At 63.1% G+C, this 57671-nt stretch carries 28 protein-coding genes and 29 tRNA genes (2 of these 57 cut by a window edge); 51 read left to right on the top strand and 6 right to left on the bottom strand.

Annotated elements, in window-relative coordinates:
- From AC0QUY_RS21535 to fhuB, 6 genes are all read left to right on the top strand, one after another.
- A protein-coding gene (locus AC0QUY_RS21535) for an amino acid adenylation domain-containing protein (RefSeq protein ID WP_475388274.1) crosses the window boundary here: on the top strand, positions 1–9251 show its 3' portion. The gene continues 517 nt to the left of window position 1, outside the view; only the last 9251 of its 9768 coding nucleotides appear in the window; the start codon falls outside the window, past its left edge; the stop codon is at positions 9249–9251.
- A complete protein-coding gene (locus AC0QUY_RS21540; protein WP_475388275.1) occupies positions 9248–15826 on the top strand; it encodes an amino acid adenylation domain-containing protein in 6579 nt (2192 codons plus the stop codon). Before AC0QUY_RS21535 ends, AC0QUY_RS21540 begins: the two co-directional genes overlap by 4 nt.
- Positions 15819–32234 (top strand): non-ribosomal peptide synthase/polyketide synthase, encoded by a 16416-nt coding sequence (locus AC0QUY_RS21545; RefSeq protein WP_475388276.1) that lies wholly within the window; start codon positions 15819–15821, stop codon positions 32232–32234. Before AC0QUY_RS21540 ends, AC0QUY_RS21545 begins: the two co-directional genes overlap by 8 nt.
- The gene (locus AC0QUY_RS21550; RefSeq protein ID WP_475388277.1) at positions 32231–33223 is read left to right on the top strand and encodes an alpha/beta hydrolase; all 993 of its coding nucleotides are present in this window, start codon (positions 32231–32233) and stop codon (positions 33221–33223) included. Before AC0QUY_RS21545 ends, AC0QUY_RS21550 begins: the two co-directional genes overlap by 4 nt.
- Before the next feature lie 84 nt (positions 33224–33307).
- Positions 33308–34234, top strand: a complete 927-nt coding sequence (locus AC0QUY_RS21555) for an ABC transporter substrate-binding protein (protein ID WP_475388278.1) — start codon at positions 33308–33310, stop codon at positions 34232–34234.
- Positions 34221–36227, top strand: a complete 2007-nt coding sequence (gene fhuB, locus AC0QUY_RS21560) for a Fe(3+)-hydroxamate ABC transporter permease FhuB (protein WP_475388279.1) — start codon at positions 34221–34223, stop codon at positions 36225–36227. Before AC0QUY_RS21555 ends, fhuB begins: the two co-directional genes overlap by 14 nt.
- 21 nt (positions 36228–36248) lie before the next feature.
- Here the strand turns inward: fhuB and AC0QUY_RS21565 are convergent, their stop codons facing one another.
- Both AC0QUY_RS21565 and AC0QUY_RS21570 read right to left on the bottom strand, forming a co-directional pair.
- Positions 36249–37073, bottom strand: coding sequence for an ATP-binding cassette domain-containing protein (locus AC0QUY_RS21565; protein WP_475388280.1), 825 nt, complete (start codon positions 37071–37073; stop codon positions 36249–36251).
- 64 nt (positions 37074–37137) lie between these two features.
- The gene (locus AC0QUY_RS21570) at positions 37138–38199 is read right to left on the bottom strand and encodes a DUF2218 domain-containing protein (protein WP_475388281.1); all 1062 of its coding nucleotides are present in this window, start codon (positions 38197–38199) and stop codon (positions 37138–37140) included.
- A 302-nt stretch (positions 38200–38501) separates the two neighbouring features.
- Between AC0QUY_RS21570 and AC0QUY_RS21575 the strand changes: the two genes are divergently transcribed.
- The 3 genes from AC0QUY_RS21575 to AC0QUY_RS21585 all read left to right on the top strand — a co-directional run bounded on the left by AC0QUY_RS21575 (position 38502) and on the right by AC0QUY_RS21585 (position 42819).
- The gene (locus AC0QUY_RS21575) at positions 38502–40205 is read left to right on the top strand and encodes a cyclic peptide export ABC transporter (protein ID WP_475388282.1); all 1704 of its coding nucleotides are present in this window, start codon (positions 38502–38504) and stop codon (positions 40203–40205) included.
- Positions 40206–40495: 290 nt separating this feature from the next.
- On the top strand, positions 40496–41497 hold the full coding sequence (locus AC0QUY_RS21580; RefSeq protein ID WP_475388283.1) for a GNAT family N-acetyltransferase: 1002 nt from the start codon (positions 40496–40498) through the stop codon (positions 41495–41497).
- 23 nt (positions 41498–41520) lie between these two features.
- On the top strand, positions 41521–42819 hold the full coding sequence (locus AC0QUY_RS21585) for a lysine N(6)-hydroxylase/L-ornithine N(5)-oxygenase family protein (RefSeq protein ID WP_475388284.1): 1299 nt from the start codon (positions 41521–41523) through the stop codon (positions 42817–42819).
- Positions 42820–42905: 86 nt separating this feature from the next.
- Here AC0QUY_RS21585 and AC0QUY_RS21590 read toward each other — a convergent pair whose 3' ends face one another.
- Positions 42906–43775 carry a 4'-phosphopantetheinyl transferase family protein gene (locus AC0QUY_RS21590; protein WP_475388285.1) on the bottom strand — a complete coding sequence of 290 codons (870 nt, stop codon included), beginning with the start codon at positions 43773–43775 and terminating at the stop codon, positions 42906–42908.
- A 138-nt stretch (positions 43776–43913) separates the two neighbouring features.
- Here AC0QUY_RS21590 and AC0QUY_RS21595 point away from each other — a divergent pair, with 138 nt between their 5' ends.
- The 33 genes from AC0QUY_RS21595 to AC0QUY_RS21755 all read left to right on the top strand — a co-directional run bounded on the left by AC0QUY_RS21595 (position 43914) and on the right by AC0QUY_RS21755 (position 49416).
- The gene (locus AC0QUY_RS21595; RefSeq protein ID WP_475388286.1) at positions 43914–44192 is read left to right on the top strand and encodes a hypothetical protein; all 279 of its coding nucleotides are present in this window, start codon (positions 43914–43916) and stop codon (positions 44190–44192) included.
- A gap of 665 nt (positions 44193–44857) precedes the next feature.
- Positions 44858–45058, top strand: coding sequence for a hypothetical protein (locus tag AC0QUY_RS21600; protein WP_202639366.1), 201 nt, complete (start codon positions 44858–44860; stop codon positions 45056–45058).
- Positions 45059–45207: 149 nt separating this feature from the next.
- Positions 45208–45282 (top strand) — tRNA-Thr (locus AC0QUY_RS21605).
- 4 nt (positions 45283–45286) lie between these two features.
- A tRNA-Leu gene (locus tag AC0QUY_RS21610) sits at positions 45287–45363 on the top strand.
- 40 nt (positions 45364–45403) lie between these two features.
- Positions 45404–45480: transfer RNA gene (locus tag AC0QUY_RS21615), tRNA-Leu, on the top strand.
- A gap of 3 nt (positions 45481–45483) precedes the next feature.
- Positions 45484–45558: transfer RNA gene (locus tag AC0QUY_RS21620), tRNA-Val, on the top strand.
- 4 nt (positions 45559–45562) lie between these two features.
- A tRNA-Val gene (locus AC0QUY_RS21625) sits at positions 45563–45638 on the top strand.
- Between the two features lie 7 nt (positions 45639–45645).
- Positions 45646–45719, top strand: a tRNA-Ile gene (locus tag AC0QUY_RS21630).
- Between the two features lie 18 nt (positions 45720–45737).
- Entirely contained in the window at positions 45738–45896 is a 159-nt protein-coding gene (locus AC0QUY_RS21635) for a hypothetical protein (protein WP_475388287.1), read from the top strand.
- Between the two features lie 71 nt (positions 45897–45967).
- Positions 45968–46051 (top strand) — tRNA-Lys (locus tag AC0QUY_RS21640).
- An 11-nt stretch (positions 46052–46062) separates the two neighbouring features.
- Positions 46063–46145 (top strand) — tRNA-Leu (locus AC0QUY_RS21645).
- A gap of 15 nt (positions 46146–46160) precedes the next feature.
- Positions 46161–46235 (top strand) — tRNA-Asp (locus AC0QUY_RS21650).
- Positions 46236–46239: 4 nt separating this feature from the next.
- A tRNA-Pro gene (locus AC0QUY_RS21655) sits at positions 46240–46317 on the top strand.
- Positions 46318–46321: 4 nt separating this feature from the next.
- A tRNA-Ile gene (locus tag AC0QUY_RS21660) sits at positions 46322–46396 on the top strand.
- Between the two features lie 19 nt (positions 46397–46415).
- Complete coding sequence (locus tag AC0QUY_RS21665) at positions 46416–46952, top strand: HNH endonuclease (RefSeq protein WP_475388288.1); 537 nt, start codon at positions 46416–46418, stop codon at positions 46950–46952.
- Between the two features lie 33 nt (positions 46953–46985).
- A tRNA-Arg gene (locus AC0QUY_RS21670) sits at positions 46986–47061 on the top strand.
- A 576-nt stretch (positions 47062–47637) separates the two neighbouring features.
- Positions 47638–47722, top strand: a tRNA-Met gene (locus tag AC0QUY_RS21675).
- A gap of 4 nt (positions 47723–47726) precedes the next feature.
- Positions 47727–47811: transfer RNA gene (locus AC0QUY_RS21680), tRNA-Tyr, on the top strand.
- Positions 47812–47820: 9 nt separating this feature from the next.
- Positions 47821–47894 (top strand) — tRNA-Gly (locus AC0QUY_RS21685).
- A 4-nt stretch (positions 47895–47898) separates the two neighbouring features.
- A tRNA-Phe gene (locus AC0QUY_RS21690) sits at positions 47899–47974 on the top strand.
- 82 nt (positions 47975–48056) lie between these two features.
- Positions 48057–48132: transfer RNA gene (locus AC0QUY_RS21695), tRNA-Asn, on the top strand.
- 80 nt (positions 48133–48212) lie between these two features.
- Positions 48213–48287 (top strand) — tRNA-Glu (locus AC0QUY_RS21700).
- Positions 48288–48294: 7 nt separating this feature from the next.
- Positions 48295–48371, top strand: a tRNA-Arg gene (locus AC0QUY_RS21705).
- 86 nt (positions 48372–48457) lie between these two features.
- Positions 48458–48531 (top strand) — tRNA-Gln (locus tag AC0QUY_RS21710).
- A gap of 4 nt (positions 48532–48535) precedes the next feature.
- A tRNA-Cys gene (locus AC0QUY_RS21715) sits at positions 48536–48610 on the top strand.
- A 4-nt stretch (positions 48611–48614) separates the two neighbouring features.
- Positions 48615–48690, top strand: a tRNA-Arg gene (locus AC0QUY_RS21720).
- Between the two features lie 14 nt (positions 48691–48704).
- Positions 48705–48791 (top strand) — tRNA-Ser (locus AC0QUY_RS21725).
- Positions 48792–48841: 50 nt separating this feature from the next.
- Positions 48842–48917: transfer RNA gene (locus AC0QUY_RS21730), tRNA-Gly, on the top strand.
- Position 48918: 1 nt separating this feature from the next.
- Positions 48919–48995 (top strand) — tRNA-Glu (locus AC0QUY_RS21735).
- A 7-nt stretch (positions 48996–49002) separates the two neighbouring features.
- Positions 49003–49072: transfer RNA gene (locus tag AC0QUY_RS21740), tRNA-Gln, on the top strand.
- A 6-nt stretch (positions 49073–49078) separates the two neighbouring features.
- Positions 49079–49153 (top strand) — tRNA-Met (locus AC0QUY_RS21745).
- A gap of 111 nt (positions 49154–49264) precedes the next feature.
- A tRNA-His gene (locus AC0QUY_RS21750) sits at positions 49265–49339 on the top strand.
- A gap of 3 nt (positions 49340–49342) precedes the next feature.
- Positions 49343–49416 (top strand) — tRNA-Trp (locus AC0QUY_RS21755).
- Between the two features lie 298 nt (positions 49417–49714).
- Here the strand turns inward: AC0QUY_RS21755 and AC0QUY_RS21760 are convergent.
- On the bottom strand, positions 49715–50692 hold the full coding sequence (locus AC0QUY_RS21760; RefSeq protein WP_161853340.1) for a Bug family tripartite tricarboxylate transporter substrate binding protein: 978 nt from the start codon (positions 50690–50692) through the stop codon (positions 49715–49717).
- Between the two features lie 834 nt (positions 50693–51526).
- Positions 51527–51952 carry an NlpC/P60 family protein gene (locus tag AC0QUY_RS21765; protein WP_161853341.1) on the bottom strand — a complete coding sequence of 142 codons (426 nt, stop codon included), beginning with the start codon at positions 51950–51952 and terminating at the stop codon, positions 51527–51529.
- A gap of 411 nt (positions 51953–52363) precedes the next feature.
- On the opposite strand from AC0QUY_RS21765, the gene AC0QUY_RS21770 reads away from it, so the two are divergent.
- From AC0QUY_RS21770 to AC0QUY_RS21795, 6 genes are all read left to right on the top strand, one after another.
- Positions 52364–52639 (top strand): hypothetical protein, encoded by a 276-nt coding sequence (locus AC0QUY_RS21770; RefSeq protein WP_161853342.1) that lies wholly within the window; start codon positions 52364–52366, stop codon positions 52637–52639.
- Between the two features lie 54 nt (positions 52640–52693).
- The gene (locus AC0QUY_RS21775; RefSeq protein WP_161853343.1) at positions 52694–52885 is read left to right on the top strand and encodes a hypothetical protein; all 192 of its coding nucleotides are present in this window, start codon (positions 52694–52696) and stop codon (positions 52883–52885) included.
- An 11-nt stretch (positions 52886–52896) separates the two neighbouring features.
- The gene (locus tag AC0QUY_RS21780) at positions 52897–53121 is read left to right on the top strand and encodes a DNA-directed RNA polymerase subunit alpha C-terminal domain-containing protein (protein ID WP_475388289.1); all 225 of its coding nucleotides are present in this window, start codon (positions 52897–52899) and stop codon (positions 53119–53121) included.
- A gap of 94 nt (positions 53122–53215) precedes the next feature.
- The gene (locus tag AC0QUY_RS21785) at positions 53216–53506 is read left to right on the top strand and encodes a hypothetical protein (protein ID WP_475388290.1); all 291 of its coding nucleotides are present in this window, start codon (positions 53216–53218) and stop codon (positions 53504–53506) included.
- 1311 nt (positions 53507–54817) lie between these two features.
- Positions 54818–55183, top strand: a complete 366-nt coding sequence (locus tag AC0QUY_RS21790; RefSeq protein WP_475388291.1) for a CsbD family protein — start codon at positions 54818–54820, stop codon at positions 55181–55183.
- Between the two features lie 72 nt (positions 55184–55255).
- On the top strand, positions 55256–55501 hold the full coding sequence (locus tag AC0QUY_RS21795) for a hypothetical protein (protein WP_161853347.1): 246 nt from the start codon (positions 55256–55258) through the stop codon (positions 55499–55501).
- A gap of 299 nt (positions 55502–55800) precedes the next feature.
- Here the strand turns inward: AC0QUY_RS21795 and AC0QUY_RS21800 are convergent, their stop codons facing one another.
- On the bottom strand, positions 55801–56331 hold the full coding sequence (locus tag AC0QUY_RS21800; protein ID WP_475388292.1) for a PRC-barrel domain-containing protein: 531 nt from the start codon (positions 56329–56331) through the stop codon (positions 55801–55803).
- Positions 56332–56762: 431 nt separating this feature from the next.
- On the opposite strand from AC0QUY_RS21800, the gene AC0QUY_RS21805 reads away from it, so the two are divergent.
- From AC0QUY_RS21805 to AC0QUY_RS21815, 3 genes are all read left to right on the top strand, one after another.
- Entirely contained in the window at positions 56763–57113 is a 351-nt protein-coding gene (locus AC0QUY_RS21805) for a phasin family protein (protein WP_475388293.1), read from the top strand.
- Positions 57114–57239: 126 nt separating this feature from the next.
- Positions 57240–57485, top strand: a complete 246-nt coding sequence (locus tag AC0QUY_RS21810; protein WP_475388294.1) for a hypothetical protein — start codon at positions 57240–57242, stop codon at positions 57483–57485.
- A 77-nt stretch (positions 57486–57562) separates the two neighbouring features.
- Positions 57563–57671, top strand: partial view of an exopolysaccharide biosynthesis protein gene (locus AC0QUY_RS21815; RefSeq protein WP_475388295.1) — the 5' portion only. Its footprint extends 509 nt past the window's final position; 109 of the gene's 618 nt are visible here — the first part of the coding sequence; the start codon lies at positions 57563–57565; its stop codon lies beyond the right edge, outside the window.

Here is a 57671-nt window from a genome sequence, read left to right on the forward strand (position 1 = left end):
CGAAAGGCGTTTGCGTCTCGCATGAAAATCTGACGGCCAATGAGAAGGCGATCCAGGCAGCGACCGGTGGAACGCCCGATGATATCTTCGTGAGCTGGCTGCCGCTCTATCACGACATGGGATTGATCGGCGGGTTGCTGAATCCGCTGTTTACAGGCTTTACCGCCGTCCTGATGTCGCCGCGCAATTTCCTCGAGCGGCCGCGGCGCTGGCTGGAGGCGATCGATCGCCACGGCGGTACGATCAGCGGCGGGCCTGACTTTGCCTACGCGCTTTGCGCCGATCGCATTTCCGATGACACGATCGGCCGGCTCGACCTCAGCCGCTGGCGGTTCGCATTTTCCGGATCGGAATTCGTCCGCAAGAACACGCTCAGGCGGTTCGGCAAGCGATTCGAACGCGCCGGGTTCGACCGGCGGGCGTTGACCGCCTGCTACGGCCTGGCCGAGGCGACGCTGCTGGTATCGGCGGGTGACTTCAAGACCGAAACCGCCAGCTATACGCTCGATACCGCAGCGCTTGCCGCGGGCCGCGTTGCGAGCGCTGAAGAGGGCACCGACCTCGTGGCGTGCGGGAAAACGGTTGCCGGTCATGCCACGCGCATCATGCGCGTCGACGGATCGGCAACGGCCGAGGCGGACGAAGTGGGCGAGATCTGGGTCGCCGGTCCCAGTGTCGCGGCTGGATACTGGAATAATCCGGAAGCTACGCAGAAGGCCTTCGTCGACCGCGACGGCATCCGCTGGCTGCGCACCGGTGATGTCGGCTTCGTCAGGGACGGCGCGCTGGTCGTGACCGGCCGGCTCAAGGATCTCCTGATCGTTCGCGGACAGAACGTCTATCCGACGGACGTCGAACAGGCGGTCGAAGCCGAGGTGGAACAGGTCCGTAAGGGGCGGGTTGCCGCGTTTGCGGTCGAGATCAACGGGCGGGAAGGCATCGGGGTCGCGGCGGAGTTCAGCCGTGCCGTTCTCAAGCGCAGCGATCCCGAGGCCCTTGCGCATGCGGTCGGCGAGGCGGTCCTGCGGCAGGCGCAGGAATATCCGGCCGTGATCGTCCTGTTGAATCCGCAAGCGATGCCGCTGACGACCAGCGGTAAGCTGCAGCGTTCGGCCTGCGCGGCGCGCCTGGCCGACAATACGCTCGATAGCTTTATGGTGTTCGAGAGGGGACGCCGCCGCGACGGCGCCCCGTTCACGGCGCCAGCGAACGATACTGAGCATGCCGTGGCCTCGATCTGGTGCGATGCGCTCGGCGTAAGGGCCGTGCATCGCGAGGATGATTTCTTCGTGCTCGGCGGAAACTCGATCGCGGCCGGCCAGGTCGCGGCCGCGATTCGCGAACGCTTCAGCGTGGAATTGGAGCTACGCAGTTTCTTCGACACGCCGACGCTCGCAGCCTTCGCGGGTCATATCGATAGTCTGGCGCGAACCGGCGCAGGACGGGCACTGCCGCCGATCCCGCGGGCAGCGGCCGCCGATCGCGCGACGCTGTCGCATGCGCAGGAGCGGCTATGGTTCCTCTGGAATATGGATCCCACTGGGACGGCCTATACCGTTGCCAGCACAATCCGCCTGAAGGGACGGCTCGATCATGCCGCCTTGTCGCGCGCGATCGGCGAGATCGTTCGGCGCCACGAGGTGCTGCGCACCACGTTTATCGCCAGAGATGGTCGTGCAACGCAGATTATCCACGATGCCATGAACGTCGGTATCAGGCACGAGGATCTCAGCTTACATCCCGCGGGCGACCGCGACGAACATGTCGCGGAGCTCAGGCGGTCCGAGCTCGGCAAGCCGTTCGACCTCGTGAACGGGCCGTTGTTGCGGGCGGTGTTGCTTCAGTTCGCCGATGACGCGCATGAACTGCTGCTGCTCGCCCATCACATCGTCGTCGACGGCTGGTCGCTCGACGTCATGCTCGAAGAGCTGGCCGGGCTCTACCGCAGCGCCATCGGGCAGGACACCGGCGCGCCGCCGATCCCAACGATTCAATATGCCGATTTCGCAGCCTGGCAGCGAAACTGGCTCGCGGGAGGCGAGGGTGACCGGCAATTCGTATATTGGCGCGCGAAGCTGGGCGATGTACATCCGGTTCTCGCTTTGCCTCACGACAGGGCGCGAACGGCAACGCAAAGCCATGCCGGGGATACGATCGGCCTTGCAATCGACGGCGCACTGGCCGCGCGGCTTCGGGAGATTGCCGCAAAGCATCGCGTAAGCGTGTTCATGCTGCTGCTCGGCGCGTATCAGGCGCTGCTATTTCGCTATACTGGGCAGAACGATCTGCGGGTCGGCGTGCCGGTCGCGGGGCGCCGGCAGGCGCAGCTCGAGCGTCTCATCGGCTGTTTCGTCAACACGCTGGTGCTGCGCGCCGAGATTGCCGATGACGCGACGTTTCCGAACCTGCTGCAGCAGGTCAAGGAATCGGTGATCGAAGCGCTGTCGCATCAGGATCTGCCCTTTGAAATGCTGGTCGATAGCCTGCGCCCGGAACGCAGCGGCGGCCACAACCCGCTGTTTCAGGCCAAGTTCAACTACATGGCGGCTCCGCGAGGATTCGACGGCGTCGACGGGCTCACTGCCGAGATCGACATCATGGATCTCGCGGGCTCGCATTTCGATCTCGCGCTTGATGTCGTCGACGGCGCCGGTGGCATGAAGGCGACGTTCAACTATGCGACTGATCTTTTCGATTCCCCGACGATCGCGCGCCTGGTCGCACAGTTCGGTTCGATGCTGCGCGAGATCGCTGCCAATGCAGAGCGACGGGTATCGGAGTTCGTGATTGAGGATACGAACCGGCAGATCGTGAACAGCCAAACCGTCGCGTTTGGATTCACCGATGTGATCAGCCTTCACCGCGCGTCGACAGCCGACAAGCAGGCGACGGTTGCCGTCCGATGCGGCAGCGAAACCCTGACCATGGCAGATCTCGAGCAAAGATCGAACCGCATCGCGCATATTCTCGCCGGCAAGGGCGTGACGCGTGAGGTGCCGGTTGCGTTGTGGATCGAGCGCTCACCCGCCTTCATCGTTGCGCTGCTCGGTGCGCTGAAGACGGGCGGCGCCTATGTGCCGCTCGATCCGAAATGGCCGCTGGAGCGCGTCAGGCGCATCCTGAAGGATGGGGACATCGAAATCGTGCTGGCGGCCGGCGAGAAGCTGGCCGAAGCGCGTGGGCTCGATTGCCTGGTGCTCGATGCGGACACTGAGGCGACGCGCGAAGAAACACCAAGTGTACCGCCGGGCACGGTGATCCACCCGGCGCAGATTGCGTATGTCATCTATACGTCGGGATCGACCGGAACGCCGAAGGGCGTTGCCGTCTCGCACGGTGCCCTGGCCAATTACGTGCAAGCCTTCTTGCAACGCCTGCAGCCGCGACCATCGGCAACCATGGCGATGGTCTCGACCGTGGCGGCCGATCTCGGCCACACCGTTATGTTCGGCGCACTTGCGGCCGGCGTGACGTTGCATCTCTTGTCTCACGAAGCCGTGTTCGATGCGGATGCATTCGCGCAAGCCATGTGCGAAGGCGACGTCGGCATCCTCAAGATCGTGCCCAGCCATCTGCGCGGGCTGCTGCAGGCACAGCGCTCGGCCGATCTGCTGCCAAGCGATGCGCTCATTCTGGGTGGAGAGGCCTGCGATGCAGCGCTGCTCGAAGAGATCAGGCAGTTGCGGCCGCAATGCCGGATTCTGAATCACTACGGGCCGACGGAAACGACGGTCGGCGCGGTGACCCATGAATGCAAGCCTGCACGTGAGAACGGGCCGATACCGATCGGGCTGCCGCTCGCCAATTTGCGCGCCTATGTTCTGGATGACGCACTGAATGAAGTACCGATCGGTGTCACCGGCGAACTCTATATCGGCGGCGCCGGCGTCGCGCAGGGCTATCGCGGCGCGGCGGGCCTGACGGCCGAGCGTTTTGTGCCCGATCCATTTGGACAGGCCGGAGGGCGGCTCTATCGAACCGGTGATCGCGTCCGCTGTGACCGGGAAGGCCGGCTGATTTTCCTCGGCCGCACCGACGATCAGATCAAGCTGCGCGGCTATCGCATCGAACTTGGCGAAGTCGGCCGCGCCATCAAGGCGCTGAAAGGGGTCGATGACGCCGTGGCTATCGCCCGCGCGATCGGCGCGAGCGCCGAGCGGCAGGAACTCGTGGCTTACTGTGTGCCCGCCAATGGCGGGACCTTGCAGCCGGAGGCGGTCAAGCAGCAGCTCTCTGCGGTCGTACCCGAATATATGGTGCCGTCACACATTATTATTATGCAGCGACTGCCTCTCACGCCCAATGGCAAGGTCGACCGCAAAGGGCTGCCGGAACCGACGGAAGCGGCGGCCGCGCCGGGCTATGCCGCGCCCATGGGAGACACCGAGGAGGCAATCGCGGCAGTCTGGAGTGAAGTGCTCGGTCGCGATCGCATCGGCCGCAATGACAATTTCTTCGAGCTCGGCGGCGATTCCATCCTCAGCCTGCAGATCATTGCCCGCGTGCGCAAGCGCGGCATCCGCCTGACGCCGAAGCAGATTTTTGGCCAGCAAACGATTGCTGCCTTGGCAGCCGTCGCGGCCGTGACGGCAACACCTGCTGCTAAAAAGGAGAAGCCGGACACACAGACAGCGGCCGGCGGCGATCCGGCATCCGGCATGCGTCATCTGCTGCCGATCCAGGCCCGCTTCTTTGCTGAGGATATCGGCAACCGGAATCACTGGAACCAGGCGGTGCTGCTGGTCCCGCGGGCGCAGATCGACTGGGAAACGCTGCGGCGTGCGCTTGCGGCCGTCGCGGAGCACCACGATGCGCTGCGCCTGCGGTTCAAGCAGGCGAGCGGTGCGTGGCAGGCGGAGCAGGGCGTTCTTCCGGCACCGTCGGAATTATTGCGGATTCATGCTGACGTCGGTGATGCGACACAGGTTACCGTGCTTGCTTCCGCCGCGCAGGAGAGCCTGTCGCTGTCGTCGGGTCCTTTGCTGCGCGCGGTCGGGATGGATCTTGCCGATGGCAGCCAGCGGCTGCTGCTCGCCATCCATCATCTGGTTGTCGATGGCGTATCCTGGCGCATCCTGCTGGAAGACCTGGCCTCGGCCTATGATCAGCTGAAGCAGGGCGGCGCCGTTACGCTGGCGCCGAAGAGCGACTCCTATGCGTCATGGGGCGAGCGGCTGCACGCCTACGCGGCGACCTCGGAGCTGGCTGACGAACTGCCCTTCTGGCTCGATTGCGGGGCAGGGGCGAGCTTGCCGTGCGATGACGATCATGGTGGCATCGATCTCGTCGAGGACGGCGAGGAAGTGTCGCTGGTCCTCGATGCCGAGATGACATCGAGGCTGCTTGAGGAAGCGCCCTCCGCCTATCGGACGCAGGTCAACGATCTGATGCTGGCGAGCCTGGCGCGCGCCGTCTCGCGCTGGAGCGGGCGTGACGATGTGACGGTCGAGCTTGAAGGCCACGGTCGCGAGGACATGTTCCCCGGCGCGGATGTTGCCCGCACGGTCGGGTGGTTCACGACGGCATTTCCAGTGCGGCTGCAAGGCGCATCTAGCGACGACGCTTCGCTGATCAAATCGGTCAAGGAAAGGCTTCGCGCGATTCCGAACCGCGGGCTTGGCTATGGCGTGTTGCGCCATCTCGGCTCCGAAGCCCAGCGCCATGCCCTGGCGCAGTTGGCGGAGCCGCAGGTCGTCTTCAACTATCTCGGCCGGTTCGATGGCAGCATGGGCGCATCCTCGCGCTTTGCGTTTGCGTCCGAGAGTGCGGGTCCGTCTCGGAGCCCTGCTGCTTCCATGCGCGGCTGGCTCAACATCACCGGTCTGGTGCGTGAAGGACGGCTGCAATTGTCCTTTGGATTTGGACGCAAGCGCTATCGGCGCGAGACGGTCGAGCGGCTGGCAGGGCTTTACGAGACGGCCTTGCGCGAACTGGTGGCCCATTGCTGCAGTGGAGCGTCTGGCCTCACGCCGTCGGACGTTACGTTGTCCGGGCTCGGTCAGGCCGATCTCGATCGGCTGGGCACGGCGCTGGATCTTCGCGCTGTCGAGGACATCTATCCGCTCTCGCCGATGCAGCAGGGCATGCTGTTCCATGCACTCCGGGATGGCGACAACGATGCCTATGTGAACCAGGTCGGGCTCGAACTGTTCGGGTTCGATGCCGATAAGCTTCGGACGGCGTGGCAGGCGGTGAGCGACCGGTACGCCGCGCTGCGGACCGGCTTTGTGTGGCAGAGTCTTTCGGGCGCCGCGCAGCAGGTGGTTTACCGCCATGTGGTGGTGCCTTTCGTCGAAGAGGATTGGCGCCAGCGCGCGGCGGCGCTTGAACGCAGCGGAGAACGTGCAGGGCTGGATGCCGCGCTGGCCGAAGTCTCCCGGCGGGAGCGCGAGCAAGGCTTCGACGTCGCGCAGCCGCCGCTGCAGCGAGTGCGCCTGATCCGGCTCGACGACAAGCGCCACTGGCTGATCTGGACCCATCACCACATCTTTGTGGACGGCTGGAGTTCGGCCCGGCTAGTTGCGGAGGTACTGCGGCATGTGAACGGCGCTTCGCTGCCGGCCGTGCAGGGCAGCTATCGCGACTACATCGCGTGGCTGCAGGGCCGCGATCACGCAGGCGCCGAAAAATTCTGGCGCGATGCGTTGGCCGGGCTCGAAGCGCCGACCCTGCTGGCGAATACGCTGGCCACGGACAAGACATCGGCCGAGGGACACGGCAGCATCGCGCTTGCGGTAAATGCGGAACTGACCGAGCGGCTGAAGACGTTTGCGAAGCATGAGCGCGTGACGCTCAATACGCTCATTCAGGGCGCGTGGGCGCAGTTGTTGCGGCGGCATTTGGGTCAGGCGGCCGTCAGTTTCGGCGTGACCGTATCGGGGCGTCCGGCCGAACTGCCAGGCTCCGAGGAGATGGTGGGTCTCTTCATCAACACACTGCCGATCGTCGATGCGCCAAGCCCGCAAGCTGGCGTCGGCGATTGGCTGCGTCAGTTGCAAGAGCAGAATCTCGCGTTGCGCGAGCACGGCTGGACGCCGCTCTACGAGATCCAGCGCCTTGCCGGCCATGCCGGGCAGACGCTGTTCGACAGCATCCTGGTGTTCGAAAACTATCCGATCGATGAGGGCCTGCGGCGAACCGGCGAGAGCGGCGCTCGCCTGGGGCGCGTCGACCATGTCACGCCCACCAACTATGCGCTGGCGGTGGCCGTGTTTGCCGGAACCGACCGACTCAATCTCGAGTTCAATTACGACGCGGCACGGTTCGACGAGGCGGCCATCCGGCGTCTTCGCGACATGCTGCACGGGTTGCTGGAACGGATCGTGGCCGATGCTGACCGTCCGCTCGGACATCTCGGGTCGGCAGTCGGTGACGAAGCCCGAACGGTCCTCAACTGGAGCCGCGCGGCGCATTTGGCATCGCCTGCTTCCTCTATCGGCGTCGTCGCCCATATCGAGGCGCAAGCCGCGCAGGCGCCGTCTGCTGTCGCGATCTTGTGGGGCGACCAGCGCGTCAGCTATGGCGAGCTGAACGCCCGCGCAAACCAGCTTGCGCGGCGACTTCGTCGCTGGAACATCGGCACGGATCGCCTGGTCGGCATCGCTTTGCCGCGCAACCCGGCAATGATGGTCGCGCTGCTCGCAGTCCTGAAGGCAGGCGGCGGCTATCTGCCGCTCGATCCGGACTATCCGGCCGAGCGGCTCGCCCACATGCTGCGCGACGGCGGAGCGAGCCTGGTATTGACTCAAAGCGCGCTGCTCGAACCGCTCGCGCCGGTGCTAAGTGGGGCCGGCGTCGAGGTCTGCTGTATCGATGAGGCGTCACCGCTCGCCGGGGAATATACCGGCAACCTGAACATTGAAATCCATCCGGACAGCCTTGCCTATGTGATCTACACGTCGGGATCGACGGGTATGCCGAAGGGCGTAGCTGTCGAGCACGGGCCGCTCGCCATGCATTGCGAAGCGATCGGCCGGCTGTACCGCATGACGTCGCGCGACCGGGAATTCCAGACGGCATCGATCAATTTCGACATCGCTCACGAGCGATGGCTGGTGCCGCTGGTGACCGGCGGGTCGCTGGTCCTGCCGTCCAGGCCAGGCCTGCTGATCGACGACCTCGTCAGCGAGATTGAAAGACACTCGGTCTCGACGATCTTTCTGCCGCCAGCCTATGCGGATCAATTGAGCGCGGCGTTGTGGCAGAGGGGGCGCAGGCTTGCGATCAGGGCGTGCATCGTGGGCGGCGAAGCCTGGTCGGATACGGGCATCAAGGCACTCCGCCGGGCCGTCGATGTTGATCTTCTCGTCAATGCCTATGGCCCGACCGAGACGGTGATCGCGCCGACGGCGTGGCCCGTCGACGCCGCCGCGCTGACGCCGGGCCAGGCCGCGCCGATCGGGCGGCCCGTTGGTAACAGGTCCGCCTACATCCTCGATGCCGATCTCAACATCGTGCCGGTTGGCGTCACCGGCGAGCTGTTCATCGGCGGTATCGGATTGGCCCGCGGCTATCTGAACCAGGGCGCGTTGACGGCGGAACGGTTTATCCCGGATCCGTTCGGCGATAACGGCGCCCGTCTCTATCGCACCGGCGACCTTGCGCGCTGGCGGGCGGATGGCGTGATCGAGTATGTCGGTCGCGCCGACCAGCAAGTGAAGATACGCGGCTTCCGGATCGAACTCAGGGAGATCGAGGCGCGCCTGCTCGAACAGCGTGGCGTGCGCGCTGCGGCCGTGGTGGCGCACGAGAGCAGGACCGGACGCCAGTTGGTCGCCTATGCGAGCGGCGAGGCTGCGCTCGACGGCCGCAAATTGCGCGACGCGCTGTCGACCATTCTGCCTGATTACATGGTGCCGGCGACGATCGTCGTACTCGAGCAGTTGCCGCTGACCCCCAACGGCAAGATCGACCGGCGGGCGTTGCCGGCGCCGCACGAGGATGCGCTGGTCCGCCGTGGCTATGAGGCGCCCGAGGATGAAATCGAGATCGCGCTGGCGAAGATCTGGGCCGAACTGCTCGGCGTCGACAGGATCGGACGCCACGATCACTTCTTCGAGCTCGGCGGGCACTCCTTGCTTGCCGTGCGGGTGCTCAGTCGGGTGTCGCAGGAGATCGGCGTATCGATCCCGGTCTCGGATCTGTTCGTTCACCCGGACCTGGCTTCGTTCGCGCGTGTCGTATCGATCAGGCTGATCGAGCAGGAGTTCGATGCCGAAGAACTCCAGGATCTGATCGCGGCGGGGCAGTGAATATGGCTGATGCAGCAAAGCCGAGTTTACGCGATCTGGATCCCGCGCAGGTGAGGAAACTCCTGTCGCTGGCCAGAGATCGCGGCAAAAATGTCAACAGAAGTGGAGCCAGCTCGATTCCTGCGGTGCCGCGCGATGGGCCGCTCGAACTGTCCTTTGCACAGCAGCGGCTGTGGCTGCTGGCGCAGCTCGATGGCGCCAATTCCAATTATCACATTCGCGGCGCACTGCGCCTTTCGGGTGATCTTGATGTCGGGGCATGGTGTCAGAGCCTCGACCGGTTGTTTGCGCGTCACGAGGCGCTACGCAGCGTCTTTCGTGTGGTAGATGGACAGCCGCGCGTTGAACTGCTGCCGGTTAACGAACATCTTCCGGTGCTCCAACATGATCTGCGCGGTCGCGACGATATCGAACAGGAACTCGCGCGCCTGTGTCGCGAGGAGGCCGGTGCGCTGTTCGATCTTGCCGCAGGGCAATTGATCCGCGGCCGCCTGATCCGGACGGCGGAGAGCAAGTATCTCTTCCTGCTCACGCAGCATCACATCATATCCGACGGCTGGTCGATGGCCGTGCTCGTGCGCGAGCTCGGGGCCCTTTACCAGGCATTTTCGGCAGGCGAGGACGATCCGCTGCCGCCGCTGGCAATTCAATATCCGGACTATGCCGCCTGGCAGCGGCAGTGGCTGGCGGGCGAACGATTGCAGCGTCAGGTCGATTATTGGCGCCGGGCGCTCGCGGATGCGCCCGCCGTGCTGGAATTGCCGACCGACCGGCCGCGATCGCCGGAGAGATCACTCGCCGGCGCCTCGTTGCCGATCGAGATCGATGCTGATCTTGCGATCGGCATCAGGCGGCTCAGCCAATCGCACCGCACGACGCCATTCATGACGGTACTGGCGGCATGGGCGGCAGTGCTGGCAAGGCTTTCCGGGCAGACCGATCTCGTGATCGGTACGCCGACAGCTGGCCGCAACCGGCGTGAGATCGAGGGCCTGGCCGGCTTCTTTGTGAACATGCTGGCGCTCCGTGTGAATCTCTCGGGAGAGCCTGATGTAGCCGGGTTGCTCGACCGGGTGCGCACCACGGCGCTCGCGGCCCAGGATCATCAGGATCTGCCGTTCGAGCAGCTCGTCGAGATCATCCAGCCGCCGCGGCGGCTAGAGCATCCGCCGGTCTTTCAGGTCGTGTTCGCCTGGCAGAACAACGAAGCGGCAGTTCTTGAGCTGCCCGGGCTCAAAGCCGAGATCGCCGATATCCCGCTGCAGCAGGTCAAGTTCGAACTCGAGCTCAATCTGGGCGAGGCGGACGGCCGCATTGTCGGCACCTTGAATTATGCAACGGCGCTGTTCGACGAAGCGACGATCCGCCGTCAACGGGATTATCTGCTGGCCTTACTGCGTGCGATGGTTGCCGATGCGGATCAGATCGTCGACCGGATCGATATTATCGGCGCTGAGGAACGCAGGCTCGTTCTGAATACATGGAACGAGACTGCTGCTCTGTTCCCGTCCGAGCGCTGTATCCACGAGCTGTTTGTGGAGCAGGTTCGGAGAGCGCCCGAAGCCGTTGCGCTGGTCCACGAGGGCGTTCGCTTGAGCTATGGCGAATTGGATGCAAGCGCCAATCAGCTCGCACGGCACTTGATCGCATTGGGTGTCGGTCCGGATCAGCCGGTCGCAATCTGCCTGCGGCGCGGCATCTCTATGGTCGTCAGCCTGCTGGCCGTGCTCAAGGCGGGCGGCGCCTATCTGCCGCTCGATCCGGCCGATCCGGCGGAGCGGCTGCGAGAGATCGTCGAGCATGCAAAGCCGAAACTGCTGGTCGCGGATCATGCCGGACGCGCGATATTCGCGAATGCGACGTGCGAGATTCTCGATCTGGAGGCGAGTGCTTCGGCCATTGCCGGCCTGGCGACATCTGCTCCGGCCGTTACAGGGCTTACATCGCGGCATCTCGCCTACGTCATCTACACGTCCGGTTCGATCGGAGGGCCGAAGGGGGTGGCCGTCGAACATCGCGGCCTGGTAAATCTGGCGCTGGTCCAGCGCGCGCTGTTCGAGGTTTCTCCACGCAGCCGCGTCGTGCAGTTTGCCTCCTTCAGCTTCGACGCCAGCACCTGGGAAATCGTCATGGCGCTGTGCTCGGGGGCCGCGCTGTTTCTCGTCGGCCCGCGCGAGCTTCAAAACACTTCGGAACTGCTCGGCTACCTCGCGGATAACGCGATCACGCATGCGACCTTGCCGCCGGCGATGCTGCAGGGACGTGGCGACCTCGACAGGCTGGCGTCGCTGCGGGTGCTCGTTCTCGGCGGAGAATTGCCCAAGGCTGAACTCATGAAGGGACTGCCGCCGGGCGTTGCCGTCTTCAACGGCTACGGTCGGACGGAAGCAACGGTCTGCGCCACCACCTGGCGGCGGCCGGCGGGCTTTGGCAACGACGTCGTCCCGATCGGCCGCCCGCTTCCGAATACGCGGATCTATCTGTTGGATGGATTTGGTGCGCCCGTTCCGCTCGGGGTGGTCGGCGAGATCTATATTGGCGGGGCAGGGGTCGCCCGTGGATATTTCAATCGCGCCGATCTGACGGCGGAGCGCTTCGTGCGCGATCCCTTCGCGGGGGATGTGACCGCGCGCATGTACCGCACCGGCGATCTCGGCCGTTACCTGCCGGATGGCAACATCGAATTCCTCGGCCGCAATGATCACCAGGTCAAGATTCGGGGCTTCCGCATCGAACTCTGTGAGATCGAGGTTCGTCTCAACGAGCACGCCGGTGTGACCGCTTCGGTGGTACTGATGCGTAACGATCGAAGCGGCGACCCGCGGCTGGTCGCCTACCTGGCCGCGCGTGGGGACGATAACGCGGCACCCGATGCTGGTGAATTCGCGGCCGCGCTGCGCAGTCATCTTCGTGCGCGCCTGCCGGAATACATGGTGCCGGCTGCCTTCGTGCGGCTGGACGCACTGCCGCTGACGCCGAATGGCGAGGTCGATCGTAAGGCGCTGCCTGCGCCGGAGGATGATGCTTTTGCAAGACGCGGCTTTGAATCGCCGCAAGGCGAGATCGAGAAAACCGTTGCAAAGATCTGGACCGAGGTGTTGGGCGTCGACCGGATTGGACGCAACGATCACTTCTTTGAACTAGGTGGCCACTCGCTGCTTGCGATCCGCATGCTGGAGCAGTTGCAGCGTCATTCGCTCCGCGCCGATGTGCGCACGCTGTTTGCGAAGCCGGTGCTGGCTGATTTCGCCGCCGGCCTCAATGGTGACGGAGGGGGCGACGTTCCGGCTAACCTGATCACGCCGCGGACGACGGCGATTACGCCTGAGCTGTTGCCGTTGATCGCGCTGACACAGCCCGACATCGACAGCATCGTGGCCGGGGTGCCCGGCGGCGTCGCCAACATCCAGGATATTTATGGCCTGTCGCCGCTGCAGGATGGCATCCTGTTTCACCATCTGCTGTCGAAGGAAGGCGACCCATATTTGCTGGTCGGCCAGATGGCGTTTGCAAGCCGCGACTTGCTCGATCGCTATCTCGCCGCCGTTCAGCAGGTCATAGACCGCCACGACATTCTGCGCACGTCCATTGCGTGGGACGGGTTGTCCGCTCCGGCCCAGGTGGTCTGGCGAAGGGCTTCCGTGGTTGTGAGAGAGGTCGTGCTGGACGGCGAAGGTCCCGCGCATGACCAGCTTGCGCGGCGCTTCGACCCGCGTCGCCATCGGATCGATCTTGGCCAGGCGCCGCTGCTGCAGTTTGCGGTTGCGCGCGATCCCGGCAAGGAGCGGTGGCTGCTTTTGGTGTTGCTGCATCATTTGATCGGCGATCACTCGACGCTGGAGGGGATGCACGACGAAGTCCGGAAGATATTGTCCGGGCGCGGTCACGAGCTTTCGGCACCGTATCCGTTCCGGAATCTGGTGGCGCAGTCACGCAGGTTGGCGGCTACCGCCGAGCATGAGCGCTTCTTCCGAAGCATGCTGGCCGATATCGACGAGCCGACCACGCCGTTTGGCCTCGATCGGGTGCATGGTGACGGTGGTGGCGTGACGGAAGCGCGGCGAATGCTGCCGGACCAGCTCAACGCACGGCTTCGCGCGCTGGCGCGGCATATGGGCGTGAGTCCTGCCAGCCTCTGCCATCTTGCCTGGGGTCAGGTGGTGGCGCGAAGCAGCGGCCGGGAGCACGTCGTGTTCGGCACGGTCCTGTTCGGCCGCATGCACGCCGGCGCCGGTGGCGATCGCACCATGGGCCTGTTCATCAACACATTGCCGCTGCGGCTCGATATCGATGGCACGGCGGTCGAAGATAGCGTTCGCAAGGCGCATGCTCGGCTGGCCGAATTGATGGCGCATGAGCACGCCTCGCTGGCGCTCGCGCAACGATGCAGCGGCGTTGCCGCGCCGGCGCCCCTGTTCAGTTCGATCCTGAACTACCGGCACAATGCGAAGCCAGAGGCGGCGTCAGCGGATCAGGGCGGCGCAGGCCTGCACGGCGTCGAGTGGCTCGGCGGCGAGGAGCGTACGAACTATCCCCTGATGATGGCGGTCGAGGATTATGGCCAGGCGCTCGGCCTGACCGCCCAGGTCGTCCATCCGCTCTCGGCCGCTCGCATCTGCGCCTTGATGCAGCAGGCGCTGGATCAACTGGCTGAGACGCTGGAGCAGGCGCCTCGCTCTCCGGTCCGGCAACTTGATGTTCTGCCCTCCGAAGAGCGTCGGCTTCTGCTGGAGACGTGGAATCGGACGCAGGCACAATATCCACGAGACCGCTCGTTTGTCGCACAATTCGAAGCGCAGGTCCGCCAATCGCCCGACTCAATTGCGCTGGTGTTTGGCGAGGAGGAGTTGAGTTATGGCCTGTTGAATGCACGTGCCAACGGGCTGGCGCGGCGGCTGCGCGAGCGCGGCATCGGAACCGATGTCGTGGTCGGGCTGGCGCTCGACCGCGGCGTCGAGATGATGGTCGCGCTGCTGGCGGTGCTGAAGGCGGGCGGGGCGTACCTGCCGCTCGATCCGGATTATCCGGCCGAGCGGCTGGCGCACATGCTGCGCGACAGCGGCGCCGCGCTGGTGCTGACGCAAAGCGCGCTGCTCGCTCAGTTCGCTCCGGTGCTGGAGGAGACCGGCGCCGAGACGTGGCTGCTCGACGAGCAGGAAGGCGAGAGCGGGGAAGGCAATCTTGATGTTGCCGTGCACTCCGAAAGCCTCGCCTATGTGATCTACACCTCGGGCTCGACCGGGGTCCCCAAGGGCGTGATGGTTCGCCACGACGCGGTGACGAACTTTTTGGCGACCATGGCGGAGCAGCCGGGCATGACAGCCATGGACCGCGTGCTCGGCCTGACGTCGTTGTCGTTTGACATCGCGGTGCTGGAGCTGTGGCTGCCGCTGACACTCGGGGCGTGCGTGGTGCTGGCGGATCGCGCGGCCGCGCATGATCCGGCCCGGCTGAAGGCCATTGTCGCCCGGCAGGGCGTCACCGTGATCCAGGCGACACCCTCGACCTGGCGGATGCTGCTCGACCATGACGGATCATCGCTGCCGGCGAACTGCCGGGTGCTGGCTGGCGGCGAGGCGCTGCCGCCGGATCTGGCGCGGCGGCTGGTGGCGCAGGCGGGCGAGGTCTGGAACCTGTACGGCCCGACCGAGACCACGGTGTGGTCGGCGCGTCATCGCCTCGATGCACAGGACGACCGCCCTGTCTTGGGCGGTCCGATCGGCAACACCACGCTGCATATTCTGGATAACGACCTCAACCTCGCGCCGGTCGGGGTTGCCGGCGAGCTCTATATCGGCGGCGCAGGATTGGCGCGCGGCTACTGGCGGCGCGGCGCGCTGACGGCGGAGCGCTTCATCCCCGATCCGTTCGGTCCGCCGGGATCGCGGCTCTACCGCACCGGCGACGTGGCGCGATGGCGGTCCGACGGCGTGCTCGAATATATCGGCCGCGCCGATCACCAGGTGAAGATCCGCGGCTTCCGGATCGAGCTCGGCGAGATCGAAGCGCGGCTGTTGGGGCAGGATGGCGTGCGCTCGGCGGTGGTGGTGGCGCGTGAGGCCGGCGCGGGGCGCCAGCTCGTCGGCTATGTCAGCGGCGCGGCATCGCTGGATGCGGCGGTGCTCAAGACTGCGCTGTCGTCGGTACTGCCGGATTACATGGTGCCGGCGCGAATTGTAGTTCTGGACCGGCTGCCACTGACGCCGAACGGCAAGATCGACCGCAAGGCGCTGCCGGCGCCGGATCAGCTCGCGGCGTCAGCCGAGCACATCGCGCCGCGCACGCCGGCCGAGGCGAAGCTCGCTGCGATCTGGGCCGACCTGCTGCGCCGGCCCGACATCGGCGTCACCGACAATTTCTTCGAGCTCGGTGGCGACTCGATCATCTCGCTGCAGATGGTGAGCCGCATCAAGCGCGATCTCGGCCACGACCTGCCGCTGAACCGGCTGTTTGAAATGACGACCGTCGAAACCATGGCGGCTGCGCTCGCGCCTGAGATCGAGGTCGACAAGCGCAGCGACGACATCGCCGCGATGCTCGACATGCTGAAGGAAGTCGAACTTGCCGATGAGTGACACCGCGACCACGCAGAAGCAGCAGCTTCGCGACATCTCTCTACGCTTGATGCGCCTTGATGCCAACAAGCAGCATGCGTTCCTGACGCAGCTCGCGGCGAAGGGCGTCAATCTCGCGATGCTGCCGATTGCGCGCCAGGAGCGGACGCGGGCGCCGCTGTCCTTTGCGCAATCGCGCCTCTGGTTCCTGTGGCGGATGGATCCGGATGGCGCCGCCTACAACATCTCGGCGACCGTGCGGGTGCGCGGCAAGCTTCAACGGCGCGCGCTACAGCAGGCCTTCGACACGCTGATCAGCCGCCACAGCGCGCTTCGCACGGTGTTTCGGCAAGAGGGCAGGGAAGCCGAGCAGATTGTGCTCGATCCGCGTCCGGTCGCGTTGCGGCAGGTGACGCTTGACGGCGACGACTGCGAAGGGCAGGCGCGTCTGCTGGCGCGGCAGGAAGCATCGCTGCCGTTTGATCTCGAAGCCGGCCCGCTCATGCGCGCTGCGTTGCTGACGCTGGGAGAGGACGATCATTTTCTCGTCGTCAGCCTGCACCACATCGCGGCCGATGGCTGGTCGATGGGCGTGCTGGTCGACGAATTCTGGAAACTGTACGCGGTGGGTGCGTGTGACGAGACGCCGGCGCTGCCGGAGCCAGATATCGAATATACCGACTATGCCGAATGGCAGCGGCTCTGGATGAGCGCGGTCGATGGCGAGCGGCAGGTCAAGTATTGGACCAGCCGTCTCAAGGACCCGGCCGTGCTGCAGCTTCCTATCGACCGGGCGCGGCCGGCGGTGCCTGGTCTCGCCGGATCGGCGCTTCGCATGACGCTCGATCCGGCGCTTGCCGATGGCCTGCGCGCGCTGGCACGGCGGCACCAGACCACGCTGTTTGTCGTCCTGCTGGCGAGCTTCAAGCTGTTGCTCTATCGCTACACCGGCCAGTCCGATATCAGCGTCGGCGTGCCCGTCGCCAATCGCCACCGCGATGAAACCCGCGGCGTCATCGGGCTGTTCGTCAACACTCAGGTGCTTCGCACCGATATCGACGGGCGTGCGACGATCGCGGACTTCATCGCGTCGGTCCATGCAACCACGATCGAAGCGCAGGAGAACCAGGATCTTCCGTTCGAGCGATTGCTTGAAATCCTGCAGCCCAAGCGCAGCCTGAGTCAGAATCCGCTTTTCCAGGTTCTCTACAACCACCAGCGCCGGCGCGTGTCGGGCAATCCGCCTGACCAGACCGGCCTGCAGATCGAAAAGGTCGAGCCCGAAATCGAAACAGTCAAGTTCGACCTCGCGCTCGACAGCGAGGAGGGGCCGTCGGGCGAAATCCGCGCGCTCTTCACTTACGCAACCGCGCTGTTCGAGGCGACGACGATCGACCGTCTTGCGTCGCACTGGATCACGGTCCTGAAGGCGATGGCCGACGACGGCGCGCAGCCGATCGCCGGCATGGCGCTGCTTTCCGAACAGGAATGGGCTCGGCTGCGCCAGTGGAACGGCGTGGATGCCGGGACGGCCACGCCGTTCGCGCCGGTGCATCAAACGGTTGCCAAGTTCGCGCGTGAAACGCCCGATGCTCCGGCGCTGATCTTCGGCGATGAGGTGATCTCCTATGCCGAACTCGATCGTCGGGCCAATCGGCTCGCGCACCGCCTGATCCGCCTGGGCGTCGGTCGCTCCGACCTCGTCGGCATTTCGGCGCGGCGTTCGCCGTCTCTCGTCATAGCCTTGCTTGCCATATGGAAGGCGGGCGCGGCCTATCTGCCGCTCGATCCCGAGCATCCGGCGAAACGGCGGGTCAGCACGATGCGCGACGCCGGCGCGCGCTTCGTGCTGGTGGATGCAGAAGGTTCTGCGCTGACGTCGCCACCGCCCGGCATCGCCGTTGTGTCACTCGATGCGACTGATCCTGACCGTGAGACCGAGGGTGATCCGCGGATCGCGGTGGCCCCAACAAACCTTGCCTATGTGATCTACACGTCGGGCTCCACCGGCATTCCGAAGGGCGTCGCGGTCGAGCACGGGCCGTTCGCGATGCATTGCAAGGTGACCGCCGGGCTCTACGATATGGACCGGCACTCGCGCGAACTGCACTTCCTGTCCTTTACCTTCGATGGCGCCCATGAGCGGCTCTGGACCGCGCTGGCCTGCGGCGCTGCGCTCGTGATGCGTGACGCGAATTTGTGGTCGGCCGAGCAGACGCTCGACGTGCTGCGCCAGCAGCGCGTCACCAACGCCGGCTTCCCGCCGGCCTATTTGCAGCAACTCGCCGACTTTGCGGCGTGGCGCGGCGATCCGCCGCCGGTCGATCTTTATTCCTTCGGCGGGGAAGCGATGCCGAAGGCGGGCTTCGACAAGGTCAAGCGCGCGCTCAAGCCGCGGACATTGATCAACGGCTACGGCCCGACCGAAACGGTGGTGACGCCGCTGGTCTGGAAGGTCGACGCCAGCGAAGAAATCGACGGTAACTATGCGCCGATCGGCCGTCCGGTCGGACGCCGCTCGGCCTACATTCTGGACGGTGATCTCAACGTTGTGCCGGTCGGGGTGACCGGCGAATTGTTCATCGGCGGCGAAGGATTGGCGCGCGGCTATTGGCGGCGCGCGGAACTGACGGCAGAGCGGTTCATTCCCGATCCCTTCGGTGCGCCCGGCGCGCGGCTATATCGCACGGGCGATCTGGCGCGATGGCGTGTCGATGGTGTGATCGAATATGTCGGCCGTTCCGATCATCAGGTGAAGATCCGCGGCTTCCGGATCGAACTCGGCGAAATCGAGGCGTGGCTGATGCGGCAGGGTGGCGTGCAGTCGGCCGTCGTCGTTGCCCGAGAAGCCGGCGTCACCCGCCAACTGGTCGGCTATGTTGCGGGTGACGGTGCGTTTGACGTAGCGGCGATGCGCGCTGCACTTTCGGACGAACTGCCCGACTACATGGTGCCGGCCCGCATCATGAAGCTTGAGCGGCTGCCGCTCACCGCTCACGGCAAGGTGGACCGCGAAGCCCTGCCGGCTCCCGAGATGCCCGCTGCGACTTCCGCGCATGTCGCACCGCGAACCGCGGCCGAGACGACGCTGGCCGCGATCTGGGCCGAACTGCTTGGCCAGCCTGTCATTGGCGTCGACGACAATTTCTTCGAGCTTGGCGGCGATTCCATCATCTCGCTGCAACTGGTCGGCCGCGCCCGCCAGGCAGGCCTCGTAATCGAACCACGTGACGTTTTCCGGCATCAGACGTTGCAGGAGCTGGCGCTGATAGCGCGCATCGAACAGACGGAGAAAGAGGTCGTTCCTGAAAAGGAGATTGAGGGAAGCGACCATCCGTTGTTGCCGATCCAGGCGCGCTTCTTCAACCAGGATGCCGGCGAGCGCCATCACTGGAACCAGGCCGTCCTGTTGACGCCGAAGGCGCGGCTCGATTGGTCAATCATGGAACGCACGGTTGCCGCGATCGTAGCGCATCATGCCGCCTTGCGTCTCCGCTTCGAGGAGATCGATGGGGCCTGGCGGGCGACCTATGGTGCCGCGCCAGTAATTTCGGAACTGTTGTGGATTCGAAGCGGCATACGCGATGCCGCCGAAGTGACGGTGGTCGCTTCTGCGGCTCAGGCCAGCCTGTCGCTGGCTGGGCCGCTGTTGCGCGTGGTCGGCATGGACCTCGCCGATGGCAGCCAGCGACTCCTCGTCGTCGTGCACCATCTCGTCATCGATGGCGTGTCGTGGCGCGTGCTGCTCGAAGATTTTGCCGCGGCGTACGGACAGATTCAGCAAGGCGCGTCGTCGATCGCGTTGGCGAAGAGCCAATCCTACGCATCCTGGGCTGCGCGGCTGCAGGCCTATGGCGGCACCGAAGCGCTGGCGGCCGAGTTGTCCTATTGGCTCGAACGAGGGGCGTGCGCCGATCTGCCCTGTGACGACGATCACGGCGGCGTCGATCGGGTTGCCGATGGCGAGGAAATTTCGCTAGTGTTCGACGCGGGCTTGACGACGCGGCTGCTGAAAGAGGCGCCGTCGGCGTACCGGACCCAGGTCAATGATCTCTTGCTGGCGGCACTGGCGCGGGCGGTATCGCGCTGGAACGGATTTGACGATGTCGTTGTCGAACTCGAGGGGCACGGCCGCGAGGATGTTTTCGCAGGCCTCGATATTTCCCGCACCGTTGGCTGGTTCACCACCGCTTTCCCCGTGCGTTTGCCGGGTGGCTCCGCTGACGACGCTTCGCTGATCAAGTCCATCAAGGAGGAGCTCCGGGCGATTCCGGCCCGTGGGTTGGGCTACGGCATATTGCGCTATCTCGGCACCGAGGCGCAGCGCAACGCGCTGGCGGCGCTTGCCGAGCCGCGCATCGTCTTCAACTATCTCGGTCAGTTCGATTCCAGCGTGGGTGAGAGCGCGCCGTTCCGCCTTGCGCAAGAGAGCGCCGGGCCGGCACGCAGCGACAGCGCGCCGCTTGGCCGCTGGCTGAGCATCAACGGCCAAGTGCGGGAAGGCCAGTTGCGGTTGTCGTTCAGCTACGGCCGCAGGCGTTACCGCCGCACGACGATCGAGCGCTTTGCGGAGCATTATGCGGCGGCGTTGAGAGAACTTGTCGACCATTGCACCGGCGGTGCCCGCGGCATGACGCCTTCGGACTTTTCCCTGTCGGGATTGAGTCAGACTGATATCGACCTCTTGAGTGAAACGATAGATTGTCGCGAAATCGAGGACATCTACCCGCTGTCGCCGATGCAGCAGGGCATGCTGTTCCATGCGCTGCGCGATGGCGAGAGTGGCAATTATGTCAACCAGGTCGCCCTCGAAGTGCGTGGCCTCGATCCCGGCCGGCTGCGCGCTGCCTGGCATGAGGTCAGCGCTCGCCATGCGGTGCTTCGAACCGGCTTTGCATGGCGCGAACTATCCGGCGCGGCGCAGCAGGTGGTCTATCGCCATGTGACGCTGCCGTTCCTGGAAGAAGACTGGCGCGAACATGCGGCCATGGACCAAAACGAACGCGAGGCCGCATTGGCCCGCGCAGCGCAGGCCGAGCATGCCAGGGGATTCGACCTGGCGCAGGCGCCGCTGCAGCGCGTGCGGTTGATCCGGCTCGATGAAAGCCGCCACTGGTTGATCTGGACGCATCACCATATCCTGCTCGATGGCTGGAGCTCGGCGCGACTGATGGCCGAGATATTGCAGCACGAACGCGGCGGCCGCTTGTCCCCGGTGCGGGGGCGCTACCGCGACTACATTGATTGGCTGCAAAAGCAGGACCGCGATGCTTCGGCGACATTTTGGCGCTCGGCAATGGCCGAGCTCGACGAGCCCAGTTTCCTCGCGGATACGCCGGAAGGCCCCGCGACGGCAGGCGCATCAGGTCATGGCTCGCTGGACCTGCTTCTCGCCGTAGATCTAACGACAAAACTGCAGGGGTTTGCCAAGCGTGAGCGCGTCACGCTGAACACGCTGCTGCAAGGCGCGTGGGCGCAATTGCTGCGCCGTCACACCGGCCAGCGCGTAGTCTGTTTCGGTGCGACGGTGTCGGGCCGGCCGGCGGAGATCAGCGGCTCCGAGGATATGGTGGGCCTGTTCATCAACACGCTGCCGGTCGTGGATCTGGCAAACCCGCAAACCGATGTGGGGACGTGGCTTCGCGACCTGCAGGAACGCAACATCGATCTGCGTGATCACGGCTGGATGCCGCTCCATGAGATACAGCGTCTCGCCGGCCGAGCCGGGCGCGCGCTGTTCGACAATATCCTCGTCTTCGAGAACTATCCGATCGATCAGGCGCTGCGCGGCGAAAACGAAAGCGGCCGTCGCTTTGGAAAAGTCGAGCAGGTCTCGATTACCAACTATGCGCTGACGGTGGCGGTGTTCGCCAAGAGCGACGGCATCAATCTGGGTTTCCGCTATGATCGCGGCCGGTTCGATGACGACCAGATCAGATATCTGCAGGCGTCTCTCTCGCGGCTGCTTGCCGAGATCGTGGCGGATGCCTCCCGACCGCTCGGTGAACTCAGTGGCCTCGATGCCGATGAGACGCGGAGGGTGCTTGGCTGGAGCGGCGGCTTTGCCAAGGCTCCGAACTTCGGCGGCAGCATCGTTGCACAGGTTGAGGCACGTGCGGCTGCCTCACCATCCGCGATTGCGCTGGTGTTTGGCGGCGAGGAAGTCAGCTATGGCGATCTGAACACGCGCGCCAATGGCCTGGCGCGACGGCTGCGCGACCACGGCATCGGTCGCGACCGGCTGGTTGGCCTTGCGCTGGAGCGCAGTGTCGAGCTGATCGTCGGTGTTCTCGCCGTGCTGAAGGCAGGTGGCGCCTATCTGCCGCTCGATCCGGATTATCCGTCGGATCGGCTGTTGCACATGGTGCGTGACAGCGGAACAACCCTGGTACTGACGCAAGGCCGATTGCTGCAGCGCCTCGCACCGGTGATGGCTGGAGCGGTCGCTGAGGCCTGGACCATCGAAGGAGAGAGTGAGGCTTGGACGGGCGAGCCGGCCCGCAATCTCGCCGTCGCGATGCATCCGGATAGCCTGGCTTATGTCATGTACACGTCCGGATCGACGGGCATGCCCAAGGGCGTGGCCTGCTCGCATCGTGCCCTCGCTGCGCGACTCGGCTGGATGCAGGCGGAATATCGCCTCGATGCCGGCGAGACCTTGTTGCAGAAGACGCCGTTCAGCTTCGACGTCTCGGTCTGGGAGATCCTGTGGCCGCTCGCGGCCGGCGCACGGCTTGCGATTGCCGCGCCCGGCGCACATCGCGAGCCGCGACTTCTGGTGGAAGCCATTATCGCGCATGAAGTGACGACGCTGCATTTCGTGCCGCAGATGCTCGAGCATTTCGTTGCCGAGCCCCAAGCCAAACGCTGCGTGTCGCTCAAGCGCTTGTTTGCCGGCGGCGAAGCCTTGTCGGTGGAGCTGAAGGCGCGCGTGCTGGCAGGGTTCCCCGATGTGCGCTTCGATAATCGCTACGGCCCGACCGAAGCCTTGATCAATGCGACGTTCTGGAACTGCCGCGATGACGATGCGGCGCGCGTGCCGATCGGACGGCCGATCCCGGGTACGGCAATTCGCATCCTCGATGCTGAACTGAACATGGCCCCGGCCGGCGTGACGGGTGAGTTGTTCATTGGCGGGGAAGGACTCGCGCGCGGCTACTGGCGGCGCGGGAAACTGACGGCGGAGCGCTTCATTCCCGATCCCTTCGGCGGGCCCGGCGCGCGGCTATATCGATCGGGAGATCTGGCGCGCTGGCGTGCCGATGGCGCGATCGAATATGTCGGGCGCGCCGATCACCAGATCAAGATTCGCGGCTTCCGCATCGAGCTTGGCGAGATCGAAGCGCGGCTGCTGGAACAGCCCGGTGTTCGGCACGCGGTGGTGGTGGCGCGCGAGGTCGGGGCCGGACGCCAGCTGGTCGGTTATGTCAGCGGCGCGGGCGAACTTGAGGAAGCGTCGCTGCGGACGGCGCTGTCATCCGTTCTGCCCGATTACATGGTACCGTCGCGGATCGCGGTGCTGGAACGGCTGCCGCTGGCGCCGAACGGCAAGATCGACCGCCAGGCGCTGCCGGCGCCTGACGCTGTCTACGAAGGCGCAGAGTACCAAGCACCACGCACGCCCGCCGAAGTGGCGCTTGCGGCGATCTGGGCCGAATTGCTCGCCCGGCCTGCCGTTGGTCTTGCCGACAATTTCTTCGAACTCGGTGGCGATTCGATCATCTCGCTGCAGATGGTGAGCCGGGCCCGTCGCGCCGGCTATCTGATCGAACCGCGCGATGTGTTTCAGCATCAGACGCTGGAAGCGCTGGCGCTTGCAGCGCGCACCGATCAACACAGTGAGGTGCTCGCCGATCAGGGGCAGGTCACCGGCCCGCATTCACTGCTGCCGATTCAGGCCCGCTTCCTTGCCGAGGACGCAGGAAGGCGCGACCACTGGAATCAGGCAATACTGCTAAGGCCGAGGGACCGCCTCGATTGGGATGTCATGCGGCGCGCGCTAGCGGCCGTGGTCGATCATCACGACGCGCTGCGGCTTCGCTTCGAAGAAGGCGAGGGAGGTTGGCGCGCGGAACACGGCGTTGCGCCAACTGCGGCGGATCTGCTTTGGGTCCGACGTGCGGCCGATGGAGAGGGCGTGACGGCGCTGGCTTCGTCGGCGCAGGCAAGCCTCTCGATATCCGGAGGGCCATTGCTACGTGCGGTCGGCGTCGACGTCGCCGATGGCAGCCAGCGCTTTCTGATCGCGATCCATCATCTGGTCGTCGACGGCGTGTCATGGCGGATTCTGCTGGAAGATGTTGCCGCCGCATATGCGCAACTCGCGCAAGGCATGGTGGTGCTTCCGTCGAAGAGCCATTCCTATGCATTGTGGGGTGAGCGGCTGCATACCTATGTAACATCGCCGGCGCTGGCCACGGAACTGTCCTATTGGGTCGAGCGCCATGTGAAAGCGGACATCCCTTGCGATGACGATCATGGCGGCATCGATCATATCGCCGAGGCCGACGAGGTGCTGCTCTCATTCGAACAGGAATTGACGCAGCGCCTGTTGAGGGACGCGCCATCCGCCTATCGCACGCAGATCAACGATCTGCTTCTCGCCGGCCTCGCACGCGCCGTCTGGCGCTGGAGCGGACAGGACGAGGTCCTGGTCGAGTTGGAAGGCCATGGCCGCGAGGATCTGTTCAGCGACCTCGACATCTCGCGCACGGTCGGCTGGTTCACGACCGCGTTTCCCGTGCGGCTGGCCGGCGGAGCGCAACAGCCGTCCGCATTGATCAAGAGCGTGAAGGAGGAGCTGCGCGGCATTCCCGGCCGCGGGCTCGGCTACGGCGTATTGCGCTATCTCGGTTCTGAAGAACAGCGCGCGGCGCTATCTGACGTCGCCGAGCCGAGGATTGCCTTCAACTATCTCGGCCAGATCGACGGCGGAACCGGCGGGGCGGCATTGTTCGCCATGGCAGCGGAGAGCGCGGGCCCCTCGCGCGACGCATCGAGCCCGCTGCGGCGCTGGCTAAGCGTGAACGGCACGGTGCGCGACGGCCAGTTGCGGCTCTCGTTCGGCTTTGGTCGCAAGCGCTATCGGCGCGAGACGATCGAGCGATTGGCGACGTTGTATGAAGCGGCGCTGCGCGAGCTGGTCGATCACTGCACCAGCGGCGCCCGCGGCCTGACGCCGTCGGATGTGGCATTGTCGGGCCTTGGCCAGGCCGAGATCGATCATCTCGGGCTCGATTGGCGTGAGGTCGAGGACATCTATCCCTTGTCGCCGATGCAGCAGGGAATGCTGTTCCATGCGATGCACGACGGCGAGAGCGGACTTTACGTCAACCAGGTTGCTGCGGAGATGCACGGCCTCGATGCCGCAAGTCTGCGTCGCGCCTGGCAGGCGGTCAGCGATCGCCATGCGGTGCTGAGAACCGGTTTTGTCTGGCGCGACCTGTCCGGCTCGCCGCAACAGATTGTCTATCACCGTGCGGAAGTACCGTTTGTCGAAGAGGACTGGCGCGCGCGGGCTGCGGCGTGGAATCAGGACCAATTGGACGCCGCGCTGGCCGATGTGTCGCGGCAGGAACAGGCCGCGGGGTTTGATCTGTCGCGGCCGCCTTTGCAGCGGGTGCGGCTGATCCGGCTCGGAGACGATCGTCATTGGCTGATCTGGACGCATCATCACATCCTGCTCGACGGATGGAGCTCGGCGCGGCTGATCGCCGAGGTGATGCAGCATAACGGCGAAGGCCGGCTGCCGGCATTGCAGCATCGCTATCGCGATTACATCGCGTGGCTGCAGGACCGGGATAGCGATGCTTCGGCGGCGTTCTGGCGCGATGCGATGGCGAGGCTCGATGAGCCGAGTTTCCTGGCCGAACATGTGGACGGGGAATCGTCCGGCCACGGCATGCTCGCGCTGGAGCTGGATGCCGCGCTGACCGGGCGGCTGCAACGGTTTGCGGCGCGCGAACGCGTCACGATGAACACGCTGGTGCAGGCCGCATGGGCGCAGTTGCTGCGGCAATATACCGGACAGAGCACGGTTTGCTTCGGCGTCACCGTGTCGGGCCGGCCGCCGGAACTCGCCGGCGGAGAAGATATGGTCGGCCTGTTCATCAACACATTGCCGGTCGTCGACGACGTTGGTCCGCAGCAGAGGGTTGACGCTTGGCTGCGTGAATTGCAGGATCGCAATCTGGTCTTGCGTGAAAACGGCTGGACGCCGCTCTATGAAATTCAGCGTCTCGCGGGGCGTGCCGGACGGCCGCTGTTCGACAGCATCCTGGTATTCGAGAATTATCCGGTCGACCATGCGCTGATGGGGAAGAACCGGCAGATCCGTGTCGGCGAGACCAGGATCGTCGAAACCAGCAATTATCCGCTGTTCGCGAGCGTCGGGCTCGATGAACGGCTGCGGCTGGTCTTCAACTATCAGCGCCGGCATTTCGATGAGGCGCAGATCGCGCGGCTGCAACGTGCTTTTGTGCGGCTGATTGAGGCGTTGAGCATCGATGCCGATCGGCCGATCGGCACGGTCGCGGCCCACGATCCCGCGGATGATGCGCTACTCGCCCGGGCCAACAGCACGCGAGGCGATGAGCCGCGCCGGGGAATTGTCGCACAATTCGAAGCGCAGGTCCGCCAATCGCCCGACTCAATTGCGCTGGTGTTTGGCGAGGAGGAGTTGAGTTATGGCCTGTTGAATGCACGTGCCAACGGGCTGGCGCGGCGGCTGCGCGAGCGCGGCATCGGAACCGATGTCGTGGTCGGGCTGGCGCTCGACCGCGGCGTCGAGATGATGGTCGCGCTGCTGGCGGTGCTGAAGGCGGGCGGGGCGTACCTGCCGCTCGATCCGGATTATCCGGCCGAGCGGCTGGCGCACATGCTGCGCGACAGCGGCGCCGCGCTGGTGCTGACGCAAAGCGCGCTGCTCGCTCAGTTCGCTCCGGTGCTGGAGGAGACCGGCGCCGAGACGTGGCTGCTCGACGAGCAGGAAGGCGAGAGCGGGGAAGGCAATCTTGATGTTGCCGTGCACTCCGAAAGCCTCGCCTATGTGATCTACACCTCGGGCTCGACCGGGGTCCCCAAGGGCGTGATGGTTCGCCACGACGCGGTGACGAACTTTTTGGCGACCATGGCGGAGCAGCCGGGCATGACAGCCATGGACCGCGTGCTCGGCCTGACGTCGTTGTCGTTTGACATCGCGGTGCTGGAGCTGTGGCTGCCGCTGACACTCGGGGCGTGCGTGGTGCTGGCGGATCGCGCGGCCGCGCATGATCCGGCCCGGCTGAAGGCCATTGTCGCCCGGCAGGGCGTCACCGTGATCCAGGCGACACCCTCGACCTGGCGGATGCTGCTCGACCATGACGGATCATCGCTGCCGGCGAACTGCCGGGTGCTGGCTGGCGGCGAGGCGCTGCCGCCGGATCTGGCGCGGCGGCTGGTGGCGCAGGCGGGCGAGGTCTGGAACCTGTACGGCCCGACCGAGACCACGGTGTGGTCGGCGCGTCATCGCCTCGATGCACAGGACGACCGCCCTGTCTTGGGCGGTCCGATCGGCAACACCACGCTGCATATTCTGGATAACGACCTCAACCTCGCGCCGGTCGGGGTTGCCGGCGAGCTCTATATCGGCGGCGCAGGATTGGCGCGCGGCTACTGGCGGCGCGGCGCGCTGACGGCGGAGCGCTTCATCCCCGATCCGTTCGGTCCGCCGGGATCGCGGCTCTACCGCACCGGCGACGTGGCGCGATGGCGGTCCGACGGCGTGCTCGAATATATCGGCCGCGCCGATCACCAGGTGAAGATCCGCGGCTTCCGGATCGAGCTCGGCGAGATCGAAGCGCGGCTGTTGGGGCAGGATGGCGTGCGCTCGGCGGTGGTGGTGGCGCGTGAGGCCGGCGCGGGGCGCCAGCTCGTCGGCTATGTCAGCGGCGCGGCATCGCTGGATGCGGCGGTGCTCAAGACTGCGCTGTCGTCGGTACTGCCGGATTACATGGTGCCGGCGCGAATTGTAGTTCTGGACCGGCTGCCACTGACGCCGAACGGCAAGATCGACCGCAAGGCGCTGCCGGCGCCGGATCAGCTCGCGGCGTCAGCCGAGCACATCGCGCCGCGCACGCCGGCCGAGGCGAAGCTCGCTGCGATCTGGGCCGACCTGCTGCGCCGGCCCGACATCGGCGTCACCGACAATTTCTTCGAGCTCGGTGGCGACTCGATCATCTCGCTGCAGATGGTGAGCCGCGCGCGCCGCGAAGGCGTATCGATCGAGCCGCGCGACGTCTTCCGGCATCAGACGATCGAGGCGCTGGCGGCGTTGTCCCGCGACGTCGGCCCGGCCGAGGACACACCGGCATCCGAACGCGGCTCGCTCGCGGAGCTGTCCAGCGAGCAGCTCGAGCGGCTTGGTCTCGACTGGAACCGCATCGAGGATATCTACCCGCTGTCGCCGATGCAGCAGGGCATGTTGTTCCACAGTCTGCGCGATGCCGGCAGCGGCGTCTACGTCAACCAGGTCAGCGTCGAGATTCGCGGCCTCGACCCCGAACGTCTGGGCCGGGCATGGCATGAGGTGACCGCGCGCCATCAGATGCTTCGGACCGGATTCCTGTGGCGCGAGCTTTCCGGCTCTCCGCTGCAAGCGGTCTATCGCGACGCCGTCGCGCCGTTCGAACAGGAAGACTGGCGCGGGCAGGCGATCAGCGACGAACGGATCGCGGCGGCGCTTGCCGGCGAACGCGCCGCCGAGTTCGATCTCTCGACACCGCCGCTGCAGCGCGTGCGGCTGTTGCGCCTCGATGACGACCTCTACCGGCTGATCTGGACCTATCATCACATCCTGATGGACGGCTGGAGTTCGGCTAGGTTCGTCGGCGAAGTTCTGCAATACTACTACGGCGGCGCGCCTGCAGCGAACCCGACGCGTTACCGCGATTACATCGCCTGGCTGCTGGCACAGGACGCCAAGGCGGCTGAAAGCTTCTGGCGCGAACAGCTCAAGGCCTTCAATGAGCCGACGCAACTGGCCGATGCCTTCGGCTCGCGCCGCCACCAGGCATCCGGCCATGAGCGCTGCTATACACGGCTTGGAGAGACGGCGACCGCAGAATTGAAGGCGTTCGCGCGCCGTGAGCGGATCACGCTCAACACTATCGTTCAGGGCGTCTGGGCCCTGCTGCTGCAACGCTATACCGGCCAGCAGACCGTGACGTTTGGCGTTACCGTCGCCGGCCGCCCGGCCAATCTCGACGGATCGCAGCAGATGCTCGGACTCTTCATCAACACGCTGCCGGTTATCGAAACACCGTCGTTCGCCAGCACGGTCGGAGAATGGCTCCGCGCGCTGCAGGACCGCAATTCGGCGATCCGCGACTACGAGCATACGCCGCTCTACGACATTCAGGGCTGGGCCGGTCGCGCCGGGCAGACGATGTTCGACAGCATCATCGTGTTCGAGAATTATCCGATCGAACGCAGCATGCACCAAGGCGATGGTTCGCTGCAGTTCAGCGGTCTGAAGAATGTCGACGTGACGAACTATCCGATGGACCTGTCAGTGCTCGTCGAGGACACACTGCAGATCGAGTACACCTATATCCCGAGCCATTTCACGGCGGCACAGGCGGTGCAGATCAAGGCGCAGTTCGAACATCTGCTTGTCGCGCTGACGCGGGACGCAACGGCAATGCTTGGCAGCATCGATCCCGTGACGGAGATCGACGCCGCTCTCGTCGGGAACTGCAATCGCCACGCGACGCCGGCCGTGCCGCTGCCGCCGGTGCATGAGGCGATCAGCCGCCATGCGAAGCGCCATCCTGAACGGACGGCGCTTACCATCGGCGGCAAGGTACTCTCATTCGGCGCGCTCGACGCCAAGGCCAATCGTCTTGCCCATCATCTGATTGCCCGCGGGCTCAGGTCCGAGCAGCGTGTCGGCATCGTGGTCGAACGTACCGAAGCGACAATGGTTGCGCTGCTGGCTGTGCTGAAGGCGGGCGGGGCGTATGTTCCGCTCGATCCGGAGCTTCCACCCGAGCGGCGCGCGTTCGTCATGCGCGATGCCGGGATCTCGTTCCTGCTGACGGGGCAGGTGGACGTCGAAGGTGGCATGGATCGTCTTGCAAGAATCTCGCTTTCCACATTCGATTTCGATGCGGGACCGGACCATGCGCCGCAGCCGGAGTTGCATCCCGAAAGCCTCGCTTACCTGATCTACACGTCCGGTTCGACGGGAACGCCCAAAGGCGTGGCAGTCGCCCACGGGCCGCTCGCCATGCATTGCGACCTCACGGGCAGCCTTTACGAGATCGACGAGGGCTCGTGCGAGCTGCATTTCCTTTCGCTGGCCTTCGATGGCGCTCATGAACGCTGGCTGACCGTTCTGTCGCATGGCGGGCGGCTTTTGATGCGTGACGCCGAACTGTGGACGCCGGAGCAGACGGTCGAGAACCTGTATGCGCATCGCGTCAGCCATATCGGATTGCCGCCGGCCTATCTGCAGCAGGTCGCAGAAGCGGTCGAGCAGACCGGCAACCCACCGCCGGTCAAGCTTTACTCGTTCGGCGGCGAGGCGATGCCGAAGGCGGGCTTCGACAAGGTCAGGCGCGTCCTGAAGCCGCGGATCCTGATCAATGGCTACGGGCCGACGGAAACCGTTGTCACGCCACTGGTCTGGAAGGTCGATGCCACGGGCGAATGCGATACGCCGTACGCGCCGATTGGCGTGCCGGTCGGCGACCGCCGCGCCTACATTCTCGATGGCGCACTCAATATCATTCCTGCCGGTGTTGCCGGTGAACTCTATCTCGGCGGCTTTGCACTCGCGCGCGGCTATCACGGCAAGGCGGGCATGACCGCCGAGCGGTTCGTGCCTGATCCATTCTCGGCGCTGCCGGGGGCCCGGCTGTACCGCACCGGTGATCTCGCGCGATGGCGCGAAGACGGCACCGTCGAGTATCTCGGCCGCAGCGACGACCAGGTCAAGGTCAACGGCTTCCGGATCGAGCTTGGAGAAATCCAGACCACGCTGCTTCGCCATGAGGAGGTCGAGCAGGCGGCAGTGGTCGCGCTGCCGGGTGCGGCAGGAAATCAGCTCGTTGCCTATGTCGCGCCGAAGCCGGCAAAGGACGCATCGCCAGATGCCGCCGACGCCCTGGTTGAGAGATTGACCTCGTTCCTGAAACAGGCCTTGCCGGTCTACATGGTGCCGGCGCGGATCATGGTGCTGGAGCGGCTGCCGGTCTTGTCGAGCGGCAAGATCGACCGGCGTGCGCTGCCGGCGCCTGATGCGGCAGCGCGAAGCTTCGTTGCTCCGCAAGGACCCGTCGAAACCGCGATGGCGCGACTGTGGGCCGACATCCTCAAGGTGCCGCAGGTCGGTGTCACCGACAATTTCTTCGAACTCGGCGGCAATTCGATTCTCAGCCTCAAGGTCGTGGCCCGGCTCCGGCAGGACAAAACGTTCGGTATCGAGCTCAAGCTGCGCGATCTCCTGCAGAAGCCGACGATCCGAGCGCTGCTTGCCGATAGCGGCGCCGCGGCTTCCACCGCTGCGCCGGCGCCATCGGCGCTGCTGCCGCTGAACGCGGTGGTTCGTGGTGTGCAGCCAGTGTTCTGTGTGCATGGCGGCTTCGGCACCGTCTTCGATTATGGGCCGCTGGCGCGCCGCCTCGAAGGGCGCCGGCAGGTGATCGGGCTGCAGTCGAGAATGCTGGTCGACAGTTCGTGGAGCGACCGCTCGCTTGACGCGATGGCCGCGGACTATGCGAGCGAGATCAGGCAGGTGCAGCCACATGGGCCGTACAGTCTGGTCGGTTGGTCGCTCGGCGGCCTTCTTGTCACCCTCGTTGCCGCCGAGCTCGAACGTTCCGGTGAGCGCGTGGCGTGTCTTGCCATGGTCGACAGTTTCGTGTTGCAACGGCAAGGCGGATCCAACCGGCAGGAAGCGGCAGTCCACTGGACCGATGATCTCGCGGGATTGCTGTCTGCGGTACTTCCGCAATCCGCGGCCGCCGTGCGCACCAGTTCGCATGTCGAAGCAGCGAAACGCGCTGATCTACCGGAGACATCCGAGAGCGTCCGGCATCTGATCGCACAGATGACCGGGGAGGGAGTATCGACGGACGACAGGTCACTCGGCGTCGACGACATAGCCGGTGCTTTTGCCGTCGGGCGACATCTCAAAATCTTGACGCAGAACGCAACGCCGCCGCGCCGTCTTGCGGCAAGGCCATTGTGCTGGTGGACATCGAGCCGATTGGCACAGCGCGATCGGCTGGAGACGCAACTGCCTGACGCCGTCGATCGTGGCGTCGTCGGAGACAACCATTTCACGATCCTCAGGGATGCGCGCCTGCTCGACGAGATCTGCGGACTGCTTGTGCCGGAGGCAGCATCGATGGCATCGCAGGACACGGTTCCGGAGCCGGCGGAATGAGCAATCCCATGAATCTTGATCCAGACATCGCCGCACTGCTCGAGATGGTGCAGGCGGGGACCGAAAGCGGTGCCCGCATCCCGTTTCCGCAACTGACGGCCGTTCAGGCGCGGGCCGATTTCGATGCGTCCTCGCCGCTGCTCGATGTCGATCCGCCGGCGCTTGGCCATGAACGTCAACTCTCGCTGCCGACGCGCGATGGCGCGACGATCGACGCGCGGCTCTATGCGCAGGCGGAGCCAAGCAGCCGCAATCCGGTGCCGATTCTTCTTTATATGCATGGCGGCGGCTTTGTCGTCGGAAGTCTCGATTCCCATCAGCCCTTGTGCCGCGGCCTTGCCGAAGACAGCGGCGCGGCCGTGCTGTCGGTCGGCTACCGGCTTGCACCCGAGTACAAGTTTCCGACCGCCTTCGAGGATGCCGTCGATGCGCTGACCTGGATCGGTCGCGAGGGCCTCGCGGCGGGACTGGATGCCGGCCGCGTCGCCATCGGCGGCGACAGCGCCGGCGGGACGCTTGCCGCAGCGCTCGCCATCGAAACCAAGGCGAACCGAAGCCTGCCGCAGCCCGTGCTCCAGGTTCTCGCCTATCCTGGCCTGAGTCCCCGGCAAACGTCGGATTCCTACGAGCGGTACGGTTCCGGCTATCTCCTGGAACGCAGCACCGTCGACTGGTTCTTCCGGCAATATCTTCGCGACGATGCCGACCGCGATGACTGGCGCTTTGCGCCGCTCGCCGCCGGAGATCTCTCAGGACTGCCGTCGGCGCTCATCGTGCTGGCCGAATTTGATCCCCTGGTGGATGAGGGACGCGACTACGCAGCAAGGCTCCGCGCCGCCGGCGTTCCCGCCGATCTGCAGATCTATCCGGGAATGATCCATGAATTCCTGCGTATGGGAAACGTCGTGGCTGATGCCCTACAGGCGCGGGCGGCGATCGGGCAGGCGCTGGCCAACGCTTTTCGTTCTGCCGGCGAAAAGGCGGCCTGATATGGAAATGCAGCGGGAATGGCGGTATGTCATGACTGTTACCCTCCGCGGCTTCGCTGCAAGGCTTTCCTGAGCCGGATTTCCATGAGCACGTTTGTCTCCGACTACAGACTATCCCGCCGTGCGCTTCTGAAAGCGGGCATCGGCGGCGCGGCGCTTGCCGGTGGTTTGCCGATGGCATTTGCACAAGGCGGTGGATCGCCATCCGGTCCCCGCGTTGCCGCACTTGGCTGGGCCTGTGCGCAGACGATACTGGCGCTCGGCATGGTGCCTCTGGTCGTTCCGGAGATCGAGCGTTACGGCAGGCTCGTCGTCGAGCCGGCTGTTCCGTCAAGCGTTCAGGAGATCGGCCTGCGTTCGGAGCCAAATCTCGAGCTGCTGCAGAGTTTGGCGCCCGACATCATCATCATCGATCCCAGCATCACGGCCGCCATGCCCCGGCTCAAGCTGGTCGCCCCGGTCGAGGTGTTCACGATCTTCAAGCCCGGCGGGCACCCCCTCGATACCGCGCGCCGTTCGACGATGGAGCTTGCGCAGCGTCTCGGCATCCGGGTGGCGTGCGAAGCCTATCTCGCGCGTTTCGATGTCGCCATGGCCGGCTATCGCGAACAGGTTCGAGGACGCGGAGGCAAGCTGCTCTATCTCGTCAGCGAAATCGCGCGCAATCGTGCGCTCGTATTCGGCCCGAACAGCCTCTATCAAGAGGTGCTCAATGAATTCGGGTTGAAGAATGCCTGGACCGGGCAGAGCGGCCCGTGGGGGCACACGAGCGTCGGCCTCGAAGTGCTCGCCGCGGTTCCCGACGCGCGACTGGTGCTGTTGAGCTCGCGCGTTGCCGATGTCGAAGCCCTGCTCAAGACGAGTCCGGTGTTGCAGACCCTGCCGTCCCTTCGGTCCGGTCGGCTGACGGTGCTCGGCAATCAATTCTTCTATGGCGGCGTGCCGGCGGCCGAGCGCTTCGCACGTCTGCTGGCCGAACGTTTGCCGCAGGACAACAATGAACAAGGTTGACGCGCTGCCCGCCCGGTCCGGGATCGAGATGCATCCGGCCGCGCTGATCGGCTTGCTGTTTGCCGCGGCCTTTGCGCTGACGTGGCGGCATCTGTCGGGATATCTGCCGGCTGGCGCATGGTTATCGGTGCTGTGGCGGCCCGAGATCAACGACCCGCAGCAGATGCTCGTGCACTACACCGTGTTTCCGCGCATCGCGGTGGCGTTGCTGGCCGGCGCGGCCCTTGGTCTCGCCGGCACCGTCTGTCAGCAGGTGCTGCGCAATCCGCTTGCTGAGCCGAGCACTCTCGGCGTCCTGAATGGAGCCTATCTGGCGCTGGCTATCACGACGCTGTGGGCGCCGTCGCTGCTCGCGTTCGGCCGCGAGTGGATTGCGCTGGCGGGCGGGTTCGCTGCCTTCCTGTGTGTGTTCGGATTAACCTGGAGGCGTGCGCTATCGCCGGTCGTGCTGGTGCTTGCCGGGCTGATCGTCGCCTATTACTGCGCCGTGACAACCCAGGCGCTGGTGTTGCTCAACCACGAATACCTGATCGGCCTGTTCATCTGGGGCGCCGGCTTCCTCAATCAGCAGGACTGGAACAACGTGACGTTTCTGGCGCCGCGATTGCTCATTTCCTTCGTGCTCATCGCGGCGATGGTGCGTCCGCTGACCTTGCTCGGTTTCGACGACGAGACTGCGCGCAATCTCGGCCTCGGACTGACGCGAGCGCGGGTCTGCGCGCTGGCGATTGCGATCGCGCTCAGCGCTTCGGTTGTCAGTGTGGTCGGCGTCATGGGCTTTGTGGGCCTTGCTGCGCCGGCCATCGTCATGCTGTCAGGCGCGCGCCGGTTTCGCGACCGGCTGATCTGGGCCCCGCTTTGCGGTGCCTTGCTGCTGTGGCTGACGGACGAGCTTGTGCTGCTGATCCCGCCCGGTTATCGCGAAATGCCGGCTGGCGCAGTGACAGCCCTGATCGGCGCGCCGATGTTGCTTATGTTGCTGCCGCGGTTACGCGCCACTGTGCTGGTCGGAAATCTCACGCCATCCGTTCCGCCACGCCTCGATCATCCCTGGCGGATCATCCTGTTCGCGCTCGCCTTGCTGCTGTTCGTCATCTGGATCGCGCTCGCCGTCGGGGTCGGATCCGAAGGTTGGCGCTGGAGCGGCCTTGCCGGTATCCAGGAGTTTTGGCCATGGCGCTGGCCGCGCGTGGTGTCGGCGATGGCGGCGGGCGCGACGCTTGCCGTGGCCGGCACATTGCTGCAGCGCATGACCGGAAATCCGATGGCTGCGCCGGAGGTGATGGGCATCAGCTATGGCGCTGCGATGGGCGTCATCGTTCTTCTCTATCTGTTTCCCGCTCACACGCGGCTGGCACAGATTGCAGCGGGCGGGATCGGCGCCTTCCTCGTGCTGGCACTGGTCCTGCTGTTCAGTCGGCGATCCGAGTTCAGTCCGGAACGGGTGCTGCTGGCGGGCGTCGCCATGAGCGCGGCGTTCGGCGCGATCATTGCCATGGCGCTGGCGACCGGGGATCCCCGCATCGGCATGCTCCTGTCGTTGCTGACGGGATCGCTGTATCAGATCGGTCCGGCCGAGGCCTTGGTCCTTGCCGCCGCGGCGCTGATTCTGCTGGTCATGGTGCCGATGCTGTCCCGCTGGCTCGACATCCTGCCGCTCGGCCCGGCGGCATCGCGTTCGGTCGGCATCTCGCCGGGCAGAAGCCGCATCATCATCATGCTGCTGACGGCTTTGCTGACGGCGACGGCGACGCTGATGGTGGGGCTATTGAGCCTGGTCGGCTTCATCGCCCCGCATATGGCGCGGATGATGGGGGCGCAGCGCGCACTTCATCAGGCAGCGCTGGCTGCAATGATCGGCGCTATCCTGATGGTATCAGCGGATTGGGCCGGGCGCATGGTGATATTTCCATTCCAGATGCCGGCCGGAATTTTCGCGATGATGCTCGCCGGGCCTTATCTCATCTGGCTGTTGCGTCCGCGACGCGGATGAGAGCGCGGTGAACGTGGATCGTCACCGCGCGAAGCTGATGAGATGGCCGTGATCCGGCGACGGCATCACCCCCATCGCAATGCCGTAGATGGTTTCGAGCTCGGCCGGGGTCATGATCTTGTCCGGGGTGCCGCGGGCAATCAGCTTGCCCGAATGCAACGCGATGATCTCGTCGCAGAAACGCGCGGCCATGTTGACGTCATGGAGCACGACGACCACGCCGAGATCGCGCTCGCGGGCGAGCTGCTTCACGAGCGACAGAACCTCGATCTGGTGGGCGATGTCGAGTGCGGAGGTCGGTTCATCGAGCAGCAGGCACTCGGCATCCTGTGCAACCAGCATGGCGATCCAGACCCGTTGGCGCTCGCCGCCTGACAGCGTATCGACCAGCCGGTCCGCAAACGGCTCGATGTGGGTCAGCGCCATGGCTTCCGCGACCTTGTCGCGGTCGGCGTCGCCAAACCGGCCGAGCGCGCCATGCCAGGGATAGCGGCCGAGCGCAACCAGTTCCCTGACCAGCATGCCGGCAGCAGGCGGCGTCTGCTGTGGCAGATAGGCGACCTTGCGGGCGTACTCCCGATCGCTCCATTCGCGCAAGCCGCGTCCTTCGAAGCGGATCGTGCCGGAAGAACTCGGTTGCTGCCGTGCCAGCAATTTCAGCAAGGTCGATTTGCCGGAGCCATTATGCCCGATCAATCCCACGACGCTGCGCGTGGGAAGGGTAAGCGTGAGCGGTTCAAGCAATGCGCGTCCCGCGACCGCGAAGCCAACCTGATCGAGTTCGAACAAGAACGCGGGCACATCAGGCGAAGCCTGCGCGATTTCGTTTGGTCGAACTACGTGCATGAGAGGGGGCCTGCAATGCGGTGCGAGGCGAGCGCCGTCCCGCCGACCTGCGTGCGTCGGGACGTCATGGCTGGCGCAGGCTCCAATACGCGACCGCCAGGTGCTGATCGCGGGAGAGCTTTCGATCCTCGCGCAGATGATTTCGCAACACCTTCAGGGCCCGCGCTTCGCACGCGACCCACGCAAAGACGTCGCGATGGTCAGGCCATCGCACGGCCTTGACGGCATCGACCAGTAGCTGCGTCGTCCCGGCCGAATGGTCGCCGCGATGCAGCCAGCGGACCGATACGCCGGTAGGCGCGATCAGCGGGACCTCCTCGAGTCGGTCGGCGACTTCGATGAAGACTTCGCCTGTTGCCGTTGCCGGCAGCGTCTCGAGAATTCGCGCAATGGCGGGCAGGGCGGTCTCGTCGCCTGCCATCAGCACCCAGCGCGCCGGACGAATACTTCGTCCGAGCGGGCCGGCCATGCCGCAAATGGCGCCGGCTTGCGCGTTGACTGCGAACGCCGAACCCGGTCCGGCATGATCATGGACCACGAAATCGATATCGATCTCGCAAGCCTGCAGATCGATGCGGCGGATCGTGTAGTAGCGCGTGACCGGTCTGCGGTCAGGTTCCGGCCACAGGATACGTCCATCCGGGGCAGGCCATGGCCACTCGGGCTTGGCGAGGCCTTCGGGCGGGAAATACAGCCGGACATGCAGGGCATCGTCGTTCACGAAGCGCGCGATGTCGTCTCCGGTGAAAGTCAGCCGGCGCATCCGCGGTGTCAGATCGGTTACGGCCTTCAGGCGGACCTCGCGGAAGTTCGCCAGCGTGCCGCCATCGGACTCATGGCCGGACCAGACGATGGTCGGCGCTTCGTCGCCGGCGAATTCGATCACATGGGAGGCGACGACCGAGCGCAGCATTTCGAGATTGCCCTTGTCGTTGGCCTCGACGCGGATCTTGAGCGTTTCGGCCTCGACGGCGAGCGAACTGGTTCCAAACGGCAGCTTCGCCACCATCAGGCCGCCCTGGTCCTCGAAGGCGATGTCATGCTCGGCCAGATGATCGATCATCCGGGCAGCGAGGCCGGCGGCATCGGCAAGCGCGATGCGGGTCTCCGAGATCAGCGAATCCAAGTCGTCCTCCAGTCGGCCTGGCCGATGCTGGCCTGCAAGCGCTTCGATGTCCTGAAATCGCGGCCCGACACAGCGGCCGGATCAACGTCCTACTCGCTCGTCGGCTGCGATGCAAAGGCGGTACCACTCACATTTTATTAAACGCGCAGCCGATCACAAATTAGAATCCATCGAAAAGGGCTGAAAAATAAGCTCTGGAATAGCGATGCTGCCATCATGTATTCGCATCACACCAGCAAGGCTGTTCGTACCAGGACGGGCCGTGTAGGTTCGCTTCAGCTCTACTCCAGCGCGCGGCACACATGATGAACCCACGAAGCGGCCTGACGGCGCAGATCCTGCATCTCCTGCGGCCATACTGGCCGATCGTGCTCGGCGGCATCGTCCTCGGCGCCGTCGGCGGCGCCAGCGTTGCGGGATTGCTCGCGGTGGTCAACCGCGGCCTCTACGCGACGCAAGGCGACGTCGCAACGCTGTTTCTCGCGTTTGCGGGCCTGTGCCTGTTGATCCTGATCGGCTCCATCGGCGCCGATATCAGCGCCAACTATGTCGGCCAGCGGATCATTGCCGAACTTCGCAAGTCGCTCGCCGCCAGGATTCTGGCCGCCCCGATCGATCAGCTCGAAATTTATCGGACGCATCGCCTGATCCCGGTTCTCACCCAGGATGTCGATACGATCAGCGATTTCGCGTTCTTCTTTTCCTCCTTCTTCGTCTCCCTCATCATCACGCTCGGTTGCATGGTTTACCTTGCGGTGCTGTCGTGGCCGCTATTTCTCATTACGGGGCTGGTCATTGTGCTCGGTTCGCTTGCGCATGCATTTGCGCGAACGCGGGGCGTTCGGGGGTTCAACGCTGCCCGGGATTCGGAAGACGAGCTGCAGAAGCATTATCGCGCGATCGCCGAGGGCGCGAAGGAGCTGCGGCTGAACCGCGCGCGCCGCCAGCGCGTCTATGTCGAGCAGCTCCAACGTACGGTCGACCGGATCAGCGCGGTGCAGGTCAAGTCGATCAATCTCTTCGTGACGGCACGGGCGCTCGGCACGATGCTGTTCTTCGTCGTGATCGGCGTGGCGCTGACCTTGCGACCGTCCTTCTGGCCCGACAGCCCTGCCGCGGTTTCGAGCGGGTTCGTTCTGGTGCTGCTCTATATGCGGGGACCTATCGATCAGGTCATTGGCATCCTGCCATCCCTGGGCCGTGCGCAGGTGGCGATGCGGCGGATTGCCGATCTTTCGGAGCAGTTCTCGACGCCCGAACAGGACTTGCTGGCCGCGCCATCCGCCGCGCCGGATGGATCAGGCAGGATCGAATCGATCGAGCTCCGCAATGTGTCGTACAGCTTCCGTGCTGTGCCGGGCAGCGAGCCCTTCGTTCTCGGGCCGATCGACCTGCATGTCCGCCGGGGAGAAATCGTCTTCATTGTCGGCGAGAACGGCAGCGGAAAGACCACGCTGATCAAGCTGCTGCTCGGCCTTTACGCACCGCAGAGCGGCACAGTGCTGCGCGATGGCCGGGCGGTCGAAACACAAACGCGCGATGACTACCGGCAGCTCTTCACCACCATTTTCTCAGACTATTACCTGTTTGAGGATCTTCTGCAGGCTGGTGGAATGGTGCCTGAGGTCGCCGAACGCTACTTGAAGCGATTGGAGGTCGCGCACAAGGTATCGGTCGAGAACGGCGTGTTTACGACGACGGACCTCTCGACCGGCCAGCGCAAGCGGCTGGCGCTGATGAATGCGTGGCTCGAGGAGCGGCCGGTCCTCGTTTTCGACGAGTGGGCCGCGGATCAGGATCCCGCCTTCCGTCACATCTTCTACACGGAATTGCTGCCCGACCTGAAGCGCATGGGCAAGACGATCATCGTGATCTCGCACGACGATCGCTATTTCGGCGTAGCGGATCATCTCGTGCGACTTCGCCACGGCAAGCTTTTGGCCGGGGAAGCGATAGCGCATGACGTCATCAAGTCGTCATCGGTTCCAACCAGCACGTCTCTTTAGAGCTATTTTATTCTCGGGAGAAATTTGAATCGAAGTTCATGTTCTTGCGAGATGGATGCCACCGAAAGCGCATGATGTCTCGCGACGCTGTCTTGTCAGATTTGTAAGGAATCTAAACTGCGTGTGGTGGCACGCCTTGTCATCTTGTGCGGGAGTGCTTTAGATCGCAAGCGCGACTGAAGATCGCGTTTCGTTTTGAGCAATCACGTTTGCGATGCGAGGGCCGGATGAATCAAGCTTCGAGCTCCGCAATTGGGCCCCGCGCGTTTCCGATCGGACCGCACTCTGCAATGACGGTCGTTCAGGACGGCGGCGGAGACCTTCGGGTTGCCATGGGCGCCACGACGGTGATGCGGCTGCGGCTCGAGGAGCCGCTGGATCGCCTGAAGCTATCGGATACTCCGGACGATCTGCACCTCGCGATATCCGCGGTTGCGGCGGCAGCAGAGGCCATGTTCGGATGGCGGCCGACCCTTGACCGGCTTGTGCTGGATCTGGCCGGCGGAGAATCTCTCGCGCGCGAACTGATGAACCATGGCCTCGTTGTCATGGCGGGAACGGAGCCCGTGCTGCTTCCGGAATTGTTGATGCAGCGGCCGGATAATTGGCTGGTCAATGCCGAACAGCCGCCAATGCCGCAACTTCATGTGATGACGGACGGCAAGCGTCATCCGCGGCGCCCGGCCAAGCCCGTGGGCAAGGTATATGCCCGGTTCATACCCTGGCTCGCCGAGGTGATCTCCTTTCGCGTCGCTGACCTGGACAAGGACCTGCATCTGCTGCACCGGTGGATGAACGATCCCCGTGTCGACGCATTCTGGAACGAGGCGGGCGATCCCGAAAAGCATCGGCGCTATCTCTCCGGCATTCTGGCGGACCCACATATGCTGCCGCTCATCGGCTGCTTCGATGACGAGCCGTTCGGTTATTTCGAGCTCTATTGGGCCAGGGAAAATCGCATCGCGCCGTTCTACGATGCCGACGACTACGATCGTGGCTGGCACGTCGTCGTGGGCGAGGACGCCTATCGTGGGCGCCGCTACATCAGCGCCTGGTTACCGTCGCTGATGCACTACATGTTCCTGGACGATTGCCGAACACAGCGAATCGTCGGCGAGCCGGCGGCGGCGCATTCGCAGCAGCTTCGCAATCTGGAAGTTTCGGGATTCGCGAAAATCAAGAATTTCGATTTTCCGCACAAGCGGGCCACCCTCGTCATGCTGCTGCGCGAGCGCTTCTTCGGCGACCGGCTGTGGTTGCCCGCAGCCACAGCTCCGGCGGCCAAGGCTTAAGGCCCTGAACGGAGCGCGGCTTCATGTCTCACCAGCTTGCGATCGAGCACGACGTCGTCGGCGTCGGATTCGGGCCTTCCAATCTTGCGCTTGCCATCGCGCTGGACGAATGCGCCAGAAGGTCACGTCTGAAATGCGCGCCGCTGTTCGTGGAAAAGCAGCCGCATTTCACCTGGCACGGCGGCATGCTGCTGCCGGGCAGCGACATGCAGATCTCATTTCTCAAGGATCTGGTTTCGCTGCGCGATCCGACCAGTCCATTCACCTTTGTGAACTATCTGCACAAGCGTGGCCGTTTGCTGGATTTCATCAATTGCCGGACGTTCTATCCGAGCAGACTGGAGTTCAACGACTATCTCCGGTGGGTCGCCGACCAGTTCAAGTCTCGGGCTGCCTACGGCGAAACCATTGTTGCCGTCGAGCCGGTGACGGCCGGGCAAACCGTGACGTCCTTGCGGGTTCATTCGCGGACGCTTGCCGGCGGAGAAACTGTGCGGCTTGCAAGGAATCTGGTGATCGCTGCGGGAGGGCAGCCGTATGTCCCGCAGGTGTTTGCGAAGGCGGCCGGCGATCCCAGATTGTTCCACACCAGCCGCTACCTGGATGCGGTCGAGCGCGCCGGCCTGGACGGCAGGACAGCGCGCGTGGCCGTGATCGGCGGAGGACAGAGTGCAACCGAAGTGACGGTCGACCTTCACGGCCGTTTCCCGCAGGCACGCATCGATTTGATCTTTCGCGGCCATGCCTTGAAGCCGTCCGACAGCAGCCCGTTCGTCAACGAGATTTTCAATCCTGATTACACCGACTTCATCCATGCGCAGTCTGCCGAGCGGCGGGACGCTATCGTTCGCAATTTCCGGAATACGAATTATGCGGTGGTCGATTCCGATCTGCTCGATCAACTATATCGACTGCTCTACCAGCAACGTGTTGGCGGCGAGACAAGAGTAGCATTGCATCCGCGTAGCGAAATTACGGATGTGCATGCTACGCCTGAGGGGATCGAGATAAGCCTGGTCGACAAGTTCGGGAGCGAAAATCGCCGCTCGACCTATGATGCCGTCGTTCTCGCCACCGGATACGACAGAGAAACGCCGCACGCGTTTCTCGAGCCAATTCAACGCTACATTCGCGACAGCGTGCCGGATCGCAGCTACAGGCTTGTCACCAGTCCGGCGTTTCGGCCGCAAATCCATCTCCAGGGATATTCGGAAGCTTCGCATGGCCTCAGCGATACGCTGCTCTCAGTTATTGCCGTGCGTTCGCAGGAAATCGCCGAATCGCTGCTTGCGACGATTTCGCGCCGGGAACTCATCGCCTAAGTTCGATTGGATAGACAGAGCGGCGTGCGCCAAGGATTTGAAGCGGGCCGCGAGACCGCCTTGTCAAGGAGCCTTGCTTTCGGGTTTCAGGGGGCTGAGGCGATCACGCGCCATTGCGCTGCGGATCCAAGTGCAGCCGGCACGGAGAGCACTGCAGGAGACGAACCCGCATCAACGATCAATGTGTCAGGTGGAATCGTGAAACCGACGCCGGCGGCCTTGAGGATTGCCTCCTTGAGCGTCCAGTAGCGAAGGAAGAGGCGAGAGCGAAGAGTTGCGGGGGCTTTCGCCAGCTCCCGAAGCTCTTCTGCCGCCAGGACGATTTCGCTCATCGCGTCCATATCTGCAATTTGCCGCAGGGGCTCGATATCCACGCCGATCGGCATGTGTGCCACTGCAGCGGCGACAGCGCCTCTCGCGTGGCTCAGGCTGAAGTCGAGGTCTGCGGGGGCATCAACGAGCACGGGTTTGCCCAGCGCGGATTGTTCGAAGCGCAACCCGTCGGCTGCCCGTCCCGCGATGGCTCCGAGCAACAGGCGCGCACCCGCATGCGCGGCGAGATAGCCCATGCGATCCTCGATATGGAGGAAGCGTGCCAGACGATCGGTCTCGTCGGCATCGAGCACTTGCATGGCTTGCCCGACCCTGAGCGTATCGGGTTCGCCGGCGACGACGTCGCCGGGCGGAGCTACCTTCGCCAGCCAGAGAACGATCTCTTCCGACTTCAGCCGTCCGATCGGGCGCGCGAAACCTGCATCGTACAGGCATCGCAAGCGTAATTGTTCCCGCTCTGCCGTGCATTTGACAGCGAGCGACCACACGAGGGAGGCGTTTGCCTGATCGATCGAAAGCGGTGCAGCAAATGGCCCGTGTGCTGCCTTTTGAAAATTCGTCATGTCAGTTGGCTCGCCGCCTCTGCACAACCATATGCAATCCGCGGGTGTATTGATGCGCACGTGGAGGCGATCTGACTTAGAATCCGTCTAACTGAGCGTCATCGGCACCATGTGTGGTTGCAACAAACACGAGTTGTGCTGATAGATTCATTCTTAAGCGCATCGGCGCGATCTGCAGACGTATATTTGGAAGCGACCATGACAAAATCCGCCCCTGTCGAGCAATCTATGGAAAGCTATCTGCCGGAGCGGATTGCAACCATACTGGTTGGCAGCCAGCATGCAGGCCTCATCAGCAAGGAGCCAGCCACGCGCATCGACTACCTGCTCGAGATTGCGTCGCTTCATACCAGGAACGAACTCCTCAGCCACCCGGGCCTGGGACGCGTGGGCGTCCAGCGGATCGAAAAGTGGATGAGGCTTCATAGCCGGCGCCTTCGCCGCAACGAAGAGAGCCTCGATAGTGTGATCTGCTGATTCGGCTTTCGGCAGGCATTTGCCGACGCCAGAGCCGGTCGGGCCGGGCCCGTATTGGTGATCTCGCCGGAGTCCAGGGACAAGGTCCTGCGTGGGCTCGGTTCATACGATATGCGCGCCCAACAGCCGACAGTTCGCGATGAGATGGCATTTCGGCGCCATCGAGCATGAAAGCTGAACCCGAGCCGTTCGGAAAATGGCCATCCTTCGTGAGTCAAAACGAAGACAGCCTCAAAATTTGTTGGCCCCCGATCTTCACGCCGCCGACAGCGGTCGATCGACTGAATAGCTGTGTCATTGGAACATATTAGCAGCGAGAAACTTTCGTTAAGCACTGCCGGCGGCGGAGCGCTCGTTGCAAAATAGTTTACCGATTGCTCTTGACGGATTTGCAAATCTCTGTGCATACCGCTGCCCCACAAAACGCCGTCGAACTCGCCGGCGCTCTTTAAGGACCGAAACCGTGTTGCGATTGCGCTCACATATCGTCGCGAATGCCGCCCCCGCGCTGCCGTTTATCCGGTCGTGCGATTGGTCGCGCATGTCCGTGACGGAACACGGTCCACGCTATCTGACGAAGCCCGACAATCTCGGGACCAGCAGGATAGCAGGCAGAGCGTAACAGGCAGCGGGAATCCCCCTCTGCCAATCAGGCGGAGGGCAACATGGCCCGCAACAGCACCACCAAGACAGGACTCGAGAACCGTACCCGCGAGAAGATTTTCTCCTCGCCGGTCGCGCTCGCCTTCGTGCGCACCGTTGTGGCGCTGCGAGGGATCTCCGAGACCGAAGCCCGCCAGATCTATCTCGACTACATCAACCGATCGCGGTCGGCGGGTAACCGCGGCCGCCGCGTGATGACGTGAAGTGATTTCCGAATACAGGATGGTCGCCCCTGCAAGGACATAAGGCGATCCGCTGACCGGTACCGGTCTCCTTCAGTGGAGCGGCAAACGGTGGTTTCAGGCAGCGATTACTTTTGGCCGGGCATCCCCCGGCCGTTTGTAGATTTCACGCCGGCGTAGCACAGCGGAAGTGCAGGGCTTTTGTAAAGCCAAGGTCGGGAGTTCGATCCTCTCCGCCGGCACCATTTCGCTCCACTAGCCCAACTGGTAGAGGCGACGGACTTAGATTCCGTGCGGTGGCGGTTCGAATCCGTCGTGGAGCACCAAACATTGCAATTCCATTGCATAGGCAATGACTCGACAAATGTCCGTGTAGCCCAATCGGTAGAGGCGGCGCTTTCAAACGGCGCGCGATCGCGGTTCGAATCCGTGCACGGACACCAAGCGCGCGCTTAGCTCAGCGGTAGAGCGCCTGTCTTACACACAGGATGTCGGCCGTTCGATCCGGTCAGCGCGTACCAACTCGCGTCCGTAGCTCATTCAGGAGAGCGTCGCTGTGACATGGCGGAGGCGGCAGGGGCAGAGCCTGCCGGACGCACCATCAATTCCCTCTCGTAGCTCAGTGGTAGAGCAATCGCTTGATAAGCGATCGACGGATGTTCGATTCATCACGGGAGGACCAAACAGCTAGGAGTTTACCATGACCGAGAACTTACCTGCCGGCGTGCACCGTCTCTCCGCCGAGAGCCAGCTCGCGCTTGCCCGAGCAAAGGCGAGGGGCGACGCCATCATGGCGCGTCACGCGAAACCGGAGCGGCTGGCCGCCGCGACCATCAAGACAATGGATCCGGAGCGTTAAACCTGAATGGAGATGGAGCGGACTTTTAACCCGTGCGCAAGTGGTTCGAAACCACCCGGATCCTCCATCACGGACCTGTGCCCCCAGCGGCTAAGGGAGCGGATTCTTAATCCGTCGCGAAAGCATCGTCGGTTCGAGTCCGACCAGGTCCTCCAACTGAATTTTCGCGCTCGTGGCGAAACTGGTAGACGCGCCGTCTTGAGAGGGCGGTGGGAGACCATGTCGGTTCGATCCCGGCCGAGCGCACCAATTGCCCAACCAATTGCCCATGTCCCCATCTGGCGAAGGGACCGGACTGTCGATCCGGGAAGGCGAGTTCGATCCTCGTCATGGGCGCCAATTCCAGGATGTAGCTTAGCCCGGCTAAAGCGCACGCCTCGGGCGCGTGAGACCGCAGGTTCAAATCCTGCCATCCTGACCACTTCGGGCGTCTAGCTCAACGGTAGAGCCGGCTGCTCATAACAGTCCACGTATCGGTTCAAATCCGGTGGCGCCCACCACCAAAGAGAGGAGAGGGCAATGTTCGCAGCAAATCCGGCCCTTGTCCTCAACGCCGACTTCCAGCCGCTCAGCTATTTCCCGCTGTCGCTGTTCAACTGGGAGGATGCCGTCAAGGCCGTCGTGAAGGGATCGCATGTCGTCGTCGCAGAATACGACCAGCTTGTCCGCAGCCCGTCGACGGTGATGCGGCTGCCGTCGGTCATCGCGCTGCGCGAGTACGTGCGGCCGCCGTCTCGAGTAGCCTTCACCCGGTTCAACGTCTTCCTCCGCGATCGCTTCCGTTGCCAGTATTGCGGCGACCAGCACCTCCGCGGCGAACTGACGTTCGACCACGTCATCTCGCGAGTGGACGGCGGCCAGACGTCGTGGACGAACATCGTGGCGGCTTGCAGTCCCTGCAACACGCGCAAGGGCCGCTTCTACCTGAAGCCGTTGCGGGAGCCGTTCGAGCCGACGCAGTACGACTTGATGGCAGCCCAGCGTCTGTTCCCGCCGAACTTTCTGCACGAGACCTGGCGCGACTATCTGTACTGGGATGTCGAACTCGAGAAGTAACGCCGGCGGCGAGTTTCGGCCGCCGGCGTCCATCACCACGTAGCTCAACTGGACGAGCACGACCCTCCGAAGGTCGAGGATGTAGGTTCGAGTCCTATCGTGGTGGCCAAATTTTGATGCCCGACAAGCGGGAGGCCCGCGCTCTTAAGCGGGAAACTTGAAACGGCCGTGCCCGCGGCGATAGCCGATGGTGCTGCCCTGGATGACGAACCGGACAAGCGTGCCGGCGCTGCCTTGAAAACAGACGGGCGCCCGCGAGGCGTTGCGGTGCAAGTCCGCCGTCACTCCGCCATTTGGACAGTGAACCGGCGCGCCGCCGGCCTCGATTGGAAATCGAGTGGGCGCTTCGGCGCTGGGGATCAGGGCCTCCGCTGTCCGCCACCTAGAGCATGATCCGGACCCGAAGGGCCGCGTCAGCGCAAAGTGGGCACCGGTTTCCCTCGCGACAAACGCGGAACGCGTCTGCGCGGAGATCATGCTCAAACAAAAAGACAGATTGGATGACGATTCGAAGAAGCGGCATCCCAATCTTGGAGAGTCAACCGGACAGGCGCGCCGGCACGGCTTCGAACACCGATGGCACCGAGAGGTGTGAGGCTCAGGTCCTCGGCTCTCCGCCATCAACGATCGCGCCAGGCCGGATGTACGCCGGCGCCGCTGAGGAGTTGCAGCCTCGGCATTATTTCGCGGGATGACCGGAGCGGTAACCAGGCCCCCGGCCGTGGCTCATAACCACGAGACGCGCGTTCGATTAGCGCTCCCGCCAACCAATCCGGGTAACGCCAAGTCTGGGGACTGAGCGGGCCTGTAAAGCCTGCGCCTTTGTGCCTGCCTGGTTCGATTCCAGGGTTACCCACCACGCATCATTGCGGACGTAGCTGGAAGGTCGAGCACCTGAGTGCCACTCAGGAGAATCGGTTTCGATTACCGACGTCCGCGCCATCTAGCCCAGTTAGCAAATCTGGTGATTGCACGCGCCTGAAGAGCGCAGGAGGCCAGTTCAAATCTGGCGCTGGGCACCATTTCGGGGCAAGCAGCGGGCTGCAGTTGATCCTTGCAAGATCGACGTCCGGAGTTCGACTCTCCGTTGCTCCACCATCTCGTTCCCGTCGAGCCATCTCGGTGAAGGCGCTCCGCTGTTAACGGAGGAAGGCACGTTCGAATCGTGCGGCGGGAGCCAATGCACCACTTCCGATCTCGGGCCTGACTTAGGACGCCGAAACGGAAACGGCCGCCATTGTAAGTCGAAAAAATGGACATGCTGCCATCGTCTAGCGGCAAGGATGCCCGGTTCTCAGCCGGTCGACGCGGGTTCGAGTCCCGCTGGCAGTGCCATAATCATCTTCCCGTAGCTCAACTGGATGAGCAGCGCGCTACGAACGCGAAGGGATGCAGGTTCGAGTCCTGCCGGGAAGGCCAATCTCTCCTGGGTAAAGCTCGTGTGGAAGAGCACCGCGTTTGGGCCGCGGAGGCGCGTGGTCGGAGCACGCTGCCCAGACCATCATCGCGCGCTGGCCGATCGGCTAGGCAGCGGACTCTGAATCCGCTCAGACAGGTTCGACTCCTGTGCGCGCAGCCAATTTGGCCCCGTGGCGAAACAGGAACGCGGCGGTCTGCAAAACCGCTATGAGCCGGGGCAGCACCGGCCGGGGCTTCCAGCATGCGCTCGTGGACCAACTGGATGGTCAGCCGTCTTCTAAACGGCCCTATGCTGGTTCGAGTCCAGTCGAGCGCGCCATCATCATGTGAGTTGGAGAGTTGGCCGAGCGGTAAGGCAACGCGGTGCTAACGCGTCGAGTCCTTCGGGACGCACAGGTTCGATCCCTGTACTCTCCGCCATCACGCCAACCCCGGTAGGCGAACCCATCCGCGATCGATCGGATCTTCCTGCGGGCGTGGCTTAGTGGGCTGCGCGCCTGTCTTCCAAACAGGAGGTGTTCGGTTCGATCCCGACCGCCCGCACCAACCTGCCATCGCCTGGTGCCAAGGGTACGGCGCTTTCAACGCTGGACTTCGCGGGTTGAACTCCCGTTGGCAGGACCAGATTCATGAGCGCGTCGCCGAGCTGGGCAAGGCGCCGGATTTTGATTCCGGTGGTTCGAGTCCTGCCGCGCTTGCCAATTCCTCGCGGGGCCTCGGTAGGGAAGGGGCCGGCTCTCATAAGGCTGGAGTGGCGGGTTCGACCCCCGTACCCGCGACCATTTCCGGCAGTTCGGGGCTGGCTTGACCCGTTGTGTCCGCTGATCACCAACGGCTCGACTTGCTCGTCATCCAGCCGCCGCCGACTACGAGATAGTGGCCATTCAATCTCTCCTGATTTCGTTCAATGGCAGGACGCTCGGTTGTGGACCGGGAGACGCGGAGTTCGATTCTCCCAGTCAGGACCAGATGCCGGTTTAGTTCAGTGGTAGAACGCGGGCCTCCAAAACCCGATTCGACTGTTCGATTCAGTCAGCCGGTGCCAACTTCTTCTCGTGCCCTGGCGGTCCGCTCGTGCGGTATGCAGCGCGCGGCCGTGCCGCGGTATGAAGTTTGCGCTCCACAATCTTGCTTTTCTGCGCAATCGCGCGCCCGATGCCGAGCATAGCGAACTGACCTGCCTTCGTGTCGCCGGTGGGGCAGGGGGCTTCTATTCAGAGTAAGGGCGAAAAATGCTGACGTCGGGGTTCGAGTCGCTCCCCTGCTACGACGCGAGTTCCCCGGTGGCGTGAGGTGTCTGGCTGTAGCGCCCTTCCGCTACCAAAGCTGCGGTTGTCCGGCGCTCAGGGCACCTTGATCCCGGCGCGCTCGATCACACGCGCGTACCCTGCACGCTCCTTAGCGAGCGCTTCGGCGTAGGCCGGACCGGGCAGTTCGGTCTGAAGTACACCAAACTTTTCGAGTGCGGTGCGGACCTCGGGGATCTTGCCGACCGCGACCAGCTCTTCAATGAGCTTCTTCACGATGTCGGGCGGTATGTTGGCGGGGCCGACCCAGCCGAATGCCGGCATCAGTTCGAAGCCCGGTAGGGTCGCGGCTGTCGGCTCGATCTCCTTGGCGAGCGGATAGGGCCCAGGCGACGTGATCGAGACGGCACGCAGTTTGCCGGCTTTCACCTGCTCGTATGCCACGGCGAAGTTGTCGCAGGCGAGCCGGATCTGACCACCAATCAGATCCTGGATGCTGAGGTTTGATGCGCGGTAGGTGACGGCCGTCATCTTGAGCCCCGCGGCGTCCTCCAGCATCGCGCCGCAGATATGCTGCGTCGTGCCGGGGCCAGATGTCGCATACGGCGTCTCCGGGTTCGCCTTCAGCCAGGCGATCAGCTCCGCCATGGTGTTGGCGGGGACGGACGGGTTGACGAGCCAGATGTTCGGCTGCGCCGCCATGCCATAGAGGTAGGTGAAGTCTTTCTCGACGTTGTAGGGGATCTTGTCCTTGATCAGTATCGGATTGATGGCGATTCCACCGGAGGTGGCTACCGCAACGGTGTAGCCGTCCGGCGCCGCGCGCGTCGTCGCGTGCAGGCCGTTGACCCCGCCCGCGCCGGGCCTGTTCTCGACGACGAACTGCTGGCCGAGCCGCCTCGTCAGTTGCTCTGCAAAAATGCGCGCCATGACGTCCGTGTTGCCGCCCGCGGCGAACGGCACGATGACAGTCACGGGCCTCGATGGCCACTTTTCTTGCGCCGTCGCAGCGCCAGTGAGCAAGCCAAGCGTCACGGCCACCACGGCGAGCCTTGCGAGAATACGGGACGGCATTTCGTTCTCCGATCTCTGACGAGCGGTACTGCAGCAAGAAAGTCGGCCAGCCCCGAGGCTCGACCGAGCGTTCCGAAGGATATTTCGCCAGACGCAAATATGTCAATGACAGGCCGAACCCATCCCGTGGTCCTTGGGTCTGCGAGGTGGAATTCACAGGCGTCGCGCGCGTCCCTCGGCGTGAACTTCTGCGCCCGATGGGTGCTGGAAGCGTTAGACAGCGTCATCACACTGCTCTCATTCTACTGAGGTGCTTCCTCAAATACGCTGACGTCGGAGCGCGCATGATCTCTTCAGCTCGCACTTGATCAATGCGGACTTCATTGCCAAAGCTGATTTTTATTTCGTTGAACGTGTATCGTTGTCGGCGTTTCATCGCGTCGCTCGCGTTGCGATGTGAATTGGGAAAGAAATGCTTCCAGCGACAATCTGCGTGCTGGATCGGAATGCAATTAGATGAAGGTCGCCACGCGTGTGCACTCGGGTTTTCGTGTGCACCATGTGTGCATTGAGAATGCAAGATGTGACGATTTGGCTTCCAATCGGAGCGGATATGGCCCTAGAAAAACCGGGGTAAACAGACTTGCTAATGCCGAATTTGCCAGTCGGTCCAATCCCTTATAGGATCGATTAGTGACAAAAAAGCCTAACGAAATGAATGCCTTAGACTATCTCTTTTCCGTCGCACCGATGATGGATTGGACCGGGACATCTCAAAAAGCGAAGCCGCAATCAGCACTTAAGCACGGTCGCCAAGCGTCATGCTGTACCAAATGCTGTACCGACCGACCTTTGAGGAGACACAGGCGAGCAATTTCGCGGTCTCTACGGAAATCAAAAAGAGCGATCCGAGTTGGTGAACAAGGCTCGCTTTCCGCCAAGCAGGACCCGGTACTGAGCGAGTGGCCATACAGCGGCGAGGCCGACCCGGCGACTTAGATGGATCGCTCGATCGTTGCCAACGTGGACAGCAACATGCGCACCCCAGGCATTGTGGGTCGGACTAAAGAGCAGGAGATCAAGCGGCTGATATTGATCAACGGTGATCGTGTGCTCGGTATCGTCCCATAAATTGCTTGATCGGAAATAGGGTACCTGCCGGCCAAAGTGCCGTAGCAATTCGTAGGCAAAGTTTTGACAATTGGCGCCGGTTTCAATTCCCACCAGCGTCGCCGAGTCGCGGTAGTGGGCAATGTCGTAGGGTATCTTCCAAAATCGATCTGGAATGTCGGGGACGATATCTGCGACGAAGAGCGGCATAGATGGCTCACGTTCCATGAGCCAACAAATATCATTTTTCGGCGGCGACAGTAAAGCCAGCGGGAAGGACGGCGAAGATAAAACTCTTGGCCGAATGCATCGCGAAAGAAGCGACTATAGCTGTGCACGGCGATGACATCGAACGCGTTATCGCCGTCGCAAGCGGGAATGAAACTAGGGGTGCAGCAGTCCAAACTCGCGGCGATCGACCGGCAGCTCAGCGAAGTCTATCGCGCAGCGCTGAAGAATGAGGCAGCAAATCGAGAGCGCGCCATAAGCACAAAAGTAGTAGGTTAGCCGAGGGGTAGCTGCTTTCAAAGCAGGACCGCCCGAATGCGTCTTTTTGTTTGGCTGGACGCTCGATCGGAACCAAAATCAGGCTACGGCGTTCGAATCATCGGAGACGTGTCAATGTCGACGATGACGATGGAGACGGACCAGGTTCGATTAAGAGAATGGGATGACGCGCTTTGGTCAATGGCGGCCGTGCTAATACCTGCAAGTTGGGGGATGGCAAAAGGCGAGTGCGCTCCTCGACGCGTGATCGAAAAGCTTCTGGCAAGGGGTTGGATTGAATGGAAGCCGCTTTCCGCTGACCGCGTCCTTTATCGAAATACTGAAAAAGGCACCACCGCCAAGAAAGCTCGGATCCCGCAGCTTACGCTGCCCGCTAAGGCTCGACGCTGATCGCGCGTCGGTGTGCAACAAGAAAATGAGTGTCGCCAATGTGGAGGCGATAAGATGAGCAAAAAGACGTTTTCAAATTCTGGTATTTCTGCGGCAGGTCGAGAAGCGCACAAGCATTTCAAAACCACTGAAGCAGAAAAAGTCCTGACTGATAACGAGAAGGCGCAAGAGACCTTTCACAAAAATCGCGAACGATTGAAGTCGGAACGGCTTGCGCGAGATGCTGCCAAGGCGAAGGGAAAGTGAGCGAGCCGAACATGCTCGATCCGACGCCAGAGCTACCTGACGATACGCCGATCAGCAATGTTGAATTTCCGGCGCGAATTTGCAACGTGTTGGCGGCCGCCGGCCTGAAAACGGTCGGGGAAGTGCGCGAGACGTCGGACGAAATCCTGCTGAGCTTCCAGGATCTAGGGAAGGCCTCTGTCGCCTATCTTCGCGAGACGCTGGGTCTACCGTCGTGCGATGGGGTCAGGCTTTAGGCAAAAAGCCGGCCTAATTTTGCCGAATTGACAATTCCCCACTGGGGAGTTTGGTGCGTTTGCGCGGTGCCCGCCATGGCAGTTGGAGAGTGCGATGCATAAGGCTACGACCTTCGAGCACGGCGGCAAGGTCTACGAAGTTCGCGCGATCCCGACGTTAAACGGTTGGAAGGTTCGCATTTTCGTCGAGGGCATCCCGGCAAATGGCTTCACTTATTCAGTCGACTCAGAAGTCTATCAAGATGCTGCGATCGACGGAGTGCCGGAAGATTTGGTAGCCGGGCTGATGGAAACAGCGGAGCGTGATTTTCGGCGCGGCCTTGCCCAGGAATTGGTGATCGCCCGAAGAGACTACCGACGACGATATCGCGGCGGAAAACGATAAATTCAAACCATGAGATCACCCCCCAGGCGCTCTTGCGGATAACGGCCCGGTTGGCTTTCGTCTTGGCTTCTTCAATCAGGCGGTCCGGCTCCGCTCAACTTAATTGCGAAGCGTCTTCATAATTTCGTCGCGCGTCTTTTTGCTTTTTTGCTTTTGCGGGTCGCGGCAAGTCGTTGACCGTACCTTTCAAGTCGGTGCTTTTGGGCGCGGTCGGTGCGAGCGGCGAGAGACGAATCTAGCGGCCCACCGCTTCTCAAACTTTCTTTGAAGGTGAAGAGGAATAGTGCTCACAGTCAAAGCTCCGCGTTCGTCGTCGCCCCGGTCTCACGGCCCCAACGCGCGTGGGTCGCCTAAGGGTCCGCCTCGGATTCACCAGCGGTCTTCCCAGATCGGCACACGGCCATCGAGGGCGTGGAGCATGCCGGGATCCTAAGCCGGCGCTTGCAGCCCGGAAGATATCCACTTCATCGATCTTGTCTCGGTGACCACCTTATCGACGTGATCGCAATTGACGCCCTGAAACGTGCGCAACTCAAATCCGATGCGCGAGGGCCTGATACGCGCCAGGACCATTGGGCCCAGACATTTGGGACAGGTGTGGGACTGAATCGCTATGCGGCTTGAATCCAACAAGACTGCCAGTGATGGCATGATGCTCACCCTTAACTCAGGCGGGAGCGTTACAGAACTCTCAGTCACCGATAGATGCCGTGATGGACGGTGATGGCGTCACCATGCGGACATCGCTATCCCCGCGCTGTTCCATTTTGCTCACTTTCGAAAAGTTAACGAATTAGGGCACCCGGGAAAGCACAACGCCACCAAGCCAATAATGCCTGGTGGCGTTGGATTAGGTCCGGACAGTGCAATCCCCCGGTGATTACCAAAACAGCAGATATGCCCTGCGATCGTCTGTTCAAAATTACTCACTTTCAAAAAAGACCATTGGGGTCGCACAGGCCAGAACGCACCGTCCGGTGCCGTCCTAATTAGGCCGCCAGCTGAAATTAGGACAGTGAGCAAAAGTGAGCAGCGCGCCGCTGCTGGATGTGATCGGCTGCAACGGAAGCCGCAGCCATTCCGTGGTTTCCCTCAAGACCAGACGGCGCTGTGCCGTGTGAGGATCGATAACCATGAATCGCGACAATTTCCTGATACTCGATCACATTGTCAGCGCAGTCGACCCGTGAGTGTGGAATGGCAAGAGCTTCAGGCTACGTCACATTTTCAAACCGGCTTCCTGTGCGCGCAGGAACCTAGACGGATCTTTTCGGTTAGGTCGCCGGGACTTCATCTTAGGGAGTGTGCGCCATGGAGACGAATCGAATTGCCGGCTCGGCGAAGAATTTCGCCGGTAAGCTCGAGGGCGCCGTAGGCGAGATCGCCGGCGACGCAAAGACCGAGGCAGCAGACCGCGTCCGCGAGGTGACAAGTACCGCGCAGAACATGTATGGCCAGGCCAAAGATGCAGCGCGCGAGGCTACGGATGCCGCCGTCAACTTCGCCAAAGACGCTTATGAAAACAGCGGCGATATTTTCCATGACGGCTCGCAAGCGATTGCGAGGAGGGTGCGGGACAATCCGCTCGGTTCGATGTTGATCGCGGGCGGGATCGGCTTTGCGTTGGCGCTGTTGCTGACGCGCCCGCCGCGCCGTCCGCCGCAGCGCGCGCGATAACGGCTACGACGGCCATCTAGAACAATTCACGCCTTTTGATTGATTGGCCGCTGTTGATTTGGAGATTCAATCGTGAGTGATGACATTCCGCTGGCCCCTTACGCCCACGAAGGCTTGGGTCCCGCTCCAGAACCGAAATCCGCCATCGCGGAAGTCTCCGAAGCTGTGAAAGAGACAGTCCATCGAGTTAGCGGCGCGATAGAAGCGGGTCGGAAGCCAGGGATGCCGTTGAGCATCTTGAGCAATATCGCGCGTGAAGCGCCACTTGGTTCGCTGTTAGTCGCGTTCCTGTTGGGTGTTGCCGTCGCCCGCCGATGATGGTTGGGGGCGCGCCAACCGTCCCGGGCTGTACAAATGGCTGACTGCTCGGTGGATGCTTAGAGCGGGTACCCGATACCCGCGGTCGGCGGATGGCGTCCAAAATCGGCAGACTCTCGCGCGACACGCCCCTCCGCGCATGCCCTTCACCGGCTAAAGAGACCGTCGCACTGCCGCAGCTCAACACCGTGGGCGAGTATGACTCCAGTTGACTGGTGCAACAAAACGGCAGATGCGCCCGGCCAATCAAACAAAAGACCGGTCCCCGTGAGGGCGGTTGTTGGATCGTATGTCGAGCGTTAGTACTTAAACTCCGGCATGGCCTTCAATTCATCCTTGGTAGCGTTATACACGGCGTGATCGGGATACCAATGCGTACTGGCGCTGGTTGTGGTGGTTGTCGTGGTGGTAGTTGCAGCACCGGTGGTGGTTCGCGTGGTGCTGTCTGGAGCGGAAGTAGTTGCAGGCGCATTCGCCGGTGCGGACGTTGTTGACGCAGTTGTCGAGGTCACCGGCTGGTCAACCCACTTCAGCTTATCGAAGGCGACCGCCACGTAGCGTTCGCCCAGGCCGAGAAAGCCACCCACACCCAGAATGACATTGGCCACTTTGCCTGACCTATCCAAAATCACGTCGTGGATATCGCCGATCTTCTCGTTTGCTTCATTGTACACATCGACGCCGGCGAGCTTGGACGCGCGCCATTCACCCTCCTTGTGCGCGGTAGCACTGGTTGTCGAAGCCGCTTGGTTTGTGGCTGTTTGCGCCGCCGCCGCGAAGGTCATCGACGCGATTGCCACGAATGCTATTGCAAGACATTTGGAAATCATGATGTTCCTCCATCGTTTCGGGGAACAATAACGCGGTATGACTTTGGTTCCAGCGACGGAACAGTAAATCCCCCTCGCGGCGAGGTTTCTGAGAAGCGACTGACACCCGGGCTCAACCATTGCGCGTCTCACTCGATCACTTCGTCGGCGCGAGAGCAGCGTGAGTTGCAGCCTTCTCTATAAACTTGGCTGCCAAGCGGACGTACGGCCCTCCTGATCAGATTTTTGCACCTAAAGGTGCGTTTCGCTCGTTGGCGATCGCGGCGGATTCGACGGCGATCGCTTGTCGCTACCGGGCAAACTGCGCCTGGTGATCATCATACGCACATACAAGCACCGCCTAATTAGAAAGCGAGAATCGAGGTTCCGAAGCAACCATTGGTGGTGCGCGACGTTGGTTCACTGTTAAACAAACAAAGGAAAGTCCAAAAATGTCGAATAAAAATCAGATTCACTCGAATCAGAATTTCGAGCACCAACCGAATAGTAACGAACAAATCGATACAGGGACCGGGTCATCCAACGCCTTCCTGGCGATTGCCACTGCTTATGGTGACTACACGAAGAAGTCGTTTGAAGACACGAAACTGTTCGTTGAGAAGCTCTCTGGCGTGAAGTCGCTCGACAAGGCGATTGAAGTTCAAACCGAATTCGCCAAGACGGCCTACGATACGTTCGTTGCGGAGTCACAGAAGATTGGCGCACTGTACAGCGATCTTGCCAAGCAGTCCTACAAGCCATTCGGTGACCTTGTTGCAAAGATGACCCCGACAAATCGATAATTCTTCCCCCCGCGGTGTCAGAGCACAATTGCCCTGCTCATCGCGAGGTTTTTCCAATCATCACTTAACTCGTCTAATCCTCGCAACTGAGAGCTTGCGCTCGCGCTTGCTACGAGGAGGAGCATTATGTCCAATCCTGATCCGCTTATCCAAAATTTGTCCTTTGATCCAGAGCAGGTAACCGCCGTGAACCAGGCATACGACCAGGCATGTCGAACGCTTCAGAATATCGGTCAGCTCGAGGTAGATCGCGATATCATTGCCAGGGGTATTTTGCAGGCTGCAGGCAGCGGCGAGCGGGACGCCAACAAACTATGTGAGCGTGCTATCCTGGGTTTGACGCCGCTCGACTATCGGCAGCATAGCACCTAAAACAACCAACGGAGCGATCGGGTTCGGCTTCGATGACGGAGACATCGGCCTGCCAAGAGACCAGGAGACACTTTTTGATGCCGAGACCGCCGGCCGACCCGACGCGGCTTGTTCCCACCTCCGCCGTGCTGCAGCGGCTGCATGATGAAGTACCAGCGAACCATTTCACCTTGGGCTGGCTGATGC

It is taken from the genome of Bradyrhizobium sp. WYCCWR15520 (assembly GCF_056174665.1).

Excerpts from the sequence above, each read along its gene's own strand:
- AC0QUY_RS21545 (WP_475388276.1), top strand. The coding sequence starts at position 15,819 with ATGAGTGACACCGCGACCACGCAGAAGCAGCAGCTTCGCGACATCTCT.
- AC0QUY_RS21550 (WP_475388277.1), top strand. The coding sequence starts at position 32,231 with ATGAGCAATCCCATGAATCTTGATCCAGACATCGCCGCACTGCTCGAG.
- AC0QUY_RS21555 (WP_475388278.1), top strand. The coding sequence starts at position 33,308 with ATGAGCACGTTTGTCTCCGACTACAGACTATCCCGCCGTGCGCTTCTG.
- fhuB (WP_475388279.1), top strand. The coding sequence starts at position 34,221 with ATGAACAAGGTTGACGCGCTGCCCGCCCGGTCCGGGATCGAGATGCAT.
- AC0QUY_RS21565 (WP_475388280.1), bottom strand. The coding sequence starts at position 37,073 with ATGCACGTAGTTCGACCAAACGAAATCGCGCAGGCTTCGCCTGATGTG.
- AC0QUY_RS21575 (WP_475388282.1), top strand. The coding sequence starts at position 38,502 with ATGATGAACCCACGAAGCGGCCTGACGGCGCAGATCCTGCATCTCCTG.
- AC0QUY_RS21580 (WP_475388283.1), top strand. The coding sequence starts at position 40,496 with ATGACGGTCGTTCAGGACGGCGGCGGAGACCTTCGGGTTGCCATGGGC.
- AC0QUY_RS21585 (WP_475388284.1), top strand. The coding sequence starts at position 41,521 with ATGTCTCACCAGCTTGCGATCGAGCACGACGTCGTCGGCGTCGGATTC.
- AC0QUY_RS21595 (WP_475388286.1), top strand. The coding sequence starts at position 43,914 with ATGACAAAATCCGCCCCTGTCGAGCAATCTATGGAAAGCTATCTGCCG.
- AC0QUY_RS21600 (WP_202639366.1), top strand. The coding sequence starts at position 44,858 with ATGGCCCGCAACAGCACCACCAAGACAGGACTCGAGAACCGTACCCGC.
- AC0QUY_RS21635 (WP_475388287.1), top strand. The coding sequence starts at position 45,738 with ATGACCGAGAACTTACCTGCCGGCGTGCACCGTCTCTCCGCCGAGAGC.
- AC0QUY_RS21665 (WP_475388288.1), top strand. The coding sequence starts at position 46,416 with ATGTTCGCAGCAAATCCGGCCCTTGTCCTCAACGCCGACTTCCAGCCG.
- AC0QUY_RS21760 (WP_161853340.1), bottom strand. The coding sequence starts at position 50,692 with ATGCCGTCCCGTATTCTCGCAAGGCTCGCCGTGGTGGCCGTGACGCTT.
- AC0QUY_RS21765 (WP_161853341.1), bottom strand. The coding sequence starts at position 51,952 with ATGCCGCTCTTCGTCGCAGATATCGTCCCCGACATTCCAGATCGATTT.
- AC0QUY_RS21770 (WP_161853342.1), top strand. The coding sequence starts at position 52,364 with ATGTCGACGATGACGATGGAGACGGACCAGGTTCGATTAAGAGAATGG.
- AC0QUY_RS21775 (WP_161853343.1), top strand. The coding sequence starts at position 52,694 with ATGAGCAAAAAGACGTTTTCAAATTCTGGTATTTCTGCGGCAGGTCGA.
- AC0QUY_RS21780 (WP_475388289.1), top strand. The coding sequence starts at position 52,897 with ATGCTCGATCCGACGCCAGAGCTACCTGACGATACGCCGATCAGCAAT.
- AC0QUY_RS21785 (WP_475388290.1), top strand. The coding sequence starts at position 53,216 with ATGCATAAGGCTACGACCTTCGAGCACGGCGGCAAGGTCTACGAAGTT.
- AC0QUY_RS21790 (WP_475388291.1), top strand. The coding sequence starts at position 54,818 with ATGGAGACGAATCGAATTGCCGGCTCGGCGAAGAATTTCGCCGGTAAG.
- AC0QUY_RS21800 (WP_475388292.1), bottom strand. The coding sequence starts at position 56,331 with ATGATTTCCAAATGTCTTGCAATAGCATTCGTGGCAATCGCGTCGATG.
- AC0QUY_RS21805 (WP_475388293.1), top strand. The coding sequence starts at position 56,763 with ATGTCGAATAAAAATCAGATTCACTCGAATCAGAATTTCGAGCACCAA.
- AC0QUY_RS21810 (WP_475388294.1), top strand. The coding sequence starts at position 57,240 with ATGTCCAATCCTGATCCGCTTATCCAAAATTTGTCCTTTGATCCAGAG.